The following is a 56,012-nucleotide window of genomic DNA, read 5'->3' as shown; positions in this document are numbered from 1 at the left end:
GGCACCGGCCTGTCCTACGAGAACGTTCGCAAGACCTGCCAGCGCATGAACGCCGACGGCCAGCTCTGCGTCAACGCCACTGGCCACTACCGGCTCCCTGGGACATCGCCCTCGGGAGACGTCCCCGGCGTCCCGACCGTCCCTGACCACACCACGACCAGCACCAACGCCCACGCCCACGAGGGACAACCGGCCCTGCTGCCCGTCCCCGCTGTCCACGCCGACGAGGAGAGCCACCAGTGACCACCTCAACGCCGGACAGTGTCCGGCTCGCCGACACCCAGCTCTACCGCGTCACCGACGTCATGCGCCTGCTCCGCATGAGCCGCACCGTCATCTACGACCAGATCCGCACCGGCCGCCTGCGCTCCGTCAAGCAGGGCCGCGCCCGACTCATCACCGCCAGCGCCATCCGCGACTACATCGCCCTCCTGGAGAAGGAAGCAGAGGAAGCAGCCTGATGACCAAGCGACGCAGCAGAGGAGACGGCGGCCTCCACTGGGACGACAAGCGCCAACGCTGGATCGCCACCGCCAGCCTCGGCTACGACCCCAGCGGCAAGCGCATCGTGAAACGGGGGAGCGGCAAGACCAAGACCGAGGCTAAGAACAAGCTCAAGGAAGTCCTCCGCGACTATGAGGACGGTCTCGCCATCGCCCCGGCCGACTACACCGTAGAGCGCGCGGTGAACGACTGGCTGGCCTACGGCCTGAATGGTCGGGACCCCGCCACGGTGAAGACCTGCACGATCCTGTGCAGGACCCACATCATCCCTGGCCTGGGCGCTCGGAAGCTGCGAGACCTGAGCGCGGAAGACGTGGACAAGTGGCTCGCCACCAAAGCGAAGTCACTCAGCACCCGGACCCTTCAGGGTCTTCACGGCTGCCTGAACCGCGCGATCAAACGAGCGATGGCCCGAGACAAGGTGAAGCGGAACGTAGTGGCACTGTGCTCGGTCCCGAAGGGGAAGGAGGGACGCCCGTCCAAGGCGTTGACGTTCGCGCAGGCGGAAGCCGTACTGAAGGCGGCTGAGAGCTCCCGTATGTACGCCTACATCGTGCTCTCGCTGCTCACCGGAGCACGCACGGAGGAACTGCGGGCGCTCACATGGGATCACGTGGACCTGGACGGTGCCCCGGACGCCCGCCCGCCCGTTCCGCCGCACGTGGCCGTCTGGCGCTCGGTGCGCGCCGGGGGAGACACCAAGACCCGCAAGTCCCGTCGCACCCTGGCCCTTCCCAAGCGCTGCGTGGATCTACTGCGCCGCCACCGGGAAGCCCAGCAGCGTGAGCAAGGCGACGCATGGTCGAAAGGCGGGCTGGTGTTCGCATCGGCCACAGGCAAGCCGCTGGACGCCGCCAACGTCCGCCGCGACTTCCGCAACGCCATCAAGGACGCGGAAGGTGTGGACCCGAAGGAGTGGACGCCCCGCGAGCTTCGTCACAGCTTCGTATCGCTGCTTTCAGACAACGGCATTCCGATCGAAGAGATCTCCAGGCTTGTCGGCCACAGCAGCACAGCTGTCACGGAAGCCGTTTATCGCAAGCAGATCCGCCCCGTGCTCCAAGAGGGGGCAGTAGCTATGGACCGCATCTTCCGAAAGAGATAGCTGCACGCGAATGGGCCCCACCAGGATGGAACCCGGCCTGGTGGGGCCTCATCGCGTCTTGTTCGAGATTTGAGATATCACTGGGGCTGTGTCGCCATGTGACAGAACGTATCCTCAGCTTGTGACATCAGGGCAGGTCTCGATCTGGGTTCCTGTGGTTGTGGCCATACTGGGCGTGATCGGCGTAGTGGTTGGGCAGCTTGTGAACGCCTGGCGCGAGGATCGTCGCTGGAGTCGCGAAGTGGCCCGAGAGGATCTCAGATGGAAGCGTGAGCAGGAGCGCCTCCAAGCTGAGAGAGAGCACGAATTAAAGGCCTATTGGCGGAATGAGCGCCTTCGTCTCTATTCAAGCTTCTCTGGACTTGCCCAGAGCTGGGCCAATCTCCTGCAGGATGCGATCGATGACCTGCAGAAGGATGCGCTGTCTGAGGAGACGTTAGCCCGGCTTCAAGAGTTGCATAAGCGCGTCCGGGACTCGTTCGATGAGATCATCCTGCTGGGCTCCCCGAAAACCACTGACGCCTGCTGGCTGTTTCTAACGGAGCATGAGCTCGCCCTCCGGTTCGTGGAGGGGGAGAGTCTGAAGGTCAACCGGCAACATCTGGACGGGGTCTGCGATCAGGTCCTTGACACTCTCAGGGTGGAGTTGGGGATTGAGCCCCATAACCTACCGGCGCTCCTGAAGAAGTGGGACCTCTTGCCTCCGGCCTGATGCGGATCCGCAGCATAGTCACGCAGATAGTCACTCAGGAGACAAGAGAGGCCGCTTCCGATCTTCGGAAGCGGCCTTCTACCTGCGGCAACTGTGTCGGGGTGGCGGGATTTGAACCCACGACCTCTTCGTCCCGAACGAAGCGCGCTGCCAAGCTGCGCTACACCCCGGTGCACACCCTTGCGTGCGTGCTTGAAAAGTCTAGCCCACTTCCAGCGTGGTTGTGACCGTCTTAGCGCCGGGGAAGCAGAGTGAGGAGAGTCGCCTCCGGGAAGCAGGCGAAACGGGCCGGCGCGTACGGCGAGGTGCCCAGGCCGGCGGACACGTGCAGCCACGAGCCGTCGTGGCGGCTCAGGCCCTTCACCCTGGCCCGGTCGATGCCGCAGTTGGTCACCAGGGCGCCGTAGAACGGGATGCAGAGCTGGCCGCCGTGGGTGTGTCCGGCGAGCAGGAGTTCGTAGCCGTCGGCCGCGAAGAGGGACATGTTGCGCGGCTCGGGAGAGTGCATGACGCCCAGCCGCAGGTCGGCGTCGGCCGGAGCCGGGCCGGCCACGAGGTCGTAGCGGTCGCGGGAGATGTGGGAGTCGTGGATGCCGGCCACGGCCACGTCGAGGTCGCCCACCTTGATGCGGGCCGTGGTGTTGTTCATGTCGAGCCAGCCCTCGGCGGCCATGCCCGCCCCGAGTTCCTCCCACGGCAGGGACGGCACGTGCTGGCGGCGCTCGTTCTTGGACGTACGCCACAGGTAACGGGCCGGGTTCTTCGGCTTGGGGGCGTACAGGTCGTTGGAGCCGTACACGAACAGGCCCTGGCGCGAAAGCAGGGGCTCCAGGGCGTGGAGCAGCGACGGGACGGCGTCGGGGTGGGCGATCGAGTCGCCGGTGTTGACGACCAGGTCGGGTTCGAGAGCGCCCAGCGAACGGACCCAGTTGATCAGCATCGTCCGGCGAGGCGTCAGATGCAGGTCGGACAGGTGCAGGATGCGCACCGGACGGCGGCCGCGCTCCAGCACGGGCACGTCGAAACGGCGCAGGCGGAACGAGTTGCGCTCCACCACGGAGGCGTAACCCAGCCCGGCGAGGCCGACACCGAGCACGGACAGGGGTACTGCGACGGCTTTCCTCACCTCTTCATGATGCCCGACATCCGGCGCGAGACGACCGGGACGGTCCGCGCAGACGGCAAGATGGAGCGCATGAGCGCATTGAAGGACAAGCTGAAGGCCGATCTGACGGCCTCGCTGAAGAGCCGCGACGAGGTACGCCTCCGCACCGTTCGTATGGCCCTGGCCGCGGTGAACGTCGAGGAGGTCGCCGGCAAGGAGGCCCGCGAGCTGAGCGACGAAGAGATCATCAAGGTCCTCACCAAGGAGGCCAAGAAGCGGCGCGAGGCGGCCGAGGCGTTCTCCAACGCGGGCCGGGCCGAGCAGGCGCAGGCCGAGCTGGACGAGCAGGCGGTGCTGGAGGAGTACCTTCCGGCGCAGCTGTCCGACGAGGAGCTGGCCGCGCTCGTCGACGCCGCCGTCGCCGAGACGGGCGCCTCGGGGCCGCAGGCCATGGGCCAGGTCATGAAGGTCGTCAACCCGAAGGTCGCCGGGCGCGCCGAGGGCGGCCGCGTCGCCGCCGCCGTCCGCGCCAGGCTCGCGGCCAAGTAGCCGCTCACCGCGGCCCGGCGCGGCGTCACCAGGGCCTCCCCCGCCGCGTCGGGCGGAGGCCCCGAACGTCACCGGCCCGTACGGCCGCAAGAGCGGCCGTCCAGGCCCGGGGCGGCGATCAGCCCAGCCCTGGCGCCGGCGCTCCTGAGCGGACGGCCGAGCCCGGCACAGCGCCGCTGAGCGCCCCGCCGGGCCCGGCGACGGGGTCAGCCGTCGAGGACGATGGGTCCTGCGTCGTGGCCCCGGCCGCCGTTGCCGCGGCCCTGGCCGGGACCGTCGCCACCGCGCCAGCCGTTGCCCCGGTCACGATCACCCGGACCGTCGCCGCCACCGTCGCGTCCGTTGTCGAACAGGCCGAACGGGTCGCGCGGCCCGTCGTCGCGCTTCTTCTTGGGCGGCTTGGGCGCGCAGTTGGAGGAGCAGCCGCCGAAGCGCGACTTGTCGACCGCCGTGAACTTGGTCGGTTCGACCCCCTTCAGCCCGGTCAGCATGGAGTCTTTCCAGATGCGCCCGGAAATCGACGCTCCGTACACGTACGTGTAGTACCTGCCGCCGATCGTGATCCCGATCAGCTTGTGGGCGGAGGTGCCGCGCGGGTCGCCGAGGCTGACCGCCGAGGCGAGGTTGGGGGTGTAGCCGGCGAACCAGGCCGACATGTAGTTGTCGGTGGTGCCGGTCTTGCCGGCCGCGTCGCGCCCGATGCCGCCGACCTCCGTCATCGTGCCCTTGGTGAACACCCCGGACAGGATGCCGTTGACCGCGTCGGCCACCTTCTCGTCGAGCACCTGGGAGCACTTGGGCTTGTACTGGGTCGTCTTGCCGTACCGGTCGGTGACGGCGGTGATGGCGAGCGGCTTGCAGTACTTGCCGCGGGAGGCGAAGACCGCGTAGGCGTTGGCGATCGTGACGGGGTCGACCTCGTTGACGCCCAGCGTGAACGTCTCGACCTCGGAGAGCTTCTGCCCGTCGGCCCGCTTGACGCCGAGCTTCTTCGCCATCTTGACGACGTCGCAGAGCCCGACCTTCTCCTGCAGCCTGACGAAGAAGGTGTTGACCGAGCCCCAGGTGCCGGTCTGCAGCGTCTTGAAGCCGCCGCCGCCCTCGCTGGAGTTGCGCACGGTGTGGGACGGGTCGCCGACGTTCTGGCCCTTGCAGTTCTTGAACGAGCTGTAGCCGCTCGCCTGGTATCCCGCGGGGGAGGGGAAGCCGTCCTCGTACTTCATGCCCTCTTCGAGGGCCGCGGCGAGCGTGTAGACCTTGGCGGTCGAGCCCTGCTGGAACCCGCGGCCGCCGCCGTGGGCGCCGTCGGCCACGATGTTGTAGCTCATCTCGTTCTTCGACTTGCTACGGCCGTACTTGCGGGAGGCGGCCATCGCCTTGATCTCGCCGGTGCCGGGCACGATCATGGCCTGCGAGGCGACGGGCTTGTCCTTGGTGCTGACGTACTTCCTGATCGCCTTGTCGGCGGCCGCCTGCATCTTGGGGTCGATCGTGGTCTTGATCCGCAGGCCGCCGCGCTGGAGGAGCTTCCTGCGCTCGTCCTGGTTCTTGCCGAACGCCTCGTTGTTGAGGATCTCGTACTGGACGTAGAGGCAGAAGTACGGGTATTTGCTCTCTTCGCAGCCGCCGGGGGCCTCGATGTCCTTGTAGCCGAGCTTCTTCTTCTTGGCCTCGGCCGCCTGCTGATGCGTGATCTTGCCCAGCTCGGCCATGCGGTCGAGCACGACGTTGCGCCGCTCGAGCAGCCGCGCGCGCGACTCGGAGCCGACGTTGGGGTCGGTGCGGGCGGGGTTCTGGACGGCGCCGGCCAGCGTGGCGGCCTCGACGAGGTTGAGCTTGGAGGCGGGCTTGTCGAAGAAGCGCTTGGATGCCGCCTGGATGCCATGGGCGCCCGCGCCGAAGTAGGCGATGTTCAGATATTTTTCAAGAATCTGATCTTTGCTGTACTTCTCCTCGATCGCCATCGCGTAGCGCAGCTCGGACAGTTTGCGCGAGACCGTCGGCGCGATGGCCGCCGCCTGTTCCTCGGGCGTCTCGGCCTTGTTGACGAGAACCTGTTTGACGTACTGCTGGGTGATCGAGGAACCGCCCTGCATGACGCCGCCGCTCGTCAGATTCTTGACGAGCGCTCTTGTCGTTCCTTCCACATCGATCGGTCCGTGCTGGTAGAAACGGAAGTCCTCGATGGCGATCAGCGCGGTGCGCATGATCGGGGCGACCTTGTCGAGGGTGACGGACTCGCGGTTCTCGAAGTAGAACCGCCCGATGCGGTCGCCGTTGGTGTCGAACAGCTCGGTGACCTCCGACAAGGGGGGCTCCTCCAGCTGCTCGGGCTTGAGGTTGAGCCCTTCGACGGCGGTCTTGGTGGAGATCCCCGCTCCACCGATGGCCGGCAGCGCCACGGCAGCGGTGAGCACCCCGGCCGCCGCTCCCGCGATGAGCAGACGCAGAACGTTGAGTACCGGGTTGGCGCGATCTTTGCGCTGTGCTTGCACGCTCCTTAGGGTACGTCGAAACACTGACCTAATCGGTAGTCCGACACCGTTTTGCCTTGACAGAGGGGGTGACTAGTCATTCCCGGTCAACACAGCAGCGAGAAATTGGTCCTCTGGGGTCTGTCGGCCCGATCGTGTAGTTGCGTACGTTCTCCCTGCGGCAACTGAATACGGAGGCTCGGCGCCCGCGCCCGTCGGCCCCAAATGACGACTGACCACCTAAGGGGAGTGGGGTCGAAAAATGTGGATCACGGATTGGACCTCCCGTGCCGCCTGTAAAGGTGCGGATCCGGATGCCCTGTTCGTGCAGGGCGCCGCGCAGAACAGGGCCAAGCTCATCTGCCGGGGCTGCCCGGTCCGTACTGAGTGCCTCGCCGATGCGCTGGACAACCGCATCGAGTTCGGGGTGTGGGGCGGTATGACCGAGCGCGAAAGGCGCGCCCTGCTGCGCAGGCGGCCTGACGTGGACTCCTGGCGCGACCTGCTCGAGTCGGCCAAGGAAGAGTACGAACGCACCAACGAGCTGATCGCAGGCTGACGCCGGCGGCGACCGCGCACGGCCGCCGCCGGCCGTGCCGCTAAGCGGTCGCCAGCAGGTTGCCGATCTGGCGTAGACCCGCCAGATCGTGCACGTCCTCCGACATGGCGCGCACCCGCACCACGGGCACCGTGGGGTGGGCCGACACGAAATGCTCCTGCTCGCGGCGCTCACGTGCCGCGAGTTGCATCCGCCCGGCGTGCAGCCGCAGCACGGCGGCGGTGAGCTCGTGCTCGCCCTTCGACTCAAGGTCCTCCGCGGCGGCGGCGCTGCGGGCGGCCGAGAGCGCCGTGGCCGGCGACGTGTGCACCCGGTTGACCACCAGGCCGGCGAGCGGCATCCGCTCCTCGGCCAGGCGTTCCACGAAGTACGATGCCTCGCGCATCGCGTCCCGCTCGGGCGCGGCCACCACCAGGAAGGCCGTGCCGGGGGCCTGCAGCAGCTGGTACGTCGCCTCGGCCCGCTGCCGGAACCCGCCGAACACCGCGTCGAGCGCGGACACGAACGTCTGCAGGTCCTTGATCACCTGCGCGCCGAGCAGCTTCGTCATCGCTCCGGCCATCAACCCGAACCCGGCGTTGAGCAACCGGAACGCGCTGCGCCCCCCGGCCTTGGCCGGGGCGGTCAGCAGCCTGATGAATCTGCCGTCGAGGAAGCGCCCGAGCCGCTCGGGAGCGTCGAGGAAGTCGAGCGCCGACCGCGAGGGCGGCGTGTCGACGACGATCAGGTCCCACTCGTCGGAACGGCGGAGCTGGCCGAGCTTCTCCATGGCCATGTACTCCTGCGTGCCGGAGAAGCTCGACGACAGCGACTGGTAGAAGGGGTTCGACAGGATCTGGCGGGCCCGTTCCGGATCGGCGTGCGCCTCGATGATCTCGTCGAACGTACGCTTCATGTCGAGCATCATCGCGTAGAGCTGGCCGCCGCCGTCGGGCGAGCTGACCAGGCGCGGGGTGTTGTCGAGCTGGGTCAATCCCATCGACTGGGCGAGGCGCCTGGCGGGGTCGACGGTCAGCACGACCGCGCAGCGGCCGCGTTCCGCGGCCCGCAGCCCGAGCGCCGCGGCGGTCGTGGTCTTGCCCACGCCGCCCGACCCGCAGCAGACGATGATGCGGGTGTTCGGGTCGTCGAGGATCGCGTCGATGTCGAGTCTGGCGGGCTTCTTCATGCCGCTCCCTGGTTGCGCATGGTCTCCGCGAGCTCGTACAGGCCGGCGAGGTCGACGCCATCGGCCAGCAGCGGCAGCTCGTATCCCTTCAGGCCCGCCTGGGCCAGGGAGTCGCGTTCGGCGCGTTCGAGCTCGGCGCGGCGCGCGTGCTCGGCGATCTCGTCGGCGAGCGCCTCGGCCAGCGTGGTGGCCTGCGCGCCGTCGGCCACGCCCGCGGCCTTGAGACCGAGGGTGAGCTCGCCGACGTCGAACCGTCCCCTGACAGCGGTGTCAAGTACGGCCTGCGGCAGCAGGGATTCGCGGACCATGTTCACGAAGACGCCGCCGGTGGGCAGACCGGCGGCGCGCACCTCGGCGATGCCGTCGAGGGTCTCCTGCACCGGCATCTCCTCCAGGAGCGTGACGAAGTGCACGGCGGTCTCCGGCGATTTCACGACGCCGCTGACCATCTCGGAGTGGGTCTTGATCGGGCCGACCTTGGCCAGGCCCGCCACTTCCTCGGTGACGTTCAGGAACCGGGTGATGCGGCCGGTGGGCGGCGCGTCGAGCACCACCGCGTCGTAGACCCTGCGGCCGTTCTTGCCGCGCCTGCGCACGGCCTCGGACGTCTTGCCGGTGACGAGCACGTCGCGGAAGCCGGGGGCCACGGTCGTGGCGAAGTCGACGAGGCCCATCTTGGTCAGCGCGCGGCCCGCGCGGCGCATCCCGTAGAACATCTCCATGTACTCGAGCATGGCCTCCTCGGGATCGATGGCCAGCGCGTACACGTCACCGCCCGACGGGGCCACCGCGACCTTGCGCTCCTCGTACGGCAGCGGCGGCAGGTCGAAGATCTGCGCGATGCCCTGCCGGCCCTCCACCTCCACGAGCAGAACCTTGCGTCCGCCTGAGGCCAGGGCGAGGGCCAGGGCCGCGGCCACGGTCGTCTTGCCGGTGCCGCCCTTGCCGGTGACGACGTGCAGCCGTACGTCGGCCCAATCTGTGTCCGCCACGTCCGGAGAGTCCACGTTTCGAGGCTACCGAAGCACTACTCCCAGAAAGCCGACGACCACCACTTGAGTTTGCTCACACTACGCTGACCTCCATGAAGAAATGGGAGTACCTCACCGCCCCGTTGCTGATCCACAACACGAAGATGATCCTCGACAACTTCGGCGCCGACGGATGGGAGCTCGTGCAGATCGTCCAGGGCGCCACGCCCGAGCAGCTCGTCGCCTACTTCAAGCGGGAGAAGGCATGACCACCCCCGAGCAGCGACTCGAAGAGCTGGGCCTGACGCTTCCCGAGGTGGTGGCCCCGCTGGCCGCCTACGTCCCGGCGGTGCGCACCGGCAACCTCGTCTACACCTCGGGCCAGCTGCCCGTGGTCCAGGGCAAGCTGGCCGCGACGGGCAAGCTGGGCGCCGAGGTGACCACCGAGCAGGGCGCCGAGCTGGCGCGCGTCTGCGCGCTCAACGCGCTGGCCGCGCTGAAGTCCGAGGTCGGCGACCTGGCGAAGGTCGTCCGCGTGGTCAAGGTCGTGGTGTTCGTGGCCAGCGACCCGTCCTTCACCGACCAGCCGAAGGTCGGCAACGGCGCCAGCGAGCTGCTCGCCGAGGTGCTGGGCGACGCGGGCCGGCACGCCCGCAGTGCCGTGGGCGTGGCCTCGCTGCCGCTGGACGCGCCCGTCGAGGTGGAGCTGATCGCCGAAGTGGCGTGAGCGGGCATATGTCACGATGACCGAGTGATGTTCTAGAAGGAGGTCATGTGACTGGTTTGCCGCTTCCAGCCGAGCTCGCCGCGCGGGCCAGGGACGTCCTCGCCGGACGTGTCCAGCCGGTGCCCGCGCGCGACGCCGCCACGGTGGTGCTCCTGCGCCCCGGCCCGCAGGTCTACCTGCTCCGGCGCAAGTCCACGATGGCCTTCGCCGCGGGGGCGTACGTCTTCCCCGGCGGCTCCGTCGACGTGCGCGACACCGACCAGGCGGTCGCGTGGGCCGGGCCGTCGCCTGCCGAGTGGGGGGCGGCCTTCCACGTCGACGAGCGGCTCGCCCGCGGCCTGGTGTGCGCCGCCGTACGCGAGACGTTCGAGGAGTCGGGCGTGCTGCTGGCCGGGCCGGGGGCCGGCTCGGTGGTGGCCGACACGACCGGCGACGACTGGGAGGCCGACCGGCTGGCGCTGATCGACCGCAGCCTCGCCTTCGCCGACTTCCTGGCCCGGCGCGGGCTCGTGCTCCGGTCCGACCTTCTCAAGCCCTGGGCCCACTGGATCACGCCCGAGATCGAGAGCCGGCGGTTCGACACGAAGTTCTTCGTCGCCGTGCTCCCCGAGGGGCAGCGCACCCGTGACGTCGGCGGCGAGGCCGACCAGGTGGTCTGGCAGCGTCCGGCGGAGGCGATCGACCTCGCCCACCGCAAAGAGATCTTCCTCATGCCGCCCACCTACCGCACGCTGAGCGAGCTCGCGCAGTACGACAGCGTCGATGGCGTGCTGGCCACGTCCCGCGAGATCGTCACGATCATGCCGCGCGCGGTCGAGATCGAGGGCGAGATGCGGCTGGTGAGCTCATGAGCGGGCTGCACATCCCGGTCGGCACGCCCGACGGGTCGCGCACCCGCCACGCCGAGAGCCTGCTCGCGCCCAACCCGTCCCCGATGACGCTCGAGGGCACCAACACGTGGGTGATCGGCGCGGGCGAGCGGGTGCTCGTGGTCGATCCCGGCCCCGACGACGAGGCGCATCTCCTGCGCGTACGCGACCATCTCGGGCAGCGCCGCGTCTCGGAGATCCTGCTCACCCACGGGCACGTCGACCACAGCGGAGGGGCCAGGCGCTTCGCTGAGCTGGTGCGGGCCCCTGTACGCGCTCTCGACCCGCGCCACCGGCTCGGCGGCGAGGGGCTCACCGACGGCGACGTGGTGACGGTGGACGGCCTGGAGGTCCACGTGTACGCCACCCCGGGCCACTCGTTCGACTCGCTCTGCTTCTGGATCCCGCAGGACCGCGCGATGCTGACCGGCGACACCGTGCTCGGCAGGGGAACCACGATCATCGCCCAGGACGGCGGCCTCGGTGACTACCTGCGCAGCCTCGACCGGCTCAGAGCGGCGGCGGAGAGCTTGGAGGCGGCGGCGCTGCTGCCGGGCCACGGCCCGGTGCTGCCCGACCCGATCGGCGCGCTCGACGCCTACATCGCCCACCGGCGCGGGCGGCTCGACCAGATCGCGGCGGCCCGCGCCCGTGGCGCGCGCACGCCGCGCGAGATCGTCGAGATCGTGTACGCCGAGGTCGACCGCGCTCTCTGGCCCGCCGCCGAGATGTCGGTGGCGGCCCAGCTCGACTACCTCGACCGGTTGTAGAGCCGGTCGACGTCGAGGATCACCACGGCCTTGGCCTCGATGCGCAGCCAGCCGCGCTGGGCGAAGTCGGCCAGGGCCTTGTTGACCGTCTCGCGGGAGGCGCCGACGAGCTGCGCCAGCTCCTCCTGGGTGAGGTCGTGGTGCACCCGCAGGCCGTCGTCGGTCTTGGTGCCGAACCGCTCGGCGAGGTCGAGCAGCTGCTTGGCGACCCGGCCGGGGACGTCGGTGAAGACCAGGTCGGCCAGCACGTCGTTGGTGCGGCGCAGCCGCTGGGCCAGGGCGCGCAGAAGATGCAGGGCCACCTCGGGGCGGCCGGTGAGCCAGGGACGCAGGTCGTCGTGGCCGAGCCCGGCGAGGCGAACCTCGGTCAGCGCCGTCGCGGTGGCCGTGCGCGGGCGCGGGTCGAACAGCGACAGCTCGCCGAACATCTCGCTCGGGCCGAGGACGCTGAGCAGGTTCTCACGGCCGTCGGGTGAGGTGCGGGAAAGCTTGATCTTGCCTTCCAGCACGACGTAGAGGCGGTCGCCCGTCTCGTTCTCGTGAAAGAGCGTCTGGCCCTTGGACAGCTGGACCTCGGTGATGCTCGTCCGCAACGCCGCGGCGCTCTCGCGGTCGAGCGCGGCGAACAAAGGTGCCTTGCCCAGCACGTCGTCGGTGTTCACTCTGCCTCCTCTCCTGCCATTGTGACTCACCCCACTCCGGGCGGCACACACAGGTTATGGGTATGCCGGAGTGGTCTGGTCTTGTCCAGGCACGTTGAGGTGCGTGAAGTCCAGGGGGAAAGGTACCCGATGTCCATACCTGGTGATGTCCGAGGCCCCGGGAACCCCCGGGCGGGCGGGCTTTCGCCGTCGGGTGACCGAACGCGCCGGGAAGCTTCTACGCTGGCGGCATGGCGACGAACGCGGCGGGGCGCAAGGAGGAGACCAGGCTCGCTCTCGTGCGGCGGGCCCGCAAGATGAACCGCATCCTCGCGGAGACCTACCCGGACGCCCATTGCGAGCTCGACTTCGGCAATCCGCTCGAGCTGCTGGTGGCGACGATCCTCTCCGCCCAGTGCACGGACAAGCGGGTCAACATGGTGACCCCAATACTTTTCGCGAAATATCCGACGGTCGAAGACTACGCGAGCGCCGACCGGTCCGAGATGGAAGAGATCATCCGGTCGACCGGCTTCTTCCGCGCGAAGACCACCAGCATCATCGGCATGGCCCAGGCGGTCTGCGAACGCTACGGCGGCGAGGTCCCCGGCAAGCTCAAAGACCTCGTCACGCTGCCCGGCGTGGGCCGCAAGACGGCCAACGTGGTGCTGGGCAACGCCTTCGACGTCCCGGGCCTGACCGTCGACACCCACTTCCAGCGCCTCGTACGCCGCTTCGGCTGGACCGACGAGACCGACCCCGTCAAGATCGAGCACGTCGTCGGCGAACTGCTGCCCCGGCGCGAATGGACGATCTTCTCCCACCGGGTCATCTGGCACGGCCGCCGCATCTGCCACGCCCGCCGGCCCGCGTGCGGCGTGTGCCCCCTGGCCACCCTCTGCCCCTCGTACGGCACCGGCCCCACCGACCCCGTCCAGGCCGCGAAGCTCGTCAGGTCAGGGCCTTTCAGCTGACGCCGGGAAGTGATCGGCCGCCCGGCGTGTTGGAGGTTTCGTGACCCAAGTGCCCGACTGGCTCGAACGACTGGCGGCGCAGGCGCGACAGGCCACCGTCCCCCGATATCTGCGTCCCCCCGCCGGCCGCGGCAGGGAGGCGGCGGTGCTGATGCTGTTCGGTGAGGGCCCGAACGGGCCCGACGTGCTGCTCATCCAGCGCAGCGCGCACGGACGGCGGCACGCGGGGCAGCCTGCCTTCCCCGGTGGCGGCGTCGACCCCGGCGACGGCGGGCCAGAGGCGGCTGCGCTGCGCGAGGCGCAGGAGGAGACCGGCGTCGACCCGGCCGGCGTCGAGGTGCTGTGCCGGATGCCCGAGCTCTACCTCACCCACAGCGACAACCGCGTCACGCCAGTGGTGGCCTGGTGGCGCGAGCCGTCGGCGGTGCACGCCGCGTCGCCCGACGAGGTCGAGTCCGTGGAACGGGTGCCGATCGCCGAGCTGGTCGATCCCCGCAACCGCTTCACGCTGCGGCACCCGAGCGGATTCGCGGGGCCGGCGTTCCGGGTGCGCGGGATGCTCGTGTGGGGGTTCACAGCGATGGTGCTCGACTCGGTGCTGCGCGCCGGCGGGCTGGACGTCCCGTGGGACACCGCGCAGGTGGAGGAGCTCCCGCCCGACAGCCTCAACCTGGCCTCTCGCTAGCGAGCTCAGCAGTCAGAACGCAGCGCGACGCCCAGCGCGGCCCATCCGGCCACGTCGGCGTCGCTGTCGGCGGCGAGCTTGCGCAGCGTCTCCAGCCCGGCGCGGTCGGGCGGATCGCCGAGCACGTGCTGCAGCGCGTACGCGGCTCCGTAGCGGACTCTCGAGTCGCCGTGGCCGGCCAGGTCGATCACCGACGGCAGCGCGCGCGGGTCGGCGAGGTGCCCGAACGCGATCAGCACCGAGTAGAGCACCACGGCGTCGTCCTCGCTGGCGGCCAGATAGCGCAGCACCGGCAGCGTCCGGTCCACGAAGGGGCGCAGCATGCCCATGATGTCGACGCCGAGCAGGCGTTCGGTGACGGTGTCTGCGGCGCACAGCCGGCGCGCCTCGATGAACGACTCGAGGTCGCCCCGCTGCCGCAACAGGGAGATCACGTGCCAGCGCAGCCAGCCGTCGGGGTCGGTGTCGCTCAGCGCGGCCCGGATGAGCTCGCGAACTGTTCCATCGACGCCCGGCATACCGCTCAACATAGCCAGCGGGGTGACGCCGTCCTGAGGGAAGACGTGCACGCTTGACTGTATCGCTGGTTACCTTTGAAGCGTGCGCGGTGATCTGCTTGACCTCATTCTGATCGGCCTGGTGATCGCTTTCGGCGTCTCCGGATACCGTCAGGGCTTCATCATCGGCGTGATGAGCTTCGTGGGGATCGTGGGCGGCGCCGTGCTGGGCGTGTTCCTCGCGCCGCTCATCGCCAAGGCCGTGGTCGACGGCGACACGCCTCAGGCGCTGCTCGCCATCGTGATCGTCTTCCTGTCGGCGACGCTCGGCCAGTTCGCGTCCTCGACGCTCGGGGCCGTGGTGCGCTCGCACGTCACGTGGGAGCCGGCCAAGGTGGCCGACGCCATCGGCGGCACGTTCGCCAGCGCGCTGTCGGTGCTGGTCATCGCGTGGCTGATCGGCTCGGTGATCGTCTCGAGCACCTTCACCCCGCTCGTCGACCAGGTGAAGAACTCCGCGCTGCTCACCACCGTCGACGAGGCCATCCCGCAGGCCGCGCGCAACTGGCAGCAGCCGTTCAAGAAGTTCATCGACCGGTCGGAGTTCCCGCCGGTCTTCGACGCCATCGGCAACGGCTACTTCGTCGACGTGCCGCCGCCCGACCAGAGCGTGCTGCAGGGGGCCAAGCTCAACCGCGCCCGCCGCGCCATCGTCAAGGTGCAGGGCAACGCCGAGAGCTGCAACAAGCACATCGAGGGCACCGGCTTCGTCTACGCGCCGGGCCGCATCATGACCAACGCGCACGTGGTCGCGGGCGTCAATCGCGACCTGCAGGTCATCGACTCGACCAACACCCGCCATACGGCCGTCGTCGTGCGCTACAACCCCCGTCGCGACATCGCCATCCTGTACGTGCCTGGGCTCGACCTGCCGCAGCTGTCGTTCGACACCGAGGCAGAGCGGGGCGACAACGCGATCGTCGCCGGGTTCCCCAAGAACAAGGGGTTCACCGCCGAGCCGGCCCGCATCGGCGGGCGCATCACCGCCGACGGCCCTGACATCTACCGCGAGAACAACGTCCGCCGCCAGGTCTACGCGATCCGCGGCACGGTGCTGCCCGGCAACTCAGGCGGCCCGCTGCTCGCCGTCGACGGCCGGGTGTACGGCGTGATCTTCGCCGCCGCGATCAACGAGGAGCAGACCGGCTACGTCCTGACGGCCGACGAGGTCGCGCCCGACGCCGCCGCGGGGCGCAACGACACCTCGCCCGCCAGCACGCAGGGCTGCGACTGACCGCCCGGACGCGTCAGCCGGGCAGCGCGCCCAGGATGAGCTCGATGGCCGCGCCGGGTTCGCTGTCCTGGGTCAGCGACGAGGCGGCCCTGCCGACCGCGTCGTACTCGCCGCCGTACGACTGCGCCTTGGCGGCGCCGCGGCTGAGGAGGGTCACCGCCCCGCGCCCGTTGCCGCGCTGCAGATGGGTCAGGCCGACGCAGATCTGGGCGAGGCCCTGCCACAGCTCGCGTTCCTCCTCGGGGGCGCACTTCCAACGGCCCTCGAACACCTCGTGGGCGTTGAACGGCATGCCCTCGCGCAGGAACCGGCGGCCGTCGGTCAGGGCCTGTTCGGCGGTGGGGGCGTAGTCGTCGGGCACGCGCGGCACGCCGGGGGAGCCGTACGGGAGGGGACGGCCGAGCGGGTCGCGCGGCCGGGCGTTGCGCGGTCTGCCCTCAGGGTCGCGGTCTCTCATCAGGCGGGCTCCGGGTCGTTCAGCCAGTCGAGCAGCTCGGCGTCGAACACGTCGGGTACCTCCTCGTGCGGGAAGTGACCGGCCCCCTCCAGCAGCCGCCACCGGTACGGGGCCGTGACGTGGCGGCTCGACCCCTGGGCCGTGCGCGGCAGGACCACCGGGTCGAGACCGCCGTGCACCTGAAGCGTCGGCGCCTCGACGTGCGTGCGCATCGCCCTGGCGAAGCGCAGTCCGTCGGGACGGAACTGCGAGCGGCCGAACCAGCGGTGGTACTCCAGCGCGGAGTACGCCACGGCCGGGATGCGGAACGCCTCGCGGTAGGTGCATGACTCGTCGGCAGAGGGCCAGCCGGGCCGGGAACGCTCGTCCAGCAGCCTGCCGACCATGGCCGCGTCGTGGCGGGTGAGACGGTGTTCTGGCAGCAGCGGCAGCTGGAACCCGATCGCCCGGCGGACGGCTCGCAGTTGCCCGGCGCTGACGAGCGACCTGCGTGCCCGCACGGGGTGCGGGGCCGACACGACGACGAGCCGGGAGACGCTCTTGGGGTTGAGCACCGCCATCGTCCAGGCCAGGAGCCCGCCCCAGTCGTGCCCGACGACCGTCGCGCAGGTCTCGCCCAGCGCCCTGATCAGCCCGGCCGCGTCGGTGGCCAGCGTGGGCAGGTCGTAGCCGCGCGGGGGCTTGTCGCTGCCGCCGTAGCCGCGAAGGTCGGCCGCGACCGCCCGGTAACCCGCCTCGGCCAGGGACGTGAGCTGGTGGCGCCACGTCCACCAGAACTGCGGGAACCCGTGCAGCAGCAGGACCAGCGGCCCCTCACCGGCCTCGACGACGTGGAAGCGGGTGCCGCCCGCGTGCACCGCGCGGTGCGTCCATGGCCCCTCGATGTGGACGACCGACTCGTCAGGCGCCATCGCGGGTCACCGGTTCGAGGTCGGGGCCGCGCGCGGGCGCCGCCTCCTCGCCGTCGGGGGTGGCGATCTCCTTGAGGCCCTTGATCGATCGGGCGGTGCGCTTCATCCCGGCCAGCCCCTTGAGCCGCCGGACCCCGAACAGCACCGCCAGGCCGGCCACCAGCAGGTAGACGACGGTCACGATGAGGAAGGCCAGCCAGTGGGGGATCACCTGGGCCAGCGCGTACGCGATCGTGAAGGAGGCGAGGATGAGGCACAGGTGCGCCATGAAGGCGGCGGCGGCGAACATCCCGGCGGCCGTGCCGACCCGCTTGGCGTCGAACCTGAACTCGGCCTTCGCCAGCTCGATCTCGGAACGGACCAGGGACGAGATGTGGCTGGTCGCCTGGGCGACCAGCGAGCCCAGGGATTCTTCCTCGGGAGTCTGCGGCATGAACGTCTCCTATCGGGGCCGGTTGGCCGTGTCAATCATCATCCAGCGCCCTGGCGACGCCTGCGTACCGTGGGTGAGGCAGCACCGGGGCCGGTCGCTGTGGTGACTGACGGTCGGCGGTGACCCGATGCGGGCCGCCGTGCGCGTGAGTGGGCTCCTCCGACAGTTTCGCCAGGCCGGGCCGTCCGGACGACCAGGCGGGCGCCGAACACGCCGGGGGAGTTTCCTCGCGGGCACGGAGTCCCGTTCCAGAACTACCCGATCGGACAAGATAGCGTCCGGTCCGGCGTGAACGCTGAGAGCGCATGCCCGGAAATTTCCGGGCATGCGCTCTTGGGTGGCTTTCGCCGGGGTCAGTCCTCCGACTTGGCGCTGGGCAGCTTCTCGGAGATCAGGTTCATCACCGTGCTGTCGGCCAGCGTGGTGACGTCGCCGATGCTGCGGTTCTCGGCCACGTCACGCAGGAGACGCCGCATGATCTTGCCGGAACGGGTCTTCGGCAGCTCGGGCACCACGAGGATCTGCCGCGGCTTGGCGATAGGACCGAGTGTCTTGGCCACGTGATTGCGCAGGTCGGCGGCCACGTCGTCGCTCTCTTCCGCCGTGCCGCGCAGGATCACGAACGCCACGATGCCCTGGCCGGTCACCGGGTCGGTCGCGCCCACGACCGCCGCCTCGGCCACCTTCGGGTGGCTGACCAGCGCGCTCTCCACCTCGGTGGTGGAGATGTTGTGGCCGGAGACCAGCATGACGTCGTCCACGCGGCCGAGCAGCCACAGGTCGCCGTCCTCGTCGCGCTTGGCGCCGTCGCCGGGGAAGTACGTCCCCTCGAAGCGGCTCCAGTAGGTGTCGATGTAGCGCTGGTCGTCGCCCCAGATCGTACGGAGCATCGACGGCCACGGCTCGCGTACGGTGAGGAAGCCGCCGCCCCCGTTCGGGACACTCTTGCCCTGGTCGTCCACCACGTCGGCGACGATGCCCGGCAGCGGGCGCATCGCGGCGCCCGGCTTGCCCGCGGTCACGCCCGGCAGGGGGCTGATCATGATGGCGCCGGTTTCCGTCTGCCACCAGGTGTCGACGACGGGGCAGCGGTCGTTGCCGATGTGCTCGCGGTACCAGACGTACGCCTCGGGGTTGATCGGCTCGCCGACCGAGCCGAGGATGCGCAGGCTCGACATGTCGTACTTCGCGGGGATGTCGTCGCCCCACTTCATGAACGTCCGGATGGCCGTGGGGGCCGTGTAGAGGATCGAGATCTTGTACTTCTGGACGATCTCCCAGAACCGGCCGCGGTGCGGGGTGTCGGGCGTGCCCTCGTAGATGACGCTGGTGGCGCCGTTGGCGAGGGGGCCGTACACGATGTAGGAATGGCCGGTCACCCAGCCGATGTCGGCCGTGCACCAGTAGATGTCGGTCTCTGGCTTGAGGTCGAAGACCGCGTGGTGCGTCCAGGCGGTCTGCGTGAGGTAGCCGCCCGTGGTGTGCAGGATGCCCTTCGGCTTCCCGGTGGTGCCGCTGGTGTAGAGGATGTACAGGGGGTCCTCGGCGTCGTGCGGCGCCGCGGTGTGCTGGTCGCTCTGACGCTCGACCAGGTCGTGCCACCAGACGTCCTTGTCGCCGGCCGACACCTCCTGCCCGGTACGGCGTACCACGAGGACGTTCTCGACCTGCGGGCACTCGGCGACGGCCTCGTCCACGGTCGGCTTGAGCGCGCTCGGCTTGCCGCGGCGGTAGCCGCCGTCGGCGGTGATCACGAGCTTGGCGTCGGCGTCGTGGATGCGGCTCTTCAGCGCCGCGGCAGAGAACCCGCCGAACACCACCGAGTGGATCGCTCCGATGCGGGCGCAGGCCAGCATCGCGATCGGCAGCTCGGGGATCATCGGCATGTAGATGGCCACCCGGTCGCCCTTGCCGACGCCGAGCTCCTCGAGCGCGTTGGCGGCCTTGGACACCTCGGTCTTCAGGTCGGCGTAGGTCAGGACACGGCTGTCGTCCTCCGGCTCGCCCTCCCAGTAGTAGGCGACCTTGTCGCCGCGACCCTCCTCCACATGGCGGTCGACGCAGTTGTAGGCGACGTTCAGCTCCCCGCCGATGAACCACTTCGCGAAGGGGGCGTTCCACTCGAGCGTCGTGTCCCACCGCTTGGCCCAGGTCAGCCGCTCGGCTGCGCGCTCCCAGAAGGCGAGACGGTCGGCGGCGGCCTCTTCGTACGCGGTTGCCGTCACGTTGGCGGCCGCCGCCAGGTCGGCCGGCGGTTCGAAGCGGCGGTTCTCCTGTAGCAGGTTGGACAGCGCTTGGGTCTCGTTACCTGCGGTCTCCGGGGCCACCTCATGCTCCTTCTATGGCCAGATTGGTTAGGTCGTGTCCCACTTCACCAGCTCACGGCCTCGGTACACAAGAGGTCTAGACAGGTCTGTACCCCTGCGGCGGATCGCGGCGTTCCTTATCACTTCGCATGACAAACGCAATTGAAACGTTGTCATCCTGAAATGAGGCTAATACGTAGATGCGGGATGGCGAGGGACGAGACGGCTTTATGGGCCCCCTCCGAGAAGCCTTTCTCCCGTACGAACGGCGACAGGTGACGGCGTGCACCGAGGGTCACCTTGTAAAGCCCGAACCCGTCCAGCGCCTCCTCGACGTGCCGGCCTGTTACCCGCCGGTACGAGAGCCCGGCCCCGTTCGTCTTACGGGCGTGCTGGTACGAGAGCGGACCTTTTCGGCGGCTCCTTGAGGTACAGGGTGCTGTTCGCATCGCTGGGAGGAGAACGCGGCGCTCCTTGATGTCCAGGCGTATTGCCCGCGGGCGCGGGCCCGTTCGGTGACACTCCCCGCCGTACGGGCGTGCTGCTCGCAGGTACGAGACCGCGGGCGCGTTCGGTGGCTCCCTGACATACTGGAGTGCTACTCGCAGGTAGGGTCAGGTGCCGTGAATGACCCCTTGGCCGTCATCGCCCAGTTCCCCGGCGTCGCGGAGGCGGTGGACGAGGCCCGGCAGGCCGTCGACCGGCTCTACCGCCACCGTGTCCTGCGCCGGGCCAGCCCCGCGGTCTCGACGGAGTCGTCCCTGCGCGGCGCCCGCGCCTCGGCCGCCCTCGAAGGCGTCGACGTGCCGCTCGACTCCCTGCGCCGCGACGAGGTCCACGACCCCGTCGTTCAGGGGGCGCTGCGCGCGTCCGCCGAACTGGGACGGATGGGCCCGACCTGGCGCAAGGCGCCCAGGCAGGTCCTCGCCCGGCTGCACGCCGTCGCGGCCGCCGGCCTCGCGCCGGAGGACGCCCTCGGCCGCCCCCGTGCCACCGAGGAGGCCCCCGACCCGCTCGGCCTGGGGCCTGCGCCCTCCGCGGCCGACGCGTCCGTACGCATCGAGAGCCTGTTCAGCCTGCTGGAACAGCCGACGAAGGCGCCCGCGCTCGTCCTCGCCTCGGTGGTGCACGCGGAGCTGGTGGTGCTGCGCCCGTTCGGCACGGCCGACGGCGTCGTCGCCCGCTCGGCCGCGCGCCTGACCCTCGTCGAGTACGGCCTCGACCCGAAGTCCCTGGTGGTCGTGGAGGCGGGCCACCTGGAACTGCCGTACGGGGAGGCGCTGCGCGCCTACCTGAGCGGCAGCCCGGAGGGAGTGGCCCAGTGGGTACAACACTGTGCCTCAGCAGTCGTCCTGGGCGTACGCGAGACCACGGCCATCTGCGAGGCCATGCAACGCGGCTGAGGGCCACGCAGCCGTACACCGCGGCTGAGAGCCACGCAGCCGTACACCGCGGCTGAGGGCCACGCAGCCGTACACCGCGGCGCCGCTGACCTGCGGCGCCGCGCTCCCCGCAGCGGGGAGAGGCACTCGCACCTGCTTCCCCACACGCCTCGTCACCCCGTGCGGACAGCGGCCGAAGGGCTGCAACAAGAGGCTGAGCCCTGTGGGAGGCCGATAGCGGTGGACGCTCATCGCTGAGGGCCGCGCCGACCTTCCGCATGCCCGCTCTGCGGTCCGCTGACCACGGCTTTCTTCTGGAGTGGTCGGTCAGCGGGGTTGCGGCGGCGGGCGGTCCGAATGGCGGTGCATATTCGTCGTTCGAGGCCGCGTCGGCCTTTGGCGTATCCCCCTCTGCCATGTGTGCGGCAGCCGCTGACCACGCCTTTTGTCCTGCGGCGGGCGGTTGATGGGGTAGCGGCAAAGGTCGTTCGCGGTTGCATGCTTGTTGGTTGAGGCGGTGTCGCCTTCTGCGTATCCCGCTCCACCTTCGGTTGTGACGGCCCGCTGACCACGCCTTTTTGCCCGCTGACCATGCCTTTTTCCTGCGGCGGGAGGCCGATGGAGCTGCATGCGTATCGGTTTTTGCGTCGCCGAGTTGGCCTTATCGCTCTGTCATAAGTGCGGCGGCTCGCTGACCAGGCTTTTTCCTGCGGCGGTGGTCAACGGTGGCGCGGTGAGGGCCCGAACGGGTGAGACGGAACGCGGTGCATGCTTGTCGGTCGTCGCCGCGTCGGCCTAGCGCGGTTCCCGCTCTGCCACGTGTTGCGTCAGCCCGTTGACCCCCTCTTCCGTGGTGCGGCCGGAGGCCCGACGGCGGAGTGGCGGGATGCCGATGGCGTGGTTCGAGGGAGTCCGATGGTGGTGTGGCGGGACCGTCCGGCGCATAGCTGCACGCGGTTGTACATAGCTGACGGCGTCTCAGTCATGAGACGCCGTCGCCTTGCGCATCCGGCCGGGTTACCAAGCGTGCACCTGTATCCGTCGGACCGGGTCAAGCCCGTCTCGACGCGCCTCCCGCGGCTGGTCGCACGTGGGTACCCGGCTGATGCGCCCGGACCTTTGTCCGTAACACCTTTCTACGTCGGATCCACCCTGTTGGGAACCCCCAGCGTCAAGACCTTTACTCGCGTGCGCACCAGGCTGTCGGGTCCCGTCCGCCGCTGGGTCGTGGATCACCCGCCCGCCCACTGACGATCGTCACGGAGAGTAACCTCTTTATGTGATCGTTATGAGCTGACGAAAAAAACTTGGCGAAAATGCGAGATTGCTCCTCGACGTAACTCGAGTCCATCGGGCAGCATACGTTGGTATCACCCGAAACTGGAGCGGCAAGCACGGGATGCCTTTGCGACTCCCTTGCCATGTTCCGGTTCAGTGATGAAAGCTTTCTTCTGAAACGGGACCGGCTCTACCCCCCCGGAGCCGGACCGATCAGGCGACCCCCGCTCTCCCCCCCGGCGGGGGTCGCCTTTTTTCCCCTGCTTTCGGTACGCGTGTCAGCGCCCTCTGTCCACAGGCATGAGCCCCGTCGCTGCTCGTCGTCCACAGAACCTGTTCCACCGCCTTCCGGCCGCCGCCGACTCCAGCAAGGTGGTCCTCCCGAACACCCACCACCCTCGGGAGGCCGGTTCCCCATGCATCGACCATTGGTCATCACCGAAGACCCCGCCCTGCTGGACGACCTGGTCCGCATAGCCGCGGCCGCAGGCGCCCAACTCGACGTGGCCCATGTCCCCGCGCACGCCCGCCCTTACTGGAGCCTCGCCCCGATCGTCGCGGTGGGAGCCGACCAGGCCGACACCGTGGCCGCGGCCGAGCCGCCCGCACGCGACCAGGTGGTCCTCGTGACCCGCGACCCCGACGATCCCGACACCTGGCGCAAGTGCGTGGCGGTGGGCGCGCAGACCGTCGTGGCCCTCCCGGTCGACGAGCGGCTGCTCGTCGACCGCTTCGCCGACGCCATGGAGCCCGACCCCCGCTCCGGGTCCGTGATCTGCGTGATCGGCGGCCGGGGCGGAGCGGGCGCGAGCGTGCTGGCCGCCTGCCTGGCGTTGCGGGCATCGGCCGACCGTCTCCGTACGCTGCTGGTCGACGCCGACCCCCTGGGTGGCGGCATAGACGCCCTGCTGGGGCATGAGGAGACGCCAGGGGCGCGCTGGGGCGATCTGGTGGCACGAGAGGGCCGCATCAACGCCGGAGCGCTCCAGGCGGCGCTCCCGGCGTTCGGCGATCTGGCGGTGCTGTCCTTCCATCGAGGCGACGTGGCGGCGATCCCGCCCCAAGCCATGCGCTCGGTCCTCGAAGCGGGTACCCGAGGCTTCGACCTGGTGGTCGTCGACCTTCCCCGCCATCTCGACCCGGCCGGCACCGAGGCCCTGACCAGAGCCAGGACGACTGTCATGGTGGCGACGGCCGACGTACGCGGCATCCTGTCAGCGGCCCAGGTCCTGTCCGAGATCGGCAAGCACACCGCCGACATCCGCGCGGTCCTGCGCCCAGGAGCCATCGACCACGAGGTGGCACTGTCCTCGCTGGGCATCCCCTCGGTCGGCAACCTCCCCGACCAGCCCCGCCTCACCGCAACACTCAACCGCGGCGAGTTGCCCAGACTGGGCCCCCGCACCGTACTCGGCAGCCTCTGCACCTCCCTCCTCCACGACCTCCTCCCCGCCTCATGACCCCCGACCCCGCACCCCAGCCACCGCACCTCGCACCCTCACCCACCCCCCACCCGCCTCAGCCACCCTCCGCAAGCACGGCCAGCCCGAGCCCCACATCGACCCTCGCCACACCCGCGCGAACCACAGCCGCGCCCACGCCAAGTGCCGCGGCACCCGGGCCTGCGCCAAGCCCGCCCGCGCCCACGCCGAGCGCTACCGCACCCACGCCGACGCCAACCTCACCCGGCCCGAGTCCTACCGCGCCTGGGCTGCTTACCGTCCGACAGGTGGTGAACGAGGCTCGTTCGCCTCTCGCTACGCCGTGCGGCGCGGCCGGAGGCAGCGCGCCGCTCCCCGCGACGACACACCCGTACCGCCGCCAGGGCTCTGCCTCCTCCTCGCGCTCGGCCACCGCTGCGCCCGACGGCGCTCTTGTCACCGGCTCCGCATCCGCCCATTCAGGAGACAGGCGGTCCCAGGCACCGAACTCCGCCGTCAGCCTGAGAACCGCTGCTTCCACGACAGGGGAAGGGCGCGGTGGCCATTCCGGAGCACGTAGCGCGTCGGACGCTCACCCAATCCAGCCGGTGCAGTCCTTGCGCGCCACAGCAACCCGCACGCCGACCGGCCCCGCCGTGGTCACCCGCACACTGACCGGCCCAGCCACAGCCACCCGCACGCCGACCGGCCCCGCCGTGGTCACCCGCACACTGACCGGCCCCGCTGTGGTCACCGGCGCGCCGACCGGCCGCGCCGAGGTCGCCGGGCCACCGAACGGCCCCGCCGTGGCGGGATGGGAGCCCGGAGGCCGACCCGCCGGAAGCCGCGCGCCGAGCCCCGCCGCAACCAGGCCACGCCACCGGTCGGACGCCGTCCCAGCTACGGGAGTCAGAGGGGCGGCCACCCACGCCACCCCCGAAAGCCTCGTACGCAGCGACGGCGCCCCCGCACCGACGGCTCTCTCGCCCGTCTCCCCGGAGCTCGTGGAGGCCGTGCGCGTCCGCCTCGCCCGGGCCGGTGTCGAGCCCAGCGCCGCGCAGGTGGCCGTGGCGCTGCGAGCCGAGAAATCCGTCTACGGCGACGCGGAGATCCTCGCCGTGGCCCGTGCCCTCTGCGCCGACCTGATCGGCGCCGGCCCGCTCGAACCACTCCTTGCGCAGCCCGACGTAACCGACGTCCTGGTCAACGGCCCAAGAGAGGTGTGGATCGACGACGGAGGAGGTCTGCGCCGTACGTCCGTCGCTTTCGCCGACGACGGAGCCGTACGCCGGCTGGCCCAGCGTCTGGCCACCGCGGCGGGCAGGCGTCTCGACGACGCTTCGCCTTATGTCGACGCCCGCCTGCCCGGTGGGGTCCGCCTTCATGCCGTGCTGCCGCCGGTGGCGTCCGGCGGCACGTGCATCTCTCTGCGGCTGCCGCCGAGGCGCACCTTCACCCTCACCGACCTGGTCGCCGCGGGCACCGTCGTGCCGTCCGCGATGCCGGTGCTGACGGCCATGGTGACCGCCAGGCTCGCCTTCCTCGTAACTGGTGGAACCGGCACTGGTAAAACGACACTGTTGTCAGGCATGCTCTCCCTCGCCGACCCCGGCGAGCGCCTGCTGCTGGTGGAGGACTCCGCCGAGCTCCGACCGTTGCACCCGCACGTCGTCCGCCTGGAGTCCCGACCGGCCAACCTGGAAGGCGCGGGCGGAGTGGGCCTGCGCGACCTCGTACGTCAGGCGCTGCGCATGCGTCCGGACCGCCTGGTGGTGGGAGAGGTTCGCGGAGCCGAGGTGGTCGACCTGCTCGCGGCCCTCAACACCGGCCACGAGGGCGGCTGCGGCACACTGCACGCCAACACCGCGGCTGACGTGCCACCCCGCCTGGAGGCGTTGGGCTGCGCCGCAGGGCTGAGCAGAGAGGCGGTCCACAGCCAGCTCGCCGCCGCGCTCGACGCCGTCATCCATCTCACGCGAGACCGTCCCGACGGGCGAAGGCGCATCTCCGAGATCTGCCTGCTGTCCCGGTCGCCGTCGGGCTTCGTGGCGGCGGTCCCCGCCCTGTCGTTCGATGCCGCGGGCCGCGCCCGGACGGGCCCCGGCTACGAAGCGCTGATCCACAAAGCCCGGCCTTCGCTGCCTCCGTCCCCTGCTGCAGGGCTCCGGCGGGTCCCACTGTCCGTGGAGCGTGACAATTCATGAACAGTGTGCTGCTGGCCGCGTCATCCACAGCTCTTGCCGTCTGGCTGTGGACAGGCCCCGACGTAGCCACCGTCCGACTGAACCGCCTCCAGCGGCCGTCTCAGAGCCGTACAGACCCTTCCAGGCACTTCCTGGTCGGGCTGCTTGCCAGGTTGCGCCCCGGCCGCCGAGCCGACGCCTGGAGGCAAGCGACGACGGAGCTCTGCCAGTCGCTGTCGGCTGAGCTGTCCGCCGGCCGCACCCCGAGCGAGGCCCTTACCGGGGCCCTGGCGGCCGTCGACTTCCCCGATCCCGACGCCCTACGCCAGGTCGCTGCTGCGGCCAGAGACGGTGGCGACGTGCCGGCCGCCCTGCTCTCCGCGGCACCGGCTGAAGGAGGAGAGGGTCTACGCCGGCTGGCGGCCTGTTGGGAGGTCGGGACGACGGTGGGCGCCGGCATGGCCGCCCTGATCGACCGGGTGGCGCAGACCCAGCGCGCCGCCCAGGCACACCGTCAGGACGTGGCTTCCCAACTCGCAGGCCCGCGTACCACCGCGAGGATGCTCGCCGTCCTGCCGGTCCTCGGTCTCCTCATGGCAGGAGCACTCAACATGCGCCCGCTCGACTTCCTGTTCGGCAGCCTGCCCGGCGTCATGTGCCTGATGGCCGGAACAGGGCTCGACGCCTGCGGCCTGTGGTGGACCCACCGCATGGCCACGAAAGCCCTGACGTGAACGCCAACGGATCCCGATCGAGGCGAACCACAGCAGCCCTGCCGGCAACCACCGGCCAGCCCTCCCCGAGCCACACGCAAGAAGCCCAATCACAACCTCCTGAGGGGACGCCGCCGAAGCATCGGGCGAATGCTCGTCCATCTCATCGACCCGGGACTGCTCATGCTCCAGCTTCTGTCAGCACTTTGCGCGGCCGCAGCCCTCTGGTTCTGGTCGACGCCAAGGACACCCGAAGAACGCCTGGCCCGGCTGCGCTCACCGGCTCTCACAGCTTCCCGGGCTACGCCCGGCGTCCAGAGCCCTGATGACCCGACCCGGCCGACGGACGAGGAGCCGCACCACCCGGCGTGGCTGCACGCGGCCGACCCTCGTTCCCGCGCCCTCACTCGCAGGACGGTGACCATGGCTGCCGTCAGCGGACTCTTGTCGGGATTCCTGACCGGAGGCTATGCGGGAACCGTGGTCGGCCTCCTCGTCACCCTGGCGGCCGGCTGGTTCCTCCACAGACGAGAGCCCGACCAAGTTCGGGATGAGCGGCAGCGCATCGTCGCGGACCTCCCGTTCGCCGCCGACCTGGTGACGGCTTGCCTGCTGGCCGGCCGGCCGGTGGGCGCTGCCACCGAGATCGCCGCGCATGCGGTCGGCGGCCCGCTCGGCCACCGACTGTCCTGGGTGAGCACCCAGCTCCGCCTGGGCGCCGACCCGGAGCCCACTTGGGCAGTGCTCGCCGAAGACCCGTCCACGGGCCAACTCGCCCAAGCGATGAGCCGCGCCGCCCAAAGCGGCGCTCCTGTGGCGGACGTCCTCACCCGGGTCGCGGACGACGCCCGCGAGGCGTCCAGGGCCGCAGCCGTGGCCTCGGCGCGCAGCGTCGGCGTGAAGGCCGTCGCCCCCTTGGGATTGTGCTTCTTGCCGGCGTTCGTCCTGCTCGGGATCATCCCTGTCATAGCCGGCCTGGCCTCCACCATCGTCCTTCCTTAGGAGCACCCCACCGGCAGGCTGAAGGCGGCGGGGCGTTCGATGCAGGCCCCGATGGCAGCGGGTGACAGCACGCGAACGTGCTCTCACGTGGTCACGAGCTCCGAACGGGTGTGCTGAACCTGGGTGCCGAACGAGCGTGTAGGCATCCGACGCCCGCCGCCATCGTCCCCCGGGCCGGGTCCAACCGCTCGCGAATGGCAGGCCCCCTGAGCTGCGTGGGAAGGCCAGAGGGGGTGAGGCGCCATGGTCCCGCTCGGCGAGGAGAACGATTCTCGGCCCCTGGCGATCACCTCGACGCAGGCGTGGCGTCCGTGACTGGAGAGCGACCTTTGACATCCTCCCCGCCTGGAGGAGGGTTTCCGATTCCTCCTCCGCCTGAAGGCGGGTTTCCTCGGAGGCATCTGATGAGCCCCACCGAGCCTCGGCCGCGTCCAACCCCATGCCCCGGCCATGCGGAACTCGTTTCGCCCCACGAGCCCCGCGGCTTACTGGGTTCGTTCGGTGTCGTGACCCTGTCGGTCTTGCCGCGTGCTCGTACGACTCTGCGATGCCGTCAGCCTTGTCGGGCTGGTTTTCCGCGACCCCAATGGCTGTGCCGGGCATGTCGGGTGCGGCGATGCTGTCGGCCACTGGGCGCGTTCGATGCTGCGCCTGCGGCCGATGCTGCGTCCCGGTCCGCCAGCGTGCCGGATCCACCACCTGCCTGCCATGCCCAGCGCAGCTGTTATCCACAGGTCAAGGCGTCACTAGTGGCGATGCGGTCGGAGATGCACCGGGACGATCCCAAGCTTCATCCACAGCCTGCAACGCCTCCGCTCCGGTTATCCACAGAACGCCGTTTGGCTCCTCGCACACCATCCCGCCTGGGCGACCCTGGACTCCCGCCGGGCAAGACCCCGGCTCCGACCGCACCTGGAGGCACGATGCACAGTCCCGCCACGACGCCTGACGCCATCCGAGCCGCCTCGAACGGCGACGTTCACACCCCCATGCCGTACGACGCGACCGCGTCCTCGCATGCGCCCACGACCGGCGAGAGCGCCATGGTCGAGCAGCCGCAACGCGGTTCCGCCGGCCCGGACGACCGATCAGGAGACAGCGGCCGAAACCGGCGCGCCAACACCACGCAGTCGTGCTCCGACATCAAGACGGCCAAGCCAAGCCTCAGCGCGTGGCGCCACTACGCCACCGTCAACCGCGAACGCGGCATGTCCACAGCCGAGTACGCCGTGGGCACCATCGCGGCCTGTGCCTTCGCCGCGCTCCTGTTCAAGGTCGTGAGCAGCACAGAAGTCCAGGAGATGCTGACGTCCCTCATCGACCGCGCGCTCAACACCGCCAAGAAATGACCGCCCGCGCTGAGCGCCCTCGCCGGTACGGCAGGCGGTTGGGGCAGCGGGGTTCGGTGACGGCCGAGACCGCTGCGATGCTGCCTGCGCTCATGGTCGTCCTCGCAGCGGCCCTGTGGGCGATCCAGGCGGTCGGCGCGCAACTCGAATGCGTGGACGCTGCCCGCGCCGCAGTCAGAGCGGCGGCCAGAGGGGAGCCGCTCGACCAGGTCCGCGATCTCGTTCGGACCGCCACCCGCCCGGACGCCGATGTCGCCGTTTCTCGCGAGTCAGAACTGACGAAAGTGCACGTCACCGTAGAAGTACGACCCAGCTGGGGGCTTTCCCTGCCACCCGTACGCGTATCCGCCACCGCCACCGCCGACACCGAACCCGACCTTCCCGAGTAAGCAAGCCGTCACGCCGACCGGCACCTGGACGACCGCCCCTCCGGCGCACAGCCGCCTCACAACATCAGCGCTCCAGCCCCGCCGCAGTCCCGCGCGGCTGCCACACAAGATCATCAGCCAACACGACCTACACCACCGACACCCCGATCCTCGAAATTCATGCTTTCCGGTGAGCAGTCGAGCTGCCGTAGCACGACGTCCCAAGCGCGCTCGTCCCCGACGACGCCGACATGTCAGCCAATCAGTCGATCCGCGATGAATCCGGGCCCGCCATGAACCCCGGGCGTGCGATGAACACCGGGCCTGCGGTGAACACCGGGCCTGCGGTGAACCCCGCGCCCGTCACGGAAGCCCGGCCTGCCGAGCGGCCCACTGCTCCGCGGGCCGGGCGGCCTCCCAGTTAGCCAGCCGTCTATCCACAGGAGAGGTGATGATCGACCGCAGGGAACGCGACCGAGCCGGCGAGCGGGGCTCGGCCACGCTCTGGGGTGTGGCCCTCATGGGCCTGCTCATGGCGATCGCCATGGCGTTCGCCACGGTGGGTTCCGTACGTGTGGCCCGTCATCGTGTCGCGGGAGCTGCCGACCTCAGCGCCCTGGCCGCGGCCCGGGTGGCGATGGTCGACCCGGACGGCGCCTGCGACAGAGCGTCGGCCCTCGCTGAGCAGAATGGCGTCAAACTCATCCATTGCACGCTTACCGGCGATGTCGTCGATGTCTGGACCTCGTTGCCCGTCGTGGTCCCGCTGGTAGGCCCGCGCACCCTGACGGGCAGAGCGCGCGCCGGCCCGGCGGTGCCGATTCCCCTCACGGAAGTCCGGTGATGCCCCAGCAGGCGTGCACCCAGGGGGCTACGTCAGCGCGAGAAGGATGTCGAGGAGCTGGATGGCGCCTCGCTTGTCCAGCGGTTCGTTGCCGTTGCCGCACTTCGGCGACTGGATGCAGGAGGGGCAGCCACGTTCGCACTCGCAGGACGAGATCGCCTCACGGGTGGCCGTCAACCAGTCGGCCGCGCGGGCGTAGCCACGTTCGGCGAAGCCGGCGCCGCCCTCGTGGCCGTCGTACACGAACACCGTGAGCAAGCCCGTGTCGGCGTGCAGTTCGGTGGAGACGCCGCCGATGTCCCAGCGGTCGCAGGTGGCGAAGAGGGGGAGCAGGCCGATGGAGGCGTGTTCGGCGGCGTGGGCGGCACCCCCGAGGTCGATGCCCGCCTCCGCCAGAGGTGCCACGGCCGAGGCCGGCAGCGTCCACCAGACCGCTCGGGTGCGGAGGGTGCGGGGCGGCAGCTCCAGGGGTTCGTCGCCGAGCATCTCGCCTGATTGGAGGCGCCTCTTGAGGTACGAGACGACTTGCCGGGTCACCTCCACCTCGCCGAAGTTCAAAGTGCCGGGACCAAGAGCGTGAGAGCGCAGAGTCGAAAGGATGGAGATGTCAGTGATGTCGCGGGCGAACGTCGTGTAGTCCGGGTTGCCGCTGGACACCAGTGCCACACCGGCCTCCAGGTCGAGCAGTTCCACCAGGAACGTCTCGCCCTGGTGGAGATAGACCGCGCCTGTGTGGACCGTGCTGTGGGAAGAGGGCTCGTCCACGCTGCCCAGCAGCCGTCCGGTGGACGACTCCACGACCTGGATCGGAGCGCCTCCGCCGCCGCGAATGTCGGCTAGGTCGGTGGCACGCTCGCGGCGGGTCCAGAACCACCCCGCATGGCGCTTCCGCAGCAGGTTCTGGTTGACGAGGTCCTCCAGCACGTCGACCGTGGTGGCGCCGAAGATGGGCAGCTCTTCCTCGGTCAGCGGGATCTCGGCCGCGGCGGCGCAGAGGTGAGGTCCGAGTACGTACGGATTGTCAGGGTCGAGGACGATCGCCTCGACGGGCTGCCCGAAAAGGGCTTGGGGGTGGTGGACGAGGTAGGTGTCCAGCGGGTCGTCACGGGCGATCAGCACGGCCAGCGCGTCGCGACCGTCGCGGCCCGCTCGGCCTGCCTGCTGCCAGAACGAAGCCCGGGTGCCGGGCCAGCCTGTGATCAGCACGGCGTCCAGGCCGGAGACGTCCACGCCGAGTTCGAGGGCGTTCGTGGTGGCCAGGCCCATGATCGTGCCGGCGCGGAGGGCCTTCTCCAGCAGTCTGCGGTCCTCGGCGAGGTAACCGGCTCGATAGGCGGCGATCCGGTTGGGCAGTTCGGCGAGCTCCGCTGGGTCGGCGTCCGGAATCGTCCAGGCGTCTTGCTCAGGGGTCGCGACCGTGTCCCCGGCCGTCAGGGGCGCGCCCTCCCGGCGAGAGTGCACAGGGAGGTCGGGCGCGGTCGGCGGAAGGGAGGCGGCGTCGTGCGGTGCCCGGCCTTCGCTGGAGGGGACGCCGTCCGGTGCCGGGCCGGCTGTGGTCTCCCGGTCGGCCGCGGTCTCCGGTCTGGTCGCGCCCGCTACGGCGGACGTGAACGGGACGGAGGAGGTTGCGCCCGATGCCGGAGTTGCGCAGGTTGTGCCCACGACGGAGGTTGCGCCCGATGCGGGGGTTGCGCATGTTGTGCCCGCGACGGACGTTGCGCCCGGGGCCGCGGTCGTGCCGGGGATGGTGGATGTGTCCGGGACGGCGGACGTGGTTGGGAGGGTTGGCGTAGTCACGTACGGGTTGGTGAGGGAGAAGGCGACGTCTGACAGTTTGGCGCGGGCGGACAGGGCGACCGTCTCCGCGCCGCGGCGCGAGCGGACGAACGCGAGCGTGCGTACGTCGGCCAGCACGAGATCCGCCAGCAGGTCGGCCGCCTCGGCCGTCGCCGTACGGCGTACCGGTGCGCCCCGCTCGCCCCGGAGCTCCGTCAGGGGCGGCTCCCACAGCGCGATGGTCGTCGAACCCCTGGGCGAGGCGTCCTCGGTCACCTCGGCCATCTCGAGCCCCGTCAGCCTTTTTGCGAACGTCCCGGGCTCGCTGGCTGTCGCCGAGGCGAGCAGGAAGGTGGGCTCGGAGCCGTACTTGGCGCAGACGCGGCGCAGGCGGCGCAGGATCTGGGCGACGTGCGAGCCGAAGACGCCGCGGTAGCCGTGGCACTCGTCCACGACGATCAGGCGTAGGCGGCGGAAGAAGGACGACCACTGGGCGTGACGAGGGAGGATGCCGCGGTGCAGCATGTCCGGGTTCGTGAGGACGTAGTTGGCGTGCTGGCGGATCCACGTGCGTTCCTCGAACGGCGTGTCTCCGTCGAAGCAGGCTGCGCGCACCTGGGTGATGCGCAGCTCACGCAGGGCGCGGAGCTGGTCGGCGGCCAGGGCCTTGGTCGGCGTCAGATAAAGAACCGTTCCGCGGTCGAGGCAGCCGGCGATCGCGGGGGTCAGGTACGCGAGCGACTTGCCGGACGCCGTACCAGTGGAAATGATCACGTTTCGGCCACGGAACGCCAGGTCGGCGGCCTCGTACTGGTGGGCCCAGAGTCCGGTGATCCCGTGGTTCGCCAAGCGCGTAACCAGCGCCTCCGGCGCCCACTCGGGCCAGCGCGTCTCGCCCGCCCTGCGTGCCGAAACCTGCTCCACGTGCGTTACGTGCTTGTGACGTGCGGGAACACCAAGCAGGTGGTGGAGGAGTGGACCTGCTCGTTCTGGGGAGGATGCGGAGGAAGTCACTGTTTCCAGTCTTGCATCGATGGGCAAAGTCGCCGGGAATCGTGATTTCGTATAGACACAAGCCAGGCGCGTGGTTGAATGCCGCGCGTCAGGGTCGGACAGTTTGGAGCCACGTTCCAGACTGCCAGGCCCAAAAGGGTAGTTTCGCAGGCGAGGCGCTGGAGGATCTGTGGATCTGAAGTTGGATCACCGCACCGAGGACCGACTCACCATCGTGGAGGTCGAGGGTGAGATCGATGTCTACACGGCGCCGAGATTGCGTGAGCTTCTGATCGACCTTGTCAACAAGGGCAACTTCCACCTCCTCGTCAACATGGAGAAGGTGGACTTCCTCGACTCCACGGGCCTCGGTGTCCTGGTCGGGGGGCTCAAGCGGGTGCGTGCCCACGACGGTTCGCTCGAGCTGGTCTGCACGCAGGAGCGGATTCTCAAGATCTTCCGGATCACCGGTCTGACGAAGGTCTTCGGTATCTACGCTTCGGTCGACGAGGCCAAGGAAGCTCACGGCAAAGACAAGTAGCATGGCTACCGTCGAGCTGACGTTCAGCGCCCTCCCCGCGCATGTGCGCACCGCCCGGTTGGTGGCGACGGCGATTGCTCGCCGCACGGGAGTGGAGGAGTCCCTGCTGGACGAGGTCAGGCTCGCCGTAGGTGAAGCCTGCTCCAGGGCAGTCGAGGCGCATCGGGTTCACTGTCCGGGCGAGCCCATCCGCATCGAGCTGCGTGACGACTCCGGGCGTTTCCAGGTCACGGTCAGTGACCTGGCCCCCAGCGAGGAAATCAAGCAGGAGCAGCCACTCGACCTCGGCATGCTGTCCGACTCCTTCATGTCGAGCTTCGGCATCGCGGTCATCGAAGGACTGGCCGACGACGTCGAGGTCTTCCCGAGCCCCAAGGGGACGAACATCCGCATGAGCTGGCCCGCAGCCGTGTCGGTGTAGAACCACGTGCAGACGCACCGGCACGCGCCGCCGGTGCCTCCGCATGCCCTCGCGGGTGACCTTGTTGTCCGTACCGAGATCGCTGAGTGGTCCGCGCCGGCCGACGGTGCATCCCGCAGGCCGAGGCAAGCTCTTGATCGTCCCCGTCCTGTACGCGTTCGCGCTTGATGGACGGCCATCGATATGTCGCTGGGCAGGCACGTGCCCGTGACCGGTGCTCTCGCGATCGAGAGGCGTAGCTACAGGCTGTCAGGGAGTTGGGCCGGGCATTTGTCCGCCTGTGCCGCGATGCCCACCCGTTCGAGCAACTCCATCGCCCGTTCGTCGGCCGCCGCCTTCGGGGCCTGCTGACGGCTTCGGGTGGCGGGTGCGGGTCGGAAGCGCACTGGGATCGTGTCTTCGACCTGTGCAGGGAAAGCTTGCTTGTCCAGCAGGGACGGGACGGGCTGGCTGCGGATCGCCGGCCGCCTGTCCGGCTTGATCATTTGCACCTGTCATGCGGTGCCTTTCGATTCGATCGTTGCCGCGCTCACCATGGCGTTGCAACGCGACCGGGGCTGGAGTTCCGCCATGATCCGAGCGCTGCGGTGCCCGCCTGACGGGTGGTGCCATCCCGGCCACCAGGCGAACCGGCGGCCGGCGCGAGTCGAACTGGAGTGTCCTCCAGCCGAGCTCCTCCAGGAGGATCGTGGCTTGGCGCATTCGTCGGCAACGAACTGCCTGCGCGCGCCCCCACCATCGGCCGGGAATGGCTCCGGGGCCCGCTGAGCGCAGGAGCTTGAGCAGCAGCCCGCCGCACCACCATCTCGGGGCGCAGGCCAAGACAGCCGCCGAGCCCCGCCACGGGCGAAGCCGAATCCTTCGACACCCCAATGCCGGCCCGCTGTCGCCTCCCGGCTGGTGAAAGCCACTGACCGGCTCATCAAGGCCGCTGATCGGAAAGCTGTTCGGCAGGATGGGCGCGTGCATTGGCGCCGTGCCGCCGACCGGCGTTGCTGAAAACCTGCCTGACCTGGTGCCCATCCCAGTTGGCGGCCTTGACAGCGCGTGCCGCGATTGGCGTTCGGTAGAGAGGGCCTGGACGGCTACCGTCACGCTGCAGGTATGACGCTGCCGTGCTGAGGGGCGGGCGTGACGCCGTCCTGGCGCGGTGGTGAAGGCTCCGGGGCGGCGATCGCCCGTTACGTGGTGGCAGGTGGCCGCCGGTGGCTGGCGGGCTGTTGCTCGGTGCCGCTCCACAGCGGAGGCGCGACGGCCGCCGCCGTGACCATGGCGGCGCCGCTCGGCCCGAGAAGTACGGCTGCTGGACGGGTGGAACCCGGCTGTGCCGAGATGGGCGTTCGGGTGGGGGCTCTGTCCGGAGGGCTGTCGCGGTGCGCGGGATGGGTGGAGTGCGGTCGTGCTGTCACGCGGGCGGGGCGCGGTTGTGCGGCGGTGAGGACGGGGGGTGTGGTCGTGCTGTGGGCGTGGGTGGGCGCGGTCGTGTGGCGGGGCGGGTGGAGCGCGGCTGTGTCGAGATGGGTGTGCGGGCGGGCGGCTGTCGCTGTGCGTGGGATGGGTCGAGTGCGGTCGTGCTGTCATGCGGGCGGGGCGCGGTTGTGCGGCGGTGAGGACGGGTGGGGTGCGGTTGTGCTGTCACGCGGGCGGGCCGCGGTCGTGCGGTGGGGAGGACGGGCGGAGTGCCGCACGGTGGAGTGCGGTTGTGTTGCCACTACGGCGGGAGGCAATTGTCCTGGTGAGTTCAGGTGGTGGATGGTCAAGGGGGTGAGTATCTCGCTGGGTGGGGTTCGGGGCCTGGCGATATGACTGGCTTGTTCGCGTATCTGCCGCCAAGTGTTGGTGCTCCAGCTTGGGGGATTGTTGGTGAATGCTTGAATTTAGGGTCCTGTTCCTTGGAGGTTGATTTGGTGGTGGCTTGGGTTCTTTGGCAGGCTGCTGTCTGGATCGGGTTCGTAGGGGTGGTCCTCCTTGCTCCGCATCGCCTTTGAGCTGCTGTAGGCCGGGTGCAACGTAGGGGCGGAATGGGGTGCCGGTCGGCCTCTCGGGTGAGGTGACAGGTTTCACTGGCGTCCATGTGGTTCGTATTTCGGTCCGGCCGATTTGGACGCTTGCTGTGACCTCAAACCAACGGAAATATCGCTTGTCAGACCCCAAACCCGGGCACAAGCAGGGGATTACTCAACACTCGCGTAATTACCGGCCCTCAGAGCCTTCATATCCGTTGTGTGCGTGCGTAGACTCCCGGCACCGGCCAAGGTGATCCGGCGGAACGCGGATTCAACCGGAAGCGGCACCCACAACCCGGATGGTGCCGCACCACCCGCCGAGGTAGCCGGGAGGCACCGCCCGGGCAGGACGACCGGTCTTGCCGAGGAGAACGATGAGCAGGCACATGCTGGCGGCTGAGCCAGCGTCCAATCTGGCCCTGAGCGGAAACAATCTCACCATCGTGATCGTGGTCGCCGCGGTCGCACTGATCGCGCTAGCCGTAGCCGGCGGACTGGTGCGGGAGGTGCTGTCCGCCGGCCAGGGCACCGAACGCATGCAGAACATCGCGCGTGCCGTACAAGAAGGCGCCGGAGCCTATCTCACGCGCCAGTTCCGCACGTTGGCGATCTTCGTCGTTGTCATTCCCTTCCTTCTGCTCCTGCTGCCAGGAGAAACCGACGTACGCATCGGACGTTCCATCTTCTTCGTGGTCGGAGCGGTGTTCTCCGCGCTGACCGGGTTCATGGGCATGTGGCTGGCCGTGCGCGGCAACGTGCGCGTGGCCGCCGCGGCCAAGGAGTCGGGCGAGAAGCGCGCCATGCGCATCGCGTTCCGCACCGGCGGTGTGGCGGGCATGTTCACCGTCGGCCTCGGACTGCTGGGCGCGGCCGTCGTGGTGTTCATGTACCAGGGTGACGCGCCGCACGTGCTCGAAGGGTTCGGGTTCGGGGCGGCGCTGCTCGCGATGTTCATGCGTGTCGGCGGCGGCATCTTCACCAAGGCGGCCGACGTCGGCGCCGACCTGGTCGGCAAGGTCGAGCAGGGCATCCCCGAGGACGACCCGCGCAACCCGGCCACCATCGCCGACAACGTCGGCGACAACGTCGGCGACTGCGCCGGCATGGCGGCCGACCTGTTCGAGTCGTACGCGGTCATGCTGGTCGCGAGCCTCATCCTGGGACGGGCGGCGTTCGGCGAGGAGGGGTTGATCTTCCCCCTCATCGTCCCGATGATCGGTGTCATCACCGCGATCATCGGCATCTTCGTCACCGGGATGCGCGACCGCGACCGCAGCGGCATGGCGGCGATCAACCGCAGCTTCTTCATCTCCGCCGCGATCTCGGCGGTCCTGGTGACGGCGGCCGCGTTCTGGTACCTGCCCGACACCTTCGCCGGCCTGACGAACGCCGCCGTGCAGTCCGACGCCGACCCGCGGTTCATCGCCATCGTCGCGGTGCTCATCGGGCTCGTGCTCGCCAGCGCCATCCAGCTGCTCACCGGCTACTTCACGGAGACGACCCGGCGTCCGGTACGCGAGATCGGCGAGAGCTCCGCCACCGGCCCCGCCACCGTCATCCTGGCGGGCATCAGCGTCGGCCTTGAGTCGGCCGTCTACTCGGCGCTCATCATCGGCGGCGCGGTCTACGGGGCGTTCCTGCTCGGCTTCGGCAACGTCACCATCGCCCTGTTCGCGGTCGCGCTGGCCGGAACCGGTCTGCTGACCACGGTCGGCGTCATCGTCTCCATGGACACCTTCGGCCCCGTCTCCGACAACGCCCAGGGCATCGCCGAGATGTCCGGCGACGTCGACGGCGAAGGCGCCCGCGTGCTGACCAGCCTCGACGCCGTCGGCAACACCACCAAGGCCATCACGAAGGGCATCGCCATCGCGACCGCCGTGCTGGCCGCGACGGCGTTGTTCGGGGCGTTCCGCACGTCGGTCGAGACGCAGCTGGCGGCGGCGACCACGTCCATCAAGGAAGCGCTCGGCTCGTTCTCCACCTTCAGCGTCGGCATCGACCAGCCGAACGTCCTGGTCGGCCTGATCATCGGCGCCGCGGTCGTGTTCCTGTTCTCCGGGCTCGCGATCATGGCGGTGGGCCGGGCCGCGATGCGGGTGGTCTTCGAGGTACGCGACCAGTTCCGCAGCAGGCCCGGCATCATGAACGGCACCGAGAAGCCCGAGTACGGCCGGGTCGTCGACATCTGCACCCGTGACTCGCTGCGGGAGCTTGCGACGCCGGGTCTGCTGGCCGTCATGACGCCGATCGCCGTCGGTTTCGCGCTGGGGTACGCGCCGCTCGGCGCCTTCCTCGCGGGCGCCATCGCCTGCGGCACGCTCATGGCGGTCTTCCTCGCCAACTCCGGCGGCGCCTGGGACAACGCCAAGAAGCTCGTCGAGGACGGTCACCATGGCGGGAAGGGCTCCGAGGCCCACGCGGCCACCGTCATCGGCGACACGGTCGGCGACCCGTTCAAGGACACCGCGGGCCCGGCCATCAACCCGCTCATCAAGGTGATGAACCTGGTGGCGCTGCTGGTCGCGCCGGCGGTCGTCCTGTATGCGGACAACCCGACGCTGCGCATCGGCATCACCGTGTTCGCGGTGGCCGTGGTGGTCATCGCCATCGTGGTGTCCAAGCGCCGTTCGGTGACCACGTCACCGTCCAACAACAACGACCGAGAGCACCAGCCCGTCGCGTCGTGAGAACCCGTTTCGAACGCCCGCCTTCCCGCTCCGGGAGGGCGGGCGTTCCGCGTCCAGGGGCCGGCGCAGCGGGAACGCCCGCTCTCCCGTCCAGGGAGGGCGGGTGTGTCGCGTCCGGGAGTGGGGGCGGGGGGTGATGGGTGGGCCTGTTTTCTGGCCTTGGGGGTCTGGGAGGACCCGTGGAGGAGGGGGTGGGGGTGGGTGGGAAACTGGGCGGGTGGACGACGACAAGAAGCCCAACGGGGGCAAGGCCCTGGGCTTGATCCTGCTGGCGATGATCGCCATCCTGGCCGTGATCGTGGGCCTGTCCGTGTTGGCCACCAGGACGGGATGATCTCTTGCGGACACTGATCGTGCTGCGTCATGCCAAGGCCGCCCACGTCGCCGGGCTGGCCGACAGGGAGCGGCCGCTGACCCACCGGGGTGAACGTGACGCCCAGCAGGTCGGCCAGGAGCTCAGAGCGGCCGGTCTCGACCCCGACGTGGTGCTCTGCTCACCCGCGGTCAGGACCCGGCGTACGGCCCAGCTCGCCTTCCCCGGCAAGGACATCAGCTACGAGCGTGACATCTACGAGGCGTACGCGGACGAACTGCTGGAGATCGTACGGCGGTGCGACCCGGACGCGCGGACGGTCGTGCTGTGCGGGCACAACCCCGGCGTGCAAGAGCTGGCCGTGGGGCTGGCGGGTGGCGACTACGCGTTCCACCCGGGGGCGTTCGCGGTGATCGAGGTGAACACCCCGTGGGAGGAGCTCACCCCCGGCGAGGGCCGCCTGACCGCCCACTGGGACCCCAAAGAACACTGACCCCGGGGAACGCTGATGTTCAGTGGGTGGCGTCTTCGGCGTCTGCGGCTTCGACCTCGTCGCGGGAGATGCCGAGCAGGTAGAGGATCGAGTCGAGGTACGGCGTGTTGACGGCCGTGTCGGCCGCCTGGCGGACCACAGGCTTGGCGTTGAACGCGATACCCAGCCCGGCCGCGGCGATCATGTCGAGGTCGTTGGCCCCGTCGCCGATGGCGACGGTCTGCGAGATCGGCAGCCCGGCCTCGTGGGCGAACCTCTCCAGCGCCCGCGCCTTCCCCGGCCGGTCGACGATCTCGCCCACCACGCGTCCGGTGAGCCGGCCGTCGGCCACCTCCAGGACGTTCGCGGCCGAGTAATCGATGCCGAGCTCTTCGACCAGCGAGTCGGTGATCTGCGTGAACCCGCCGCTGACGATGGCGAAGCGGTAGTCGAGCCGCTTGAGCGTGCGCACCAGCGTACGGGCGCCTGGGGTGAGCACCACTTCCTTGCGCACGCGGTCGAAGACCTCGGCGGGCAGCCCCTCCAGGAGGGCGACGCGGCGCTTGAGCGACTCGGCGAAGTCGAGCTCGCCGCGCATGGCCTCCTCGGTGACGCGGGCGACCTCGTCGAGGCAGCCCGCGTGCGCGGCCAGCAGTTCGATGACCTCGCCCTGGATGAGGGTGGAGTCGACGTCCATGACGATGAGGCGCTTGGCCCGCCGGGACAGCCCGGTGCGCTGGACGGCGACGTCGACCTCCTGCGCGGCAGCCTCGGCGGCGAGTTCCACGCGCAGGGCGACCGGGTCGGCGCCGGACACCGACAGCTCGATGCAGGTGACGGGCCACTGGGCGAGGCGTTCGATGCGGTCGATGTTGGCGCCGGCGGCGGAGATGCGGCCGGCGATGCCCGCGATGGCGGCCGGCTGCAGGGTGGCGCCGAGGACGCTGACCGACAGGCGGCCGCGGCGGCGGTGCTCCCGGGTCTGGGAGCCGGTGGAGAGCTCGACCTCCATGCCGAGGTCTTCGGCGACCTGCTCGACGGCGGTCCACATGGCGCCGAGGGTGGAGCCGGTGCCGGTGGGGGCACCGCCCGCGTACGCGACGAGGACGCCCAGCGTGAGCCGGCCTCGGATGACGACCTGCTCGATGTCCGCGACGGTCACCGGGAACTTCGACAGCACCGAGAACAGCCGCGAGGTGACGCCCGGACGGTCGGGGCCGGTCAGTGTGATCAGGAGGGTGCGCTGGTCCACATTCAGCCACGGTACTGCTCCGGGCATCGTGCCCGTGAAGCTGGTCACCTGTTGAGACACGGGTGCCGGTGCGACGAGGGGGCCGCGTCCCCGAAGCCGGCGAGGAGTCAACCGTCCGGCAAAGTTTCAGTAAAGCCTACTTTTTCAGGATCAGGTGGGTGTCGCCGAACTCGTGCCACAGGTATTCCGCGCCGAGCGCCGCGTCGTACGCCCGGGCCAGGGCGGGCGCCCCGGCGATCGCCGTGAGCATGAGCAGGTGGCTGGAGCGCGGCTCGTGGAGTCCGGTGATCAGGCCGGTGACGGCCCGCACGCCGGTCTCCGGGGTGACGACGTGCCTGGTCCAGCCGGAGGAGGCCGTGACGTGCCCGGGCGCGTCCGCGGCGGTCTCCAGGGCCCGTACGACGGTCGTGCCCGCCGCCACCACCCGGTTGCCGTTCGCCAGGGCCAGGCCGACCAGGCGTGCCGTCGCGGCCGGCACCTCGTACCGCTCGGCGTAGGGAGGCTCGTCCTTCTCGGGTGAGGCCACTCCCGTGTGCAGGGTGATCGGCGCGATGCCGATCCCGTGCGCCACCAGCGCCGTCACCAGCTCGGCGCTGAACGGCCGGGCCGCGCTCGGCATCTCGGCGCTGCCGGGCACGGTCGCGAACACCGTCTGGTACGCCTCGATCGGCCAGTCACGGTCGACGTACGAGTAGCGGATCGGCACGCCGTGCGCCCGGAGGTACGGCTCCACGTCCCGGTCCAGGGTGGCCCGCCACAGCCGCGGGGTCTCGCGGGCGATCAGCCGCAGCGTGGCCCGCCCCGGCATGGGCAGCCACTCGCCGGGCTCGCCCCCTGCGTACGGTTCGGTGGCCGTCCCGCTGCGCTGGCGCAGCTCGACCAGCCACGTGCCGTCCGGCGCGGCGGTGGAGAAGTGCACGGCGAGCCGGTCGAGCCGGACAGCCGCGGGCAGCGTCGCCGAGTTGTTCACCACGACGAGGTCGCCCGGGTCGAGCAGGTCAGGCAGGTCGCCGAAGCGGTGGTGGGACGGCTCCAGCTCGCCGCGCGAGACGAGCATCCGTACGGCGTCCCTGGCCAGGCCGCGGGCCTCGGCAGGTTCGCGGGCCGACAGGCCGGGCGGCAGCGTGAAGTCCAGCGTGGCGGTCACTGCAGGCTCACCCTGCCGCTGGCCGGACGCGAGCCGACCAGGTCGTGCAGCGCGGCGGCGACCTTGGCCGGGTCGGCGGCCGAGGCGGCCTCCTCCGAGCCCAGCGCGTCGGCGAGCATCCGGGTGTTCATCTCGCCCGGATCGACCCACCAGACGCGTACGCCGCGCTCCTCGGTGGCCAGCACGTTGGACAGCTGCTCCAGCGCGGCCTTGGTCGCGCCGTAGCCGCCCCAGCCCTCGTACGCGCCGGTGGCGGCGTCGGAGGTGACGTTGACGATCGCTCCGCCGGACGCGCGCAGCGCGGGCAGCGTGGCCTGGACGAGGGCGAGCGGCGCGGTGACGTTCGTCTCCAGCAGCGTCTTGAACGCCCCCAGCGGGTGGTCGGCGAGCGGCGGGAGCGGCGTGGGGCCGAGGTCGCTCGCGTTGTTGACGAGCAGGTCCAGCGCGGGCACGGCGGCGGCCAGCCGGGCGACGTGCGCCGGGTCGGTCACGTCGCCCGGGATCGCGGTGGCGCCCAGCTCGGCGGCGGCCCGTTCCAGGTCGCGGGCCCCGCGCGCGGTGAGGACGAGGTTCCAGCCGGCGCCCGCCAGCGACCTCGCGAGGGCGAGGCCGAGGCCGCGGGACGCGCCGGTGATCAGTGCGGTTTTCGTCATGGACCAGACGCTAGGCACGCGGCGCCCGGCGGACATCGGGCCGCGGACCGGGCCCGTACTCGGTCCATCGTCCTAGGACCTGCCGCCCCTAGAGTTGGTGGCGTGGCGGCCGACCGAGACGAGATCCTGCACGCGGTGAGTTCGGCCGTGCTCGCGGTCACCCGCCATCTGTCCGTCCGCGAGGTGCTGCAGGTCATCGTGCGCTCGGCGCAGCAGCTGCTGGACGCCCGCCACGCCGCTCTCGGGGTGCCCGACGACGACGGGTCGTTCGCCGAGTTCGTCGCCGAGGGCCTCACCGCCAGGCAGTGGGCCGCGATCGGCCCGCTGCCCCGCCAGCACGGCATGCTCGGCGCGATGCTGCGCGAGGGCAGCCCGGTCAGGCTGGCCGACCTGCGGGAAGACCCCCGGTTCGAGTGGTGGCCGAAAGCCCATCCGGTGATGAAGGACTTCCTCGGCGTCCCGATCCGCGACGGCGACCGGGTGCTCGGCATCATCTTCCTGGCCAACAAGCGCACGCCCGGCGGGTTCACCGCCGACGACCAGGACCTGCTGACGCTCTTCGCCACGCACGCCGCGATCGCGCTGACCAACGCGCGGCTCTACGAACGCGGACGCGAGCTCGCCATGCTGGAGGAGCGCAACCGGATGGCGCGTGAGCTGCACGACGCGGTCACGCAGAAACTGTTCTCGCTGCGGCTGAGCGCCCAGGCCGCCGCGACGCTGCTCGACAGATCCCCCGACAAGGCGGCCGAGGAGCTCGACCGGGTCCAGCGGCTGGCCGGGGAGGCGCTGTCGGAGCTGCGGGCGGTCATCGTCGAGTTGCGTCCCGCCGAGCTCGACCGGCACGGCCTGACCGAGACGCTGCGCAAGCACGTACGCATGCTCGATCGCCTCCATCCGTCGCTGGTCACGTTCGAGTACGGCGAGCTGCCGCCGCTCGACCCGGCGGTGGAGGTGGAGCTGCTGCGGGTGGTGCAGGAGGCGCTGCACAACGCGCTGCGGCACTCCGCGGCGACGTCCGTGACGGTGCGGATCGCGTACGAGGGCGGCAGGGCGGTCCTGGAGGTGCGCGACGACGGGCGCGGCTTCGAGCAGGCCGATTCGCGTGGCCTCGGCCTCGCGTCGATGCGTGACCGGGCCGAGTCGGTGGGCGGTGTCCTGACGGTCGAGTCGGTCCCGGGCCAGGGGACGACCGTGCGCGTGGAGGTGAGCGGGTGATCCGGGTGCTGATCGCCGACGACCATCCGGTGGTGCGGCAGGGGTTGCGGACGTTCCTCGACCTGCAGGACGACATCACGGTGGTCGGGGAGGCGGCCGACGGCGAACAGGCCGTGGCGCTGGTCGCCGAGCTCGGCCCCGACGTGCTGCTGCTCGACCTGAAGATGCCCGTGCTCGACGGGCTCGGGGCGCTGCGGCGGCTGTCCGGGTCGGCGACCAGGGCGATCGTGCTGACCTCGGTGAGCGACCGGTCCGACGTGGGCCCGGCGCTGCGGGCGGGAGCAGCCGGGTTCCTCTACAAGGACGTCGCCCCGGGCGCGCTCGTCCAGGCCGTACGGACCGTCCACGGCGGGCAGGTGCTGCTCGCCCCGGAGGCGGCGGAGGCGATGCTGACCCCCTCAGCGGGGCCCGCCGCGACGGGGCCGGCGCCGCTGACCGAGCGCGAACGCGAGGTGCTCACGCTCATCGCGGCAGGCCGGTCGAACAGGGAGATCGCGCGCAGCCTCGCCGTCGCCGAGAAGACGGTCAAGACGCATGTCTCCAACGTGCTCATGAAACTGGGCGTCCAGGACCGCACGCAGGCCGCCCTCTACGCCGTACGGCACGGGCTGGCCTGAGCGTCAGGCGTTCCTGACGGGCTCGAAGATGGCGTGATGGGCCGCCACGAGCGCACGGCGTACGGCGTGGTCGAGCTCACGCAGGGCGGCGCCGCGTACGGTGACCTGGCCCGAGGTGAGGCCGCGCTCGTCGGCGAGCCGCAGCACGGCGGCGAGGCGGGTGGCGAGGGTGGAGACGCGGTGGGCGCGGGCGGGGTAGCCGGGCGCGAGCTCCCCACCACGGGCGAGCCGCTCGGGACGGCCGGGCATGGGCCCGTCGACCCCGGCCAGGGCCTCGGTGGCGGCGCGCATCACGTCGGACAGCTCCCGCTCGGCCTCGGCCAGCGACGGCAGGTCATGGCGTACGGGCCCGGATTCGTACACCTCCAGGCGCACGCCGACGTAGGACGAGCCGCGCAGGTCGGGGTTGGGCACGAGCCCGAGGTTGCGGTCGTCGAGCACCGCGATCACGGCCTGTCCGGCGTCGACGGCGGCCGCGTTGAACGGCGCGGGGCCAGACAGGCCGAGGGGATCGCCCGGCGCGGGCAGGGCGAGCCGGAGCTCCCGCAGCCCGCCCACGCGCAGGTTTGCCAGATATTTACGCAAGGGGACGTCGCCCGCGACCACAGGGCCGCCGGCGGTTTCCACATGGTCGGCCGCCTCGTCGAGGCCCACGTGACCGGCGAGCCACGCGTTCCCCCACGCGACGAGGGACGGGCAGACAGTCGTTTCAGGAGGCACCGGTCCACGATAAGCGCTCGCCCTGCAATAGGTTTGTCCCCAGGGTGACTCCTAGGGAGGGATCGGGGATGGGTGGTCAGGTGCTGCGGCTCCAGGACGTTGCCGTCAGGCGCGACGGAGCGGCCCTGCTGCGCGGCATCGACTGGACGGTCAACGAGGACGAGCGTTGGGTCGTCATCGGCGCCAACGGCGCGGGCAAGACCACGTTGCTGCAGGTCGCGGGCACGCTGCTGTATCCGAGCGAGGGCGTCGTCGAGGTGCTCGGCGAACGGCTGGGCCAGGCCGACGTGTTCGACCTGCGGCCGCGCATCGGGCTGGCGAGCGCCGCGCTGGCCGAGCGCATCCCGCCGGAGGAGAAGGTCATCGACCTCGTGCTGACGGCGTCGTACGGCATCATGGGCCGCTGGACGGAGGAGTACGACTCCAACGACGTGACCAGGGCCGTCGAGCTGATCGACATGATGGGCGCGGCCCACCTCATCAGGCGGCAATTCGGCACGCTGTCGGAGGGCGAGCGCAAGCGGGTGCAGATCGCCCGCGCTCTCATGCCCGACCCCGAGATCCTCCTGCTCGACGAGCCGGCGGCCGGGCTGGACCTGGGCGGCAGGGAAGACCTGGTGCGCCGCCTGGCGCTGCTGGCCGGCGACTTCAGGTCGCCGACGCTGGTGCTGGTCACGCACCACGTGGAGGAGGTGCCGAGCGGGTTCACCCACGGGCTGCTGCTGCGGCACGGATCGGTGGTGGCGCAGGGTCCGCTCGACCACGTGATGACGGCCGACAACCTGTCGCAGACGTTCGGCGTGCCGCTGACCCTGGACCGCAGCGCGGAGGGTCGTTGGTACGCGCGAGCGCTGTAAAACCCGATATATGCGGATAAAGGTCACTCACGCTGAACCGCCCGCCGGTCAACGGGACACCAACTAGGATCTACGGAGTCGGGTCCTTCGGTTTCGGAGCGTGACCATGTCCGTGGAGCAGCTCATCGTCGCCCTCGTCCTGGTCGCGGCGGCGGGCTTCGGCGTGGTCCGCACCATCCGCATCATCCCGCAGGCCACGGCCGCCGTCATCGAACGGCTGGGCCGCTACCACCGCACGCTGGCGCCCGGCCTCAACCTGGTGGTGCCGTTCGTCGACCGCATCAAGGAGCTCATCGACCTGCGCGAGCAGGTGGTGTCCTTCCCACCGCAGCCGGTGATCACCTCCGACAACCTCGTGGTGTCCATCGACACGGTCGTCTACTTCCAGGTCACCAACCCCAAGGCGGCCACGTACGAGATCGCCAACTACCTCGTCGGCGTCGAGCAGCTGACGGTCACGACGCTGCGCAACGTGGTCGGCGGCATGGACCTCGAACGCACGCTGACCTCGCGCGAGGACATCAACACGGCGCTGCGCGGCGTGCTCGACGAGGCGACCGGCAAGTGGGGCATCCGGGTCAACCGGGTCGAGCTCAAGGCGATCGACCCACCCGCCTCCATCCAGGACTCGATGGAGAAGCAGATGCGCGCCGACCGCGACAAGCGGGCCGCCGTGCTCGCCGCGGAGGGGCAGCGGCAGGCGGCGATCCTCACGGCCGAGGGCGAGAAGCAGGCGGCGGTGCTGCGGGCGCGCGGCGAGGCGGAGGCGGCGGTGCTGCGCGCGCAGGCCGACGCCGAGGCCCAGGCGATGCGCGCCAAGGGTCAGGCCGACGCCATCCACATGGTCTTCAAGGCCATCCACGAGGGCAAACCCGACCAGCAACTGCTCGCCTACCAGTACCTCCAGACCCTCCCCGAGATAGCCAAGGGCGATGCCAATAAGATCTGGATCGTCCCATCAGAGATGGGCAAGGTCCTGGAAAGTCTTGGAGGCCTGTTCACGCCCCCCAAGGACGACACCTAGGGAGAGCGTTCTTGACGGGGTGGGAACTCGCCGCGATCTGCGCAGCAGGCATGGTGGCGGGCGCCATCAACGCGGTGGTCGGGTCGGGCTCGCTGATCACGTTTCCCACCTTGCTGGCGCTCGGTGTCGACCCCGTCACGGCCAACGTCTCGAACACGATCGGCCTCGTCCCGGGCTCCTTCACGGCCGCGTACGGCTACCGCGTCGAGCTCACCGGCCAGCGTGACCGGCTGGTGCGCCTGGGGGCCGCCTCGGCGCTGGGGGCGCTGATCGGCGGCATCCTGCTGCTGTTCCTCGACCCGGACGTCTTCCAGGTCGTGGTCGTGGCCCTGATCGCGGTGGCGTGCGTGCTCGTCATGGTGCAGCCGAGGCTCGGCGCCTGGGTCGCCGCGCGGCGCGACGACCCCCATCCGCAGGGCGGGATGGCGCTCTGGCTCGGGGTGCTGGGCGCGGGCGTCTACGGCGGCTACTTCGGCGCCGCCCAGGGTGTGCTGCTCATCGGGCTGCTCGGCATCTTCCTCGACGACGGGCTGCAGCGGGTGAACGCGGCCAAGAACGTCCTCGCGTTACTCGTCAACGGGGTAGCCGCCGTCCTGTTCGTGCTGGTCGCCGACGTCGACTGGACGGCCGTGGCCGGCGTGGCCCTGGGAGCCGTGGTCGGCGGCTTCTTCGGCGCGCGACTCGGCCGCCGCATCCCGGCCCCGATCCTGCGCGCCGTGATCGTCCTCGTCGGCATCGTCGCGATCATCTCGCTGCTGTACGGCTGAGCGCGCGTCCCGGGTCAGGCCTCGGAGAGCGACTCCCAGCAGTCCACGTACGCCTGAGGTCGCAGCGCTCGCGAAAAATCGTACTGGTGTACGGAAAGCGGGATTTGGGTATTTATCTGGTCATGAAGGGTGACCGGGTGGAAATCGTCATCGATGCGGGCGACGGCACTCCCCGTACCTACGAGATCACGGCCACCCGCGCCGGTCGGCGGGTCGAGGTGGCCACCCGGCGGGGGTTCGTGGAGGTGAGCGAGCTCACCCGGAGCGGCACGGCGGTGCGTACGGCCAGGTTCATGTCCAGCCGCATCCTCGCCCTCGTGGAGCACCCCGCCGACGAGTCCGGCTGAGCCGGACGGTCACGCGAGGCCGGGACGCACCTGGACCGTGCCGTCACGCCGGAGCCGCGTCTCGAACACGGGCGCGGGAGCCGTCGCGGGACCATGCTTGACCGTGCCGTCCGCCAGGCGGAACGTGCTGCCGTGCCACGGGCAGACCACGCACGCCTCGCCCTTCTCCATCACGAGCCGCCCCTGGTGCAGCGGGCCCGCGAGGTGGGGGCAGCGGTCGGCGAGCACCGTCACCTCCTCACCCCGGCGCAGCACGAACAGCTGGAGGTAGCCGAGCCGCCGCGCCACCGGCCGCCCGTCGGGCAGGTCGCGCAGCGGGCAGAGGTCGTGCCAGCCGAGCGGCACCAGGTGGGTGACCTCGGGTGCGTGGTTGGCGCCCGCGGCCTGCCGGAAGGAAAGATGCCCGCCCAGGTACGCGCCCAGCCCGCCCACCATGAGCCCCGCGTACGACAGCGCCCGGCCCGGCCGCTCGTGGCCCCGGATGCGGGCCGCCAACGAGGCGGAGAACAGGCCGAGCGCCGCCAGGTTCGCCATCATGTGGACGAAGCCGACCCGCTGCTGCTCGCGGTGGAGCGAGGACCAGTCGGTCAGCCCGGCCGCCGCCGTCGGCAGGGCGTTGAGCACGCCCGCCGCCAGCAGCAGCCGCGAGGCCCGCGGGTCGGCGCGGGCCAGGTCGAGCAGCGCCGTGGAGAGCCAGCAGCCCAGGCTGACCGTCGCCAGCGGCGGGTGCACCGGCTCGCCCAGGGGAACGCCGTGCAGCATGTCGCGCAGTGGGCTCTGCGGCAGGCGCCGGCGGATGGCCTTGGCCAGGACGCCGACCGGCTTGTCCATGGCCTTCGACTTCTCCAGCCGGTCGGCGAGGGCAACGGGACCGGCGAAACGCCGCAATTGCCAGCGGTTCGCTCGTACTTGCTCTTTCACGACAAGTTCCCTACCCCGGGCCTGCTGGCATCACTCGGCCAGGTGCCCCTTGGCGACCGAGAGCTCGACCAGCTCAAGGGCATAGGCGCCCAGTGAGGGCGAGCCCTCCTGGATGATCCGTACCTTCTCCTTGACCTGGGCAGCCTTCACCTTGAACAGCGGCCAGGTGCCGCCCTCGGTGAGGTGGTTGGCGAGGATGGGGGAGAAGCGGTCGAGCGCCTTGGCGAACTTCGCCTCCGGCGTCCGCATGGCCTCGAACTCGTCCCACAACTCCCGCATCCACGCACTCTGGTCGGCGGGCAGCAGGCCGAAAATGCGGTCGGCGGCGGCCCGCTCGGCCTCGGCCTGTGCGGCCACCTCGACCGGGTCGTAGATGAACGTGTCACCGGCGTCGATCTCCACCAAGTCATGCACGAGCAACATGGCGACCACCCGCTGCAGGTCGGTTCCGGGTGGCGCATGCTCACCGAAGATCATTGCCAGCATGCCCACGTGCCACGAATGCTCCGCGGTGTTCTCTCTCCGGGAGCCGTCGATCAAGTGGTTGCGGCGGATGATCCGCTTCAACTTGTCGATCTCGATGGCAAAGGCGATCTGGGCGTTCAGGCGGTCCTCTTCTGGCGAGATAGTCACGCGCGACACCTTAATGTGCGGTGATCACCCCGGTTGGTGAAATCGTGACCGGAACTCCGGTGAACACTGCGTGACCAGCAAGTACGTCGATCATGGAATCGCCGTTCCGCAGCGGTCGAGCGCGGCGCGGACCAGGTCGAGCCCCTCCGCTCGCCGGCGGTCGCGATCGGGCATCCTGTCGTCCGGACGCCAGCGCCAGGCCGAGAACATCGCCCAGTTCAGCGCGCGGCACCGGAGCACCAGGGCGTGGTCGGCCCCCGCATAGCGCGCGGCCACCTCTTCCGGCGCGTGGGCGAGGTCGAACTCGACCGGCCCGCGGCAGCACGTGGCGAGGTCGACGAACAGCGGCCCCTTCGCGGTGTTCAGGAGGTTGCCCGGATGCGGCTCGCCGTGCAGCAACTGGTCGCGGGCCCTGTCGAAGCTGAGGCCGCCGAGCGTGCCGGTGAGCAGCGCGCGGTCGGCGTCGGACAGCTCGGGGGACCTCTCCACCTCTCGCAGCGCCGCGGCGATCCGGTCGGTGACGTGCGGTGCGTCCAGGTCGATCCGCCGCAGGGCGGCGTGGTGCCGTACGAACGCGTCCGCGTGGTCGGCCGGCGCGATCTCCGACTCCACCGGCTCGTAGTACGTCCAGAGCGAGACGGCGAAGGCGTCCCGTACGTGGACGCGCGGCTCGACCCTGGGGTCGAGCTCGCCCACCGGGGCGCCGACGGCCGCGAGGCGGTGCGCGACCTCCACCTCGAACCGGGACTCGGCCAGTTGCGCCACGAACGCCACCCTGGCCAGGACGTCGCAGGGCAGCAGGCGCAGCGCGACGCGGTCGGAGTCGTGGATGACCACCACCTCGTCGACCCGCAGGCCCAGGTCGGTGGCGGTCGCGCGGCCCGCCTCGATCGCGCGGCGAAGTTCGTCCGGCTTCATGCCGTCCTTTCAGCAGTAGTGGGGAAGCCCCGGAGCCCCCGCGGTCTCCGGGGCTGTCACCCCTGGGAACGGCCCCTGTCCCCAGGTCTCGGCAGGTCGGTCATGCGGCGAGGCGCGGCAGGAGCACGCCGGTACGCAGATCAGGCGGCTCCTCTAGCTCGGAGCGGAGCGCGACCCAGGAGCGGTTGCCGTAGAGGCGCTCCAGGCCGGGGGAGAACGTGCCGGGGACCTCGTCACGCCGCACGATCTCCACGATGAGGAACTGCGCCCGGTCGCGGTGCCGGTAGACATTCGCGGTACGTGCCCAGCAGGCCGCCGCGATCTCTTCCCGGTAGGCCTCGAACTCCTCGGCGGAGATGCCCGCCCGTACCATGATCAAGGCTTTTTCGCCGGTCACCGTCGGCGTGATCCATAACACGAGCGGGATCCGGCCCGCGCGGGTGTGCATCGTGGTCTCCAGGCAGACGCGCTGCAGGCGGTGCCGGGAGACCACGCACCAGAAGTGGGCGACGAGCCAATTGCGTCCGAGCTTGGTCACGGCCGGGGCCGAGACCGCGCTGGACAGCACGACGAAGGGCGTCCAATGGCCGTTGGCGACGGCGCTCAGGAAGGTCAGCGCCAGGACGCCCAGCCCACCGAGCAGCAGCAGCTCACTGCGTGCCCGCCAGAGCCGGACGAGTGCGCCTCCGCCGCGGCCCGGGGGGAGGTCCTCGGTGGCGGGGTAGATCTGGTTGCGTGGATTCCTCGACATGTCAGGACACCTCCTCGATGACCCGGTAGGAGACACGGAGCTGGTCGAAGCGTGGGTCGCGGTAGCGACGGGCACCGAATCCGGTGCGCTTCACGGTCCAGCCCATACGGTGTGCGAATTCGTCCGGTTCCATGCAGATCTCGCGGTCGGTCCACGCCATGAGTTCCCGGATCCGGGACTTGATTCGGCTGAGCCTCTTGGTACCTTGTGAGTACATAGAAGACCCCTTTCGCGGCATTTCAGAGGTGGCTTCTTGGCCCGGCCCGATGGCTGATGGCCGTTTCGCCGCAGGGTGGCAGCCCATATGCGGCGAGTCGGTGATCAGCCTCGGTCCGGCTTTGTTCGTGCTCGATCGAGCAGGCGTGCGCTGATTTCTTCAGGCGACGGTGTAGTCCTTCCGGCAAACGGCCTCCCTGGGGCAGAGCTTCTTTTCCGGGACGGCGTCGTTGCCGGCTGCGCGCCCTTCGGCGGGGCGCTTCATGACTGCGGTAGGGCCCGGTGGGTACGGCCGTGTCGTCATCTCCGGCCTCCTCACCACTCGGGATCCCTCCTGGTTCAGATCGTCTCTCGGTGTAGGCGATGCTGCAATACTTCGAGAAACGGAAGATTTAAATTTCTTCGCTTCTTGCTGTTCTGCTTGCCCTGCAACTTGCACGAGAAGCGCTAGTTGGACGTGGACCCCGGCAAGGCAGGAAAACCTCATCCATGCCCGGCGCCTCCGCCGAAGGTTGTCTTGCTACCAGGCTCTACCCGTGAAAGCCTTCTGGCAAGGCTTTGTAGCAGTACGCGTGCAAGTTGCAGTGTAAGATTGAGCGAACGGCCCCAAACAGGCGTGCCCCAAACGATCCCTTCCGGCTACACCTTCATTTCCCCCGAGAAGGAGTGTCGACGGTGCCACCGCAGCACGGCAGTCCCACGGTACGGCGGCTCCGGTTGGGCCAGGAGTTACGCCTGCTCCGTGAGCGACGCAACCTCACCGGGGCGAAAGCGGCCCGAGACCTCGGCTGGTCACCGAGCAAGGTGAGCCGCATCGAGGCCGCGAAGACGATGCCCAGCACTGACGACATCGCCGCGCTGGCCAAGCTTTATCATGTTGGCGGAGAGAAGCTTGACGAACTCTTCTCACTGCTGCGAGACGCTGAGCAGCGTGGCTGGTGGGAAGATTATGAGGACGCTCTGCCCGCTGAGTACACAAAATTTCTCGGGCTGGAGGCGGAGGCCACTACGCAGCGCGACTGGGAACCCCAGGTAGTGCCGGGCCTCCTGCAGACGGAGGCCTATGCGAGGGAAGTCATCCTGGCGACCCGCGGTATAGCGCGCATTACGCATAGTGGTGTGAGAAGTCGAGTCGAGGCCCGTCTCGACAGGCAGCAGCGGGTGCTGTACCGGCCCGATGCCTGTGTTCTGATGGTCGTTCTCGACGAGTCCGCCCTCACGCGCCGTTTTGGCGAGCCCGCTGTGATGCGTGAACAAATGGAGCATCTCCTGGAGGTGTCCCTGTTGCCGCACGTCAGCGTCCGGGTCCTGACCCTGGACTCAGTTCACCCCGTCAACACGGGTGCTTTTATTCACCTCAAATTCGCATCCTTCGATGATGTGGTGTATCTGGAGCAGCTGTATACTGCCGACTTTGTCGAAGACCTCGGCCGGGTGGCTGGATACGAATCGGCCTTCGACCACCTGAGATCAGAAGCCCTGGATGAAAGCGAGTCCCGGGTTTTGATCCAGCGCAAGGCCATGTTGTGGCGGGGATAAACGACAAAAACCTCAAAAGGGGCAATGGTGCCCCTTTTGGTATTTGGGGAGAAAATGTATATGCACGGCACGGTAGCTTGGCAGAAGAGCACGTTCTGTAACGGTGCGGCGACCTGCGTTGAGGTTGCGCCACTGGCTGATGGCAACATCGCGCTGAGGGACAGCAAGGAGCAGGACGGTCCGGTCCTGGTCTTCACGCCTGCCGAGTGGGCCGCGTTCACCGCTGGTGTGCGCGAGGGCGAGTTCGACCTCACCTCGCTGGCCGTCAGCGCATCATGAGTATGAGGAACGGCCCTGCAAGTTGGTGGGACAACCTGCAGGGCCGTTCGGGGTGGGAGGCGACGCCTCCGTGAGCTTCCAGCTCCTAGCCTTGAGCGCAGAAGACTTGCCTAGCATGACACACCGATGTCCCTATTGATCAAGTATTGGTGGGCCCCTTCTTCGATCGCGTGAGCCAGATGATCATCAGGGCGACGGCTGCCGTGGCGGTGGCGCCTACTGCGGCGGCCTGGACGTTCCGACGAGGTGGTGAGGCGTCTGTTGTCGGGGCAGGCGGCTCCAGCGGCGCAAGCTGCTGCCAAGCCGAGTCGATCACCTGAATGAACCGCCGACTGGCTCGGTTCTTGGCCATCGCGAGGCGGTACTCGCGAGTGCCCTCCCAGTACTGTCTTCCGGCCTGTGTGCCGAAGAAGTCGCCCTTCGCGTACTCGATGAGCACGGAATCTGGCATCTCCCCCACCAAGAAAAGCATCTCCCAGTACGACAGAACGAGGTTGAGGTAGATGTGCAACTGGGGTGAAAGGCCGGTGGTCGGCATGCCCAAGGCCCTACTCAGCTCCGGATTCTCTATCTGGAGCTGCATCAGATCGAAGTGATGCGCGCGTTCGGCCGCCCTGCGGGCGAATCTAGCCTCGCGGGCTTGCAGGAATAGAGAGAAGCCGATGGCGACCAGCGCTACCGCGGAAATGACTGCAGACGCCGCTCCGTAGGTTTCTCCCACAGCGCTCAGTTCTTGCCAAGGGGGCCCGGAAGGCACGAGGTGTTCTAGTAATAGCGGTGACAGCAAGGTGGCTGACATGAGCAAGACGGCGGCTATCAGCGTCAGCAGCAGAAACGGTGACGTGCGGGGGCGGCGACTTAGTGAGCTCATGACTCTACGGTGCCATGAGAACGGCCCGCGTCGCGGTGGGACGCGGGCCGTTGTGCAAGAGGGTCAGGACAGGCTGAGGGCCTGGGAGACGCGGTGGCCGAGGTCCTTGTGGATGTTGGTCCAGTACGTCACCACGCGCTGCTTCATCTCCGCCGTCACCTCGGGCGCCGAGGCGTGGCCGACGATGTTGTCCACCAGGTGGGCGCGGTCGGTGTCCGAGAGCACGTTCTCCCACAGGGCGCGGGCCTGGACGTAGTCGTCGTCCTCCGCGTGCTTGGCGTACGCCGAGCGGACGATCTCGCCAGTGACGTGGTAGTTCTCCGCCTCGTACAGGGCCGGGTCGGCCACCGGTCCGCCGTAGGAGTTGGGCGCGAACCCGAGGCCCTCCGGGTTGCGATAGGCCATCGGACCGTCGAAGTTGTAGGAGTTGACCGGCACGCGCGGCGCGTTGACCGGCAGCTGCAGGTAGTTGGGCCCGATCCGGTAGCGGTGGGCGTCCGGGTAGGAGAACAGGCGGCCCTGCAGCATCTTGTCCGGCGAGGTGCCGATGCCGGGCACCAGGTTCGACGGCTCGAAGCCCGCCTGCTCGATCTGGGCGAAGTAGTTCTCGGGGTTGCGGTTCAGGACGAACCTGCCGATCGTGATCTCGGGGTAGTCGCTGTGCGGCCACACCTTGGTCAGGTCGAACGGGTTGAACCGGTAGTCGGCCGCCGCCTCGAACGGCATGATCTGCACGTTGACCGTCCACGACGGGTGGTCGCCGCGCTTGATCGCCTCGTACAGGTCGCGGGTGTGGTAGTCGGGGTCGGTGCCCTGCAGCGCGGCGGCCTCGGAGGCGGTGAAGTTCTGGATGCCCTGGTCGGTCTTGAAGTGGTACTTGACCCAGAACCGCTCGCCGGCGGCGTTGTACCAGAGGAAGGTGTGCGACCCGAAGCCGTGCATGTGCCGCCAGCTCGCGGGCGTGCCGCGGTCGGTCATCAGGAAGGTGACCTGGTGGGCCGACTCGGGTGACAGCGTCCAGAAGTCCCACTGCATGTTGTGGTCACGCAGGTGGTTGTCGGGGCGCCGCTTCTGGCTGTGGATGAAGTCGGAGAACTTCTGCGGGTCGCGGATGAAGAAGATCGGCGTGTTGTTGCCGACGATGTCGTAGTTGCCGTCCTCGGTGTAGAACTTCAGCGCGAAGCCGCGAGGGTCGCGCGCGGTGTCGGCGCTGCCCAGTTCGCCGGCCACGGTCGAGCAGCGCAGCAGGAGCGGCGTCTGCGCGCCCTTCTGGAAGAGCTTGGCCTTGGTGTACTGGCTGACGTCCTCGGTGATCTGCAGGACGCCGAACGCGCCGCCGCCCTTGGCGTGGACCACGCGTTCCGGGACGCGTTCCCGGTTGAAGTGGGCCATCTTCTGGATGACGTAGTGGTCCTGAAGGAGCAGCGGGCCGTTCGGGCCGACAGAGAGCGAGTGTTCGTCGCTCGGGGCGGGGATGCCCGCGTCGTCCGTGGTGGTGGGCCTGGTCGTCATGGCGCGATCTCCGAATGTCGGTGTATGCGGCTCGGGCAGACGTCCCGGCAGGCGCCGCCGGCTTCGTCCCCGTGACGTTCACCGGCCGGGCCGCGGCGACCCGCGGTCCGACCTGGTGCGGCGCCGGTTGTCGTCCCCCGTGCACGCCAACCTACGCCGTTAACTTGAACTATTCAAGTTTACGAATCATGCAACCTAAGCCGCTCGGCGGCGTACCAGGAAGAGGGAGCCCAGGCCGGCGACGACGGCCAGGGCCGCCATGGCGATCGACGAGAGCAGCGAGGCGGAGCCGTCGGTCCGGCTCTGC

56 protein-coding genes and 1 tRNA gene (2 of these 57 only partly in view) are annotated in these 56,012 nt (G+C 69.6%); 33 read left to right on the top strand and 24 right to left on the bottom strand.

Going from position 1 to position 56,012, the window contains the following annotated elements; translation table 11 throughout:
• The 4 genes from BLR04_RS29575 to BLR04_RS29560 all read left to right on the top strand — a co-directional run.
• Window positions 1–243: the final stretch of an AAA family ATPase gene (locus tag BLR04_RS29575; protein WP_090771393.1), read on the top strand. 891 nt of this gene lie to the left of the window's left edge; only the last 243 of its 1,134 coding nucleotides appear in the window; the start codon falls outside the window, past its left edge; the stop codon is at window positions 241–243.
• On the top strand, window positions 240–461 hold the full coding sequence (locus tag BLR04_RS29570) for a helix-turn-helix domain-containing protein (RefSeq protein WP_176903345.1): 222 nt from the start codon (window positions 240–242) through the stop codon (window positions 459–461). The genes BLR04_RS29575 and BLR04_RS29570 overlap by 4 nt, the downstream gene beginning before the upstream one ends.
• A complete protein-coding gene (locus BLR04_RS42000) occupies window positions 461–1,609 on the top strand; it encodes a tyrosine-type recombinase/integrase (protein ID WP_090771390.1) in 1,149 nt (382 codons plus the stop codon). The genes BLR04_RS29570 and BLR04_RS42000 overlap by 1 nt, the downstream gene beginning before the upstream one ends.
• Window positions 1,610–1,730: 121 nt before the next feature.
• Window positions 1,731–2,321, top strand: coding sequence for a hypothetical protein (locus BLR04_RS29560; RefSeq protein WP_143022265.1), 591 nt, complete (start codon window positions 1,731–1,733; stop codon window positions 2,319–2,321).
• Between the two features lie 96 nt (window positions 2,322–2,417).
• On the opposite strand, the gene BLR04_RS29555 is transcribed toward BLR04_RS29560, so the two are convergent.
• Window positions 2,418–2,491, bottom strand: a tRNA-Pro gene (locus BLR04_RS29555).
• 62 nt (window positions 2,492–2,553) lie between these two features.
• Window positions 2,554–3,447 carry a metallophosphoesterase gene (locus BLR04_RS29550; protein ID WP_090771386.1) on the bottom strand — a complete coding sequence of 298 codons (894 nt, stop codon included), beginning with the start codon at window positions 3,445–3,447 and terminating at the stop codon, window positions 2,554–2,556.
• A gap of 69 nt (window positions 3,448–3,516) precedes the next feature.
• Between BLR04_RS29550 and BLR04_RS29545 the strand changes: the two genes are divergently transcribed.
• Entirely contained in the window at window positions 3,517–3,975 is a 459-nt protein-coding gene (locus BLR04_RS29545) for a GatB/YqeY domain-containing protein (protein WP_090771426.1), read from the top strand.
• Between the two features lie 206 nt (window positions 3,976–4,181).
• On the opposite strand, the gene BLR04_RS29540 is transcribed toward BLR04_RS29545, so the two are convergent.
• On the bottom strand, window positions 4,182–6,470 hold the full coding sequence (locus BLR04_RS29540) for a transglycosylase domain-containing protein (RefSeq protein WP_090771384.1): 2,289 nt from the start codon (window positions 6,468–6,470) through the stop codon (window positions 4,182–4,184).
• A 241-nt stretch (window positions 6,471–6,711) separates the two neighbouring features.
• On the opposite strand from BLR04_RS29540, the gene BLR04_RS29535 reads away from it, so the two are divergent.
• Window positions 6,712–7,008 carry a WhiB family transcriptional regulator gene (locus BLR04_RS29535; RefSeq protein WP_090771382.1) on the top strand — a complete coding sequence of 99 codons (297 nt, stop codon included), beginning with the start codon at window positions 6,712–6,714 and terminating at the stop codon, window positions 7,006–7,008.
• Between the two features lie 40 nt (window positions 7,009–7,048).
• Here BLR04_RS29535 and bagB read toward each other — a convergent pair whose 3' ends face one another.
• Together bagB and bagA are read right to left on the bottom strand one after the other, a co-directional pair.
• Complete coding sequence (gene bagB / locus BLR04_RS29530; protein ID WP_090771379.1) at window positions 7,049–8,176, bottom strand: ATPase BagB; 1,128 nt, start codon at window positions 8,174–8,176, stop codon at window positions 7,049–7,051.
• Window positions 8,173–9,168 (bottom strand): ATPase BagA, encoded by a 996-nt coding sequence (gene bagA, locus BLR04_RS29525; RefSeq protein ID WP_090771377.1) that lies wholly within the window; start codon window positions 9,166–9,168, stop codon window positions 8,173–8,175. Before bagA ends, bagB begins: the two co-directional genes overlap by 4 nt.
• A 92-nt stretch (window positions 9,169–9,260) precedes the next feature.
• Between bagA and sp36 the strand changes: the two genes are divergently transcribed.
• The 4 genes from sp36 to BLR04_RS29505 are packed head-to-tail and all read left to right on the top strand — an operon-like array spanning window position 9,261 to window position 11,513.
• Window positions 9,261–9,416 (top strand): Sp36 family protein, encoded by a 156-nt coding sequence (gene sp36 / locus BLR04_RS29520; RefSeq protein WP_090771375.1) that lies wholly within the window; start codon window positions 9,261–9,263, stop codon window positions 9,414–9,416.
• Entirely contained in the window at window positions 9,413–9,874 is a 462-nt protein-coding gene (locus BLR04_RS29515) for a RidA family protein (protein WP_090771373.1), read from the top strand. Before sp36 ends, BLR04_RS29515 begins: the two co-directional genes overlap by 4 nt.
• A 56-nt stretch (window positions 9,875–9,930) precedes the next feature.
• Window positions 9,931–10,725, top strand: coding sequence for an NUDIX hydrolase (locus BLR04_RS29510; RefSeq protein ID WP_090771371.1), 795 nt, complete (start codon window positions 9,931–9,933; stop codon window positions 10,723–10,725).
• Entirely contained in the window at window positions 10,722–11,513 is a 792-nt protein-coding gene (locus BLR04_RS29505; protein WP_090771369.1) for an MBL fold metallo-hydrolase, read from the top strand. Before BLR04_RS29510 ends, BLR04_RS29505 begins: the two co-directional genes overlap by 4 nt.
• Here BLR04_RS29505 and BLR04_RS29500 read toward each other — a convergent pair.
• Window positions 11,495–12,175 (bottom strand): Crp/Fnr family transcriptional regulator, encoded by a 681-nt coding sequence (locus BLR04_RS29500; protein ID WP_090771367.1) that lies wholly within the window; start codon window positions 12,173–12,175, stop codon window positions 11,495–11,497. The genes BLR04_RS29505 and BLR04_RS29500 overlap by 19 nt on opposite strands.
• Window positions 12,176–12,405: 230 nt before the next feature.
• On the opposite strand from BLR04_RS29500, the gene nth reads away from it, so the two are divergent.
• Both nth and BLR04_RS29490 read left to right on the top strand, forming a co-directional pair.
• Complete coding sequence (nth, locus tag BLR04_RS29495) at window positions 12,406–13,128, top strand: endonuclease III (protein ID WP_090771365.1); 723 nt, start codon at window positions 12,406–12,408, stop codon at window positions 13,126–13,128.
• A 40-nt stretch (window positions 13,129–13,168) separates the two neighbouring features.
• Complete coding sequence (locus tag BLR04_RS29490; protein WP_090771363.1) at window positions 13,169–13,813, top strand: NUDIX hydrolase; 645 nt, start codon at window positions 13,169–13,171, stop codon at window positions 13,811–13,813.
• A gap of 5 nt (window positions 13,814–13,818) precedes the next feature.
• Here BLR04_RS29490 and BLR04_RS29485 read toward each other — a convergent pair whose 3' ends face one another.
• Window positions 13,819–14,331, bottom strand: coding sequence for a HEAT repeat domain-containing protein (locus BLR04_RS29485; RefSeq protein ID WP_090771361.1), 513 nt, complete (start codon window positions 14,329–14,331; stop codon window positions 13,819–13,821).
• Window positions 14,332–14,413: 82 nt separating this feature from the next.
• On the opposite strand from BLR04_RS29485, the gene BLR04_RS29480 reads away from it, so the two are divergent.
• Window positions 14,414–15,604, top strand: coding sequence for a MarP family serine protease (locus BLR04_RS29480; RefSeq protein WP_090771359.1), 1,191 nt, complete (start codon window positions 14,414–14,416; stop codon window positions 15,602–15,604).
• A gap of 13 nt (window positions 15,605–15,617) precedes the next feature.
• On the opposite strand, the gene BLR04_RS29475 is transcribed toward BLR04_RS29480, so the two are convergent.
• The 4 genes from BLR04_RS29475 to acs all read right to left on the bottom strand — a co-directional run bounded on the left by BLR04_RS29475 (window position 15,618) and on the right by acs (window position 19,732).
• Window positions 15,618–16,061, bottom strand: coding sequence for a DUF309 domain-containing protein (locus BLR04_RS29475; protein ID WP_090771357.1), 444 nt, complete (start codon window positions 16,059–16,061; stop codon window positions 15,618–15,620).
• Window positions 16,061–16,972, bottom strand: coding sequence for an alpha/beta fold hydrolase (locus tag BLR04_RS29470; RefSeq protein ID WP_090771355.1), 912 nt, complete (start codon window positions 16,970–16,972; stop codon window positions 16,061–16,063). The genes BLR04_RS29475 and BLR04_RS29470 overlap by 1 nt, the downstream gene beginning before the upstream one ends.
• Window positions 16,962–17,405 (bottom strand): phage holin family protein, encoded by a 444-nt coding sequence (locus tag BLR04_RS29465; RefSeq protein ID WP_090771353.1) that lies wholly within the window; start codon window positions 17,403–17,405, stop codon window positions 16,962–16,964. Before BLR04_RS29465 ends, BLR04_RS29470 begins: the two co-directional genes overlap by 11 nt.
• A gap of 353 nt (window positions 17,406–17,758) precedes the next feature.
• Window positions 17,759–19,732 (bottom strand): acetate--CoA ligase, encoded by a 1,974-nt coding sequence (gene acs, locus BLR04_RS29460; RefSeq protein ID WP_090771350.1) that lies wholly within the window; start codon window positions 19,730–19,732, stop codon window positions 17,759–17,761.
• Between the two features lie 602 nt (window positions 19,733–20,334).
• Between acs and BLR04_RS29455 the strand changes: the two genes are divergently transcribed.
• From BLR04_RS29455 to BLR04_RS29420, 8 genes are all read left to right on the top strand, one after another.
• Window positions 20,335–21,114, top strand: coding sequence for a Fic family protein (locus tag BLR04_RS29455; RefSeq protein ID WP_176903344.1), 780 nt, complete (start codon window positions 20,335–20,337; stop codon window positions 21,112–21,114).
• A 1,673-nt stretch (window positions 21,115–22,787) separates the two neighbouring features.
• Window positions 22,788–23,831 carry a septum site-determining protein Ssd gene (gene ssd, locus BLR04_RS29450; RefSeq protein WP_090771349.1) on the top strand — a complete coding sequence of 348 codons (1,044 nt, stop codon included), beginning with the start codon at window positions 22,788–22,790 and terminating at the stop codon, window positions 23,829–23,831.
• A gap of 974 nt (window positions 23,832–24,805) precedes the next feature.
• Window positions 24,806–25,996 (top strand): TadA family conjugal transfer-associated ATPase, encoded by a 1,191-nt coding sequence (locus tag BLR04_RS29445; protein WP_090771422.1) that lies wholly within the window; start codon window positions 24,806–24,808, stop codon window positions 25,994–25,996.
• Window positions 25,993–26,709, top strand: a complete 717-nt coding sequence (locus BLR04_RS29440; RefSeq protein ID WP_090771347.1) for a type II secretion system F family protein — start codon at window positions 25,993–25,995, stop codon at window positions 26,707–26,709. Before BLR04_RS29445 ends, BLR04_RS29440 begins: the two co-directional genes overlap by 4 nt.
• Before the next feature lie 402 nt (window positions 26,710–27,111).
• Window positions 27,112–27,690 (top strand): type II secretion system F family protein, encoded by a 579-nt coding sequence (locus BLR04_RS29435; protein ID WP_245740673.1) that lies wholly within the window; start codon window positions 27,112–27,114, stop codon window positions 27,688–27,690.
• A gap of 923 nt (window positions 27,691–28,613) precedes the next feature.
• Complete coding sequence (locus BLR04_RS42625; RefSeq protein WP_342672314.1) at window positions 28,614–29,039, top strand: DUF4244 domain-containing protein; 426 nt, start codon at window positions 28,614–28,616, stop codon at window positions 29,037–29,039.
• Between the two features lie 56 nt (window positions 29,040–29,095).
• Window positions 29,096–29,428, top strand: coding sequence for a TadE family type IV pilus minor pilin (locus tag BLR04_RS29425; RefSeq protein ID WP_245740668.1), 333 nt, complete (start codon window positions 29,096–29,098; stop codon window positions 29,426–29,428).
• A gap of 430 nt (window positions 29,429–29,858) precedes the next feature.
• The gene (locus tag BLR04_RS29420) at window positions 29,859–30,251 is read left to right on the top strand and encodes an Rv3654c family TadE-like protein (RefSeq protein ID WP_090771343.1); all 393 of its coding nucleotides are present in this window, start codon (window positions 29,859–29,861) and stop codon (window positions 30,249–30,251) included.
• Window positions 30,252–30,278: 27 nt separating this feature from the next.
• Here BLR04_RS29420 and BLR04_RS29415 read toward each other — a convergent pair whose 3' ends face one another.
• Window positions 30,279–32,801 carry a DEAD/DEAH box helicase gene (locus tag BLR04_RS29415; RefSeq protein ID WP_245740678.1) on the bottom strand — a complete coding sequence of 841 codons (2,523 nt, stop codon included), beginning with the start codon at window positions 32,799–32,801 and terminating at the stop codon, window positions 30,279–30,281.
• Between the two features lie 409 nt (window positions 32,802–33,210).
• Between BLR04_RS29415 and BLR04_RS29410 the strand changes: the two genes are divergently transcribed.
• Window positions 33,211–33,561, top strand: a complete 351-nt coding sequence (locus BLR04_RS29410) for an STAS domain-containing protein (protein ID WP_043629845.1) — start codon at window positions 33,211–33,213, stop codon at window positions 33,559–33,561.
• A 1-nt stretch (window position 33,562) separates the two neighbouring features.
• Entirely contained in the window at window positions 33,563–33,982 is a 420-nt protein-coding gene (locus BLR04_RS29405) for an ATP-binding protein (protein ID WP_090771341.1), read from the top strand.
• A 239-nt stretch (window positions 33,983–34,221) separates the two neighbouring features.
• Here the strand turns inward: BLR04_RS29405 and BLR04_RS29400 are convergent, their stop codons facing one another.
• On the bottom strand, window positions 34,222–34,467 hold the full coding sequence (locus BLR04_RS29400; protein ID WP_090771339.1) for a hypothetical protein: 246 nt from the start codon (window positions 34,465–34,467) through the stop codon (window positions 34,222–34,224).
• 1,895 nt (window positions 34,468–36,362) lie between these two features.
• Between BLR04_RS29400 and BLR04_RS29390 the strand changes: the two genes are divergently transcribed.
• Together BLR04_RS29390 and BLR04_RS29385 are read left to right on the top strand one after the other, a co-directional pair.
• Window positions 36,363–38,678, top strand: coding sequence for a sodium-translocating pyrophosphatase (locus BLR04_RS29390; protein WP_090771335.1), 2,316 nt, complete (start codon window positions 36,363–36,365; stop codon window positions 38,676–38,678).
• 338 nt (window positions 38,679–39,016) lie between these two features.
• Complete coding sequence (locus tag BLR04_RS29385; RefSeq protein WP_245740666.1) at window positions 39,017–39,484, top strand: SixA phosphatase family protein; 468 nt, start codon at window positions 39,017–39,019, stop codon at window positions 39,482–39,484.
• A 19-nt stretch (window positions 39,485–39,503) separates the two neighbouring features.
• Here the strand turns inward: BLR04_RS29385 and serB are convergent, their stop codons facing one another.
• The 3 genes from serB to BLR04_RS29370 all read right to left on the bottom strand — a co-directional run bounded on the left by serB (window position 39,504) and on the right by BLR04_RS29370 (window position 42,515).
• On the bottom strand, window positions 39,504–40,715 hold the full coding sequence (gene serB, locus BLR04_RS29380; RefSeq protein WP_090771333.1) for a phosphoserine phosphatase SerB: 1,212 nt from the start codon (window positions 40,713–40,715) through the stop codon (window positions 39,504–39,506).
• A 136-nt stretch (window positions 40,716–40,851) separates the two neighbouring features.
• Entirely contained in the window at window positions 40,852–41,862 is a 1,011-nt protein-coding gene (locus BLR04_RS29375; RefSeq protein WP_090771331.1) for an S-adenosylmethionine:tRNA ribosyltransferase-isomerase, read from the bottom strand.
• The gene (locus BLR04_RS29370; RefSeq protein WP_090771329.1) at window positions 41,859–42,515 is read right to left on the bottom strand and encodes an SDR family oxidoreductase; all 657 of its coding nucleotides are present in this window, start codon (window positions 42,513–42,515) and stop codon (window positions 41,859–41,861) included. Before BLR04_RS29370 ends, BLR04_RS29375 begins: the two co-directional genes overlap by 4 nt.
• 102 nt (window positions 42,516–42,617) lie before the next feature.
• On the opposite strand from BLR04_RS29370, the gene BLR04_RS29365 reads away from it, so the two are divergent.
• Together BLR04_RS29365 and BLR04_RS29360 are read left to right on the top strand one after the other, a co-directional pair.
• The gene (locus BLR04_RS29365; protein WP_176903343.1) at window positions 42,618–43,733 is read left to right on the top strand and encodes a GAF domain-containing sensor histidine kinase; all 1,116 of its coding nucleotides are present in this window, start codon (window positions 42,618–42,620) and stop codon (window positions 43,731–43,733) included.
• Entirely contained in the window at window positions 43,730–44,350 is a 621-nt protein-coding gene (locus BLR04_RS29360) for a response regulator (protein ID WP_090771327.1), read from the top strand. The genes BLR04_RS29365 and BLR04_RS29360 overlap by 4 nt, the downstream gene beginning before the upstream one ends.
• Window positions 44,351–44,353: 3 nt before the next feature.
• Here the strand turns inward: BLR04_RS29360 and BLR04_RS29355 are convergent, their stop codons facing one another.
• On the bottom strand, window positions 44,354–45,070 hold the full coding sequence (locus tag BLR04_RS29355; protein ID WP_176903342.1) for a hypothetical protein: 717 nt from the start codon (window positions 45,068–45,070) through the stop codon (window positions 44,354–44,356).
• 68 nt (window positions 45,071–45,138) lie between these two features.
• Between BLR04_RS29355 and BLR04_RS29350 the strand changes: the two genes are divergently transcribed.
• From BLR04_RS29350 to BLR04_RS29335, 4 genes are all read left to right on the top strand, one after another.
• A complete protein-coding gene (locus tag BLR04_RS29350) occupies window positions 45,139–45,927 on the top strand; it encodes an ABC transporter ATP-binding protein (RefSeq protein WP_090771323.1) in 789 nt (262 codons plus the stop codon).
• A gap of 106 nt (window positions 45,928–46,033) precedes the next feature.
• Complete coding sequence (locus tag BLR04_RS29345) at window positions 46,034–46,951, top strand: SPFH domain-containing protein (RefSeq protein WP_218129224.1); 918 nt, start codon at window positions 46,034–46,036, stop codon at window positions 46,949–46,951.
• Window positions 46,952–46,962: 11 nt separating this feature from the next.
• A complete protein-coding gene (locus BLR04_RS29340) occupies window positions 46,963–47,718 on the top strand; it encodes a sulfite exporter TauE/SafE family protein (RefSeq protein WP_090771321.1) in 756 nt (251 codons plus the stop codon).
• Window positions 47,719–47,855: 137 nt separating this feature from the next.
• On the top strand, window positions 47,856–48,065 hold the full coding sequence (locus BLR04_RS29335; RefSeq protein WP_245740656.1) for a hypothetical protein: 210 nt from the start codon (window positions 47,856–47,858) through the stop codon (window positions 48,063–48,065).
• A 9-nt stretch (window positions 48,066–48,074) separates the two neighbouring features.
• Here the strand turns inward: BLR04_RS29335 and BLR04_RS29330 are convergent, their stop codons facing one another.
• From BLR04_RS29330 to BLR04_RS29315, 4 genes are all read right to left on the bottom strand, one after another.
• Window positions 48,075–48,986 (bottom strand): Rieske (2Fe-2S) protein, encoded by a 912-nt coding sequence (locus BLR04_RS29330; RefSeq protein ID WP_245740654.1) that lies wholly within the window; start codon window positions 48,984–48,986, stop codon window positions 48,075–48,077.
• A gap of 30 nt (window positions 48,987–49,016) precedes the next feature.
• Complete coding sequence (locus BLR04_RS29325) at window positions 49,017–49,628, bottom strand: HD domain-containing protein (protein WP_090771315.1); 612 nt, start codon at window positions 49,626–49,628, stop codon at window positions 49,017–49,019.
• A gap of 81 nt (window positions 49,629–49,709) precedes the next feature.
• Window positions 49,710–50,537 carry a phosphotransferase family protein gene (locus tag BLR04_RS29320; RefSeq protein WP_090771313.1) on the bottom strand — a complete coding sequence of 276 codons (828 nt, stop codon included), beginning with the start codon at window positions 50,535–50,537 and terminating at the stop codon, window positions 49,710–49,712.
• A 100-nt stretch (window positions 50,538–50,637) separates the two neighbouring features.
• The gene (locus tag BLR04_RS29315; RefSeq protein ID WP_090771311.1) at window positions 50,638–51,288 is read right to left on the bottom strand and encodes a hypothetical protein; all 651 of its coding nucleotides are present in this window, start codon (window positions 51,286–51,288) and stop codon (window positions 50,638–50,640) included.
• Window positions 51,289–52,170: 882 nt separating this feature from the next.
• On the opposite strand from BLR04_RS29315, the gene BLR04_RS29310 reads away from it, so the two are divergent.
• Both BLR04_RS29310 and BLR04_RS29305 read left to right on the top strand, forming a co-directional pair.
• The gene (locus BLR04_RS29310; protein ID WP_342672313.1) at window positions 52,171–53,043 is read left to right on the top strand and encodes a helix-turn-helix domain-containing protein; all 873 of its coding nucleotides are present in this window, start codon (window positions 52,171–52,173) and stop codon (window positions 53,041–53,043) included.
• 60 nt (window positions 53,044–53,103) lie between these two features.
• Window positions 53,104–53,322, top strand: a complete 219-nt coding sequence (locus BLR04_RS29305) for a DUF397 domain-containing protein (protein WP_090771405.1) — start codon at window positions 53,104–53,106, stop codon at window positions 53,320–53,322.
• 139 nt (window positions 53,323–53,461) lie between these two features.
• On the opposite strand, the gene BLR04_RS29300 is transcribed toward BLR04_RS29305, so the two are convergent.
• From BLR04_RS29300 to BLR04_RS29290, 3 genes are all read right to left on the bottom strand, one after another.
• Window positions 53,462–54,193 carry a DUF6082 family protein gene (locus BLR04_RS29300; protein ID WP_143022264.1) on the bottom strand — a complete coding sequence of 244 codons (732 nt, stop codon included), beginning with the start codon at window positions 54,191–54,193 and terminating at the stop codon, window positions 53,462–53,464.
• Between the two features lie 63 nt (window positions 54,194–54,256).
• The gene (locus BLR04_RS29295; protein WP_090771307.1) at window positions 54,257–55,705 is read right to left on the bottom strand and encodes a catalase; all 1,449 of its coding nucleotides are present in this window, start codon (window positions 55,703–55,705) and stop codon (window positions 54,257–54,259) included.
• 195 nt (window positions 55,706–55,900) lie between these two features.
• Window positions 55,901–56,012: the end of an MFS transporter gene (locus tag BLR04_RS29290; RefSeq protein WP_090771304.1), read on the bottom strand. 1,289 nt of this gene lie beyond the right edge of the window; only the last 112 of its 1,401 coding nucleotides appear in the window; its start codon lies beyond the right edge, outside the window; the stop codon is at window positions 55,901–55,903.

The sequence above is a fragment of the Nonomuraea maritima genome (genome assembly GCF_900100395.1).
Lineage (GTDB): Bacteria > Actinomycetota > Actinomycetes > Streptosporangiales > Streptosporangiaceae > Nonomuraea > Nonomuraea maritima.
Note: the sequence above shows the minus strand (reverse complement) of the source record. Positions and strands in the feature narration are given on the sequence as shown.

What these genes read in the sequence shown, in the direction of transcription:
- BLR04_RS42000 (WP_090771390.1), top strand. Translation starts at nt 461, where the DNA reads ATGACCAAGCGACGCAGCAGAGGAGACGGCGGCCTCCACTGGGACGAC.
- BLR04_RS29545 (WP_090771426.1), top strand. Translation starts at nt 3,517, where the DNA reads ATGAGCGCATTGAAGGACAAGCTGAAGGCCGATCTGACGGCCTCGCTG.
- BLR04_RS29535 (WP_090771382.1), top strand. Translation starts at nt 6,712, where the DNA reads ATGTGGATCACGGATTGGACCTCCCGTGCCGCCTGTAAAGGTGCGGAT.
- bagB (WP_090771379.1), bottom strand. Translation starts at nt 8,176, where the DNA reads ATGAAGAAGCCCGCCAGACTCGACATCGACGCGATCCTCGACGACCCG.
- sp36 (WP_090771375.1), top strand. Translation starts at nt 9,261, where the DNA reads ATGAAGAAATGGGAGTACCTCACCGCCCCGTTGCTGATCCACAACACG.
- BLR04_RS29515 (WP_090771373.1), top strand. Translation starts at nt 9,413, where the DNA reads ATGACCACCCCCGAGCAGCGACTCGAAGAGCTGGGCCTGACGCTTCCC.
- BLR04_RS29505 (WP_090771369.1), top strand. Translation starts at nt 10,722, where the DNA reads ATGAGCGGGCTGCACATCCCGGTCGGCACGCCCGACGGGTCGCGCACC.
- nth (WP_090771365.1), top strand. Translation starts at nt 12,406, where the DNA reads ATGGCGACGAACGCGGCGGGGCGCAAGGAGGAGACCAGGCTCGCTCTC.
- BLR04_RS29485 (WP_090771361.1), bottom strand. Translation starts at nt 14,331, where the DNA reads ATGCCGGGCGTCGATGGAACAGTTCGCGAGCTCATCCGGGCCGCGCTG.
- BLR04_RS29475 (WP_090771357.1), bottom strand. Translation starts at nt 16,061, where the DNA reads ATGAGAGACCGCGACCCTGAGGGCAGACCGCGCAACGCCCGGCCGCGC.
- BLR04_RS29470 (WP_090771355.1), bottom strand. Translation starts at nt 16,972, where the DNA reads ATGGCGCCTGACGAGTCGGTCGTCCACATCGAGGGGCCATGGACGCAC.
- BLR04_RS29465 (WP_090771353.1), bottom strand. Translation starts at nt 17,405, where the DNA reads ATGCCGCAGACTCCCGAGGAAGAATCCCTGGGCTCGCTGGTCGCCCAG.
- ssd (WP_090771349.1), top strand. Translation starts at nt 22,788, where the DNA reads ATGCATCGACCATTGGTCATCACCGAAGACCCCGCCCTGCTGGACGAC.
- BLR04_RS29440 (WP_090771347.1), top strand. Translation starts at nt 25,993, where the DNA reads ATGAACAGTGTGCTGCTGGCCGCGTCATCCACAGCTCTTGCCGTCTGG.
- BLR04_RS29435 (WP_245740673.1), top strand. Translation starts at nt 27,112, where the DNA reads ATGGCTGCCGTCAGCGGACTCTTGTCGGGATTCCTGACCGGAGGCTAT.
- BLR04_RS42625 (WP_342672314.1), top strand. Translation starts at nt 28,614, where the DNA reads ATGCACAGTCCCGCCACGACGCCTGACGCCATCCGAGCCGCCTCGAAC.
- BLR04_RS29420 (WP_090771343.1), top strand. Translation starts at nt 29,859, where the DNA reads ATGATCGACCGCAGGGAACGCGACCGAGCCGGCGAGCGGGGCTCGGCC.
- BLR04_RS29405 (WP_090771341.1), top strand. Translation starts at nt 33,563, where the DNA reads ATGGCTACCGTCGAGCTGACGTTCAGCGCCCTCCCCGCGCATGTGCGC.
- BLR04_RS29400 (WP_090771339.1), bottom strand. Translation starts at nt 34,467, where the DNA reads ATGATCAAGCCGGACAGGCGGCCGGCGATCCGCAGCCAGCCCGTCCCG.
- BLR04_RS29390 (WP_090771335.1), top strand. Translation starts at nt 36,363, where the DNA reads ATGAGCAGGCACATGCTGGCGGCTGAGCCAGCGTCCAATCTGGCCCTG.
- BLR04_RS29370 (WP_090771329.1), bottom strand. Translation starts at nt 42,515, where the DNA reads ATGACGAAAACCGCACTGATCACCGGCGCGTCCCGCGGCCTCGGCCTC.
- BLR04_RS29350 (WP_090771323.1), top strand. Translation starts at nt 45,139, where the DNA reads ATGGGTGGTCAGGTGCTGCGGCTCCAGGACGTTGCCGTCAGGCGCGAC.
- BLR04_RS29345 (WP_218129224.1), top strand. Translation starts at nt 46,034, where the DNA reads ATGTCCGTGGAGCAGCTCATCGTCGCCCTCGTCCTGGTCGCGGCGGCG.
- BLR04_RS29320 (WP_090771313.1), bottom strand. Translation starts at nt 50,537, where the DNA reads ATGAAGCCGGACGAACTTCGCCGCGCGATCGAGGCGGGCCGCGCGACC.
- BLR04_RS29315 (WP_090771311.1), bottom strand. Translation starts at nt 51,288, where the DNA reads ATGTCGAGGAATCCACGCAACCAGATCTACCCCGCCACCGAGGACCTC.
- BLR04_RS29305 (WP_090771405.1), top strand. Translation starts at nt 53,104, where the DNA reads ATGCACGGCACGGTAGCTTGGCAGAAGAGCACGTTCTGTAACGGTGCG.
- BLR04_RS29300 (WP_143022264.1), bottom strand. Translation starts at nt 54,193, where the DNA reads ATGAGCTCACTAAGTCGCCGCCCCCGCACGTCACCGTTTCTGCTGCTG.
- BLR04_RS29295 (WP_090771307.1), bottom strand. Translation starts at nt 55,705, where the DNA reads ATGACGACCAGGCCCACCACCACGGACGACGCGGGCATCCCCGCCCCG.